At 40.5% G+C, this 51,795-nt stretch carries 33 protein-coding genes and 4 tRNA genes (1 of these 37 cut by a window edge); 33 read left to right on the plus strand and 4 right to left on the minus strand.

All coding sequences use genetic code 11. The features are described 5' to 3' along the window. The 12 genes from M472_RS41510 to M472_RS41555 all read left to right on the plus strand — a co-directional run. Positions 1-326, plus strand: partial view of an RNA polymerase sigma factor gene (locus M472_RS41510; RefSeq protein WP_144062660.1) — the 3' portion only. Its footprint begins 253 nt before the window's first position; only the last 326 of its 579 coding nucleotides appear in the window; its start codon lies off the left edge, out of view; its stop codon occupies positions 324-326. Between the two features lie 469 nt (positions 327-795). After that, positions 796-1,824 carry a FecR family protein gene (locus tag M472_RS41515; protein WP_021069457.1) on the plus strand — a complete coding sequence of 343 codons (1,029 nt, stop codon included), beginning with the start codon at positions 796-798 and terminating at the stop codon, positions 1,822-1,824. A 39-nt stretch (positions 1,825-1,863) separates the two neighbouring features. Beyond that, positions 1,864-5,397: a SusC/RagA family TonB-linked outer membrane protein gene (locus M472_RS41520; RefSeq protein WP_081643111.1), complete on the plus strand. Its 3,534-nt coding sequence runs from the start codon at positions 1,864-1,866 to the stop codon at positions 5,395-5,397. Between the two features lie 5 nt (positions 5,398-5,402). Then, positions 5,403-6,887: a RagB/SusD family nutrient uptake outer membrane protein gene (locus M472_RS41525; protein ID WP_021069459.1), complete on the plus strand. Its 1,485-nt coding sequence runs from the start codon at positions 5,403-5,405 to the stop codon at positions 6,885-6,887. An 18-nt stretch (positions 6,888-6,905) separates the two neighbouring features. Further along, positions 6,906-8,150 carry a zinc metalloprotease gene (locus M472_RS41530; RefSeq protein ID WP_021069460.1) on the plus strand — a complete coding sequence of 415 codons (1,245 nt, stop codon included), beginning with the start codon at positions 6,906-6,908 and terminating at the stop codon, positions 8,148-8,150. Between the two features lie 14 nt (positions 8,151-8,164). Continuing rightward, a complete protein-coding gene (locus M472_RS44755; RefSeq protein ID WP_081643112.1) occupies positions 8,165-9,286 on the plus strand; it encodes a TlpA family protein disulfide reductase in 1,122 nt (373 codons plus the stop codon). A gap of 19 nt (positions 9,287-9,305) precedes the next feature. Further along, entirely contained in the window at positions 9,306-10,472 is a 1,167-nt protein-coding gene (locus M472_RS44760; RefSeq protein WP_022829290.1) for a TlpA family protein disulfide reductase, read from the plus strand. Positions 10,473-10,476: 4 nt separating this feature from the next. Beyond that, positions 10,477-11,022 (plus strand): SRPBCC family protein, encoded by a 546-nt coding sequence (locus M472_RS41540; RefSeq protein ID WP_144062661.1) that lies wholly within the window; start codon positions 10,477-10,479, stop codon positions 11,020-11,022. A 524-nt stretch (positions 11,023-11,546) separates the two neighbouring features. Continuing rightward, the gene (locus M472_RS41545) at positions 11,547-14,708 is read left to right on the plus strand and encodes a SusC/RagA family TonB-linked outer membrane protein (protein WP_031301480.1); all 3,162 of its coding nucleotides are present in this window, start codon (positions 11,547-11,549) and stop codon (positions 14,706-14,708) included. A 16-nt stretch (positions 14,709-14,724) separates the two neighbouring features. Continuing rightward, positions 14,725-15,627, plus strand: a complete 903-nt coding sequence (locus M472_RS45650; protein WP_021069465.1) for a SusD/RagB family nutrient-binding outer membrane lipoprotein — start codon at positions 14,725-14,727, stop codon at positions 15,625-15,627. Then, positions 15,611-16,468, plus strand: a complete 858-nt coding sequence (locus M472_RS45655; RefSeq protein ID WP_021069466.1) for a SusD/RagB family nutrient-binding outer membrane lipoprotein — start codon at positions 15,611-15,613, stop codon at positions 16,466-16,468. Before M472_RS45650 ends, M472_RS45655 begins: the two co-directional genes overlap by 17 nt. A 45-nt stretch (positions 16,469-16,513) precedes the next feature. After that, a complete protein-coding gene (locus tag M472_RS41555; protein ID WP_021069467.1) occupies positions 16,514-17,380 on the plus strand; it encodes a hypothetical protein in 867 nt (288 codons plus the stop codon). A 151-nt stretch (positions 17,381-17,531) separates the two neighbouring features. Here M472_RS41555 and M472_RS41560 read toward each other — a convergent pair whose 3' ends face one another. The 4 genes from M472_RS41560 to M472_RS41570 form a co-directional block, all read right to left on the minus strand. Beyond that, the gene (locus M472_RS41560) at positions 17,532-18,050 is read right to left on the minus strand and encodes a hypothetical protein (RefSeq protein ID WP_021069468.1); all 519 of its coding nucleotides are present in this window, start codon (positions 18,048-18,050) and stop codon (positions 17,532-17,534) included. Between the two features lie 995 nt (positions 18,051-19,045). After that, positions 19,046-19,381, minus strand: coding sequence for a hypothetical protein (locus M472_RS41565; protein ID WP_021069469.1), 336 nt, complete (start codon positions 19,379-19,381; stop codon positions 19,046-19,048). Positions 19,382-19,831: 450 nt separating this feature from the next. Then, a complete protein-coding gene (locus M472_RS0123175) occupies positions 19,832-20,461 on the minus strand; it encodes a hypothetical protein (protein ID WP_021069471.1) in 630 nt (209 codons plus the stop codon). Positions 20,462-20,480: 19 nt separating this feature from the next. Then, positions 20,481-21,464, minus strand: coding sequence for a hypothetical protein (locus M472_RS41570; RefSeq protein ID WP_021069472.1), 984 nt, complete (start codon positions 21,462-21,464; stop codon positions 20,481-20,483). Between the two features lie 446 nt (positions 21,465-21,910). Between M472_RS41570 and M472_RS41575 the strand changes: the two genes are divergently transcribed. The 21 genes from M472_RS41575 to M472_RS41670 form a co-directional block, all read left to right on the plus strand. Continuing rightward, on the plus strand, positions 21,911-24,991 hold the full coding sequence (locus tag M472_RS41575) for a SusC/RagA family TonB-linked outer membrane protein (RefSeq protein ID WP_031301483.1): 3,081 nt from the start codon (positions 21,911-21,913) through the stop codon (positions 24,989-24,991). Positions 24,992-24,995: 4 nt separating this feature from the next. Further along, positions 24,996-26,636, plus strand: a complete 1,641-nt coding sequence (locus M472_RS41580; protein WP_021069474.1) for a SusD/RagB family nutrient-binding outer membrane lipoprotein — start codon at positions 24,996-24,998, stop codon at positions 26,634-26,636. A gap of 372 nt (positions 26,637-27,008) precedes the next feature. Beyond that, positions 27,009-28,241, plus strand: coding sequence for an exo-beta-N-acetylmuramidase NamZ family protein (locus M472_RS41585; RefSeq protein ID WP_037458134.1), 1,233 nt, complete (start codon positions 27,009-27,011; stop codon positions 28,239-28,241). Between the two features lie 82 nt (positions 28,242-28,323). After that, positions 28,324-31,614: a SusC/RagA family TonB-linked outer membrane protein gene (locus M472_RS41590; RefSeq protein ID WP_200859603.1), complete on the plus strand. Its 3,291-nt coding sequence runs from the start codon at positions 28,324-28,326 to the stop codon at positions 31,612-31,614. Positions 31,615-31,616: 2 nt separating this feature from the next. After that, positions 31,617-33,371: a RagB/SusD family nutrient uptake outer membrane protein gene (locus M472_RS41595; RefSeq protein ID WP_021069478.1), complete on the plus strand. Its 1,755-nt coding sequence runs from the start codon at positions 31,617-31,619 to the stop codon at positions 33,369-33,371. Positions 33,372-33,717: 346 nt separating this feature from the next. Next, positions 33,718-34,968 (plus strand): exo-beta-N-acetylmuramidase NamZ family protein, encoded by a 1,251-nt coding sequence (locus tag M472_RS41600; RefSeq protein ID WP_031301486.1) that lies wholly within the window; start codon positions 33,718-33,720, stop codon positions 34,966-34,968. An 84-nt stretch (positions 34,969-35,052) separates the two neighbouring features. Further along, entirely contained in the window at positions 35,053-38,526 is a 3,474-nt protein-coding gene (locus tag M472_RS41605; protein WP_031301487.1) for a SusC/RagA family TonB-linked outer membrane protein, read from the plus strand. 18 nt (positions 38,527-38,544) lie between these two features. Further along, positions 38,545-40,332 carry a RagB/SusD family nutrient uptake outer membrane protein gene (locus tag M472_RS41610; protein WP_021069481.1) on the plus strand — a complete coding sequence of 596 codons (1,788 nt, stop codon included), beginning with the start codon at positions 38,545-38,547 and terminating at the stop codon, positions 40,330-40,332. 23 nt (positions 40,333-40,355) lie between these two features. Next, positions 40,356-41,786, plus strand: a complete 1,431-nt coding sequence (locus M472_RS41615) for a DUF4623 domain-containing protein (RefSeq protein WP_021069482.1) — start codon at positions 40,356-40,358, stop codon at positions 41,784-41,786. 85 nt (positions 41,787-41,871) lie between these two features. After that, entirely contained in the window at positions 41,872-43,311 is a 1,440-nt protein-coding gene (locus tag M472_RS41620; protein WP_021069483.1) for a glycoside hydrolase family 10 protein, read from the plus strand. A gap of 67 nt (positions 43,312-43,378) precedes the next feature. Then, positions 43,379-45,214: an outer membrane protein assembly factor BamB family protein gene (locus M472_RS41625; RefSeq protein ID WP_021069484.1), complete on the plus strand. Its 1,836-nt coding sequence runs from the start codon at positions 43,379-43,381 to the stop codon at positions 45,212-45,214. A gap of 118 nt (positions 45,215-45,332) precedes the next feature. Further along, positions 45,333-46,151 carry an N-acetylmuramic acid 6-phosphate etherase gene (gene murQ / locus M472_RS41630; RefSeq protein ID WP_031301488.1) on the plus strand — a complete coding sequence of 273 codons (819 nt, stop codon included), beginning with the start codon at positions 45,333-45,335 and terminating at the stop codon, positions 46,149-46,151. Positions 46,152-46,162: 11 nt separating this feature from the next. Continuing rightward, a complete protein-coding gene (locus tag M472_RS41635; RefSeq protein WP_021069486.1) occupies positions 46,163-47,653 on the plus strand; it encodes a sodium:solute symporter in 1,491 nt (496 codons plus the stop codon). 187 nt (positions 47,654-47,840) lie between these two features. Next, on the plus strand, positions 47,841-48,656 hold the full coding sequence (locus tag M472_RS41640) for a purine-nucleoside phosphorylase (protein WP_021069487.1): 816 nt from the start codon (positions 47,841-47,843) through the stop codon (positions 48,654-48,656). A 46-nt stretch (positions 48,657-48,702) separates the two neighbouring features. Next, positions 48,703-50,685 (plus strand): putative porin, encoded by a 1,983-nt coding sequence (locus M472_RS41645; protein WP_021069488.1) that lies wholly within the window; start codon positions 48,703-48,705, stop codon positions 50,683-50,685. A 232-nt stretch (positions 50,686-50,917) separates the two neighbouring features. Beyond that, positions 50,918-50,995 (plus strand) — tRNA-Val (locus M472_RS41650). Positions 50,996-51,002: 7 nt separating this feature from the next. After that, positions 51,003-51,077 (plus strand) — tRNA-Val (locus M472_RS41655). 36 nt (positions 51,078-51,113) lie between these two features. Further along, positions 51,114-51,188: transfer RNA gene (locus M472_RS41660), tRNA-Val, on the plus strand. 59 nt (positions 51,189-51,247) lie between these two features. Continuing rightward, positions 51,248-51,511, plus strand: a complete 264-nt coding sequence (locus M472_RS41665) for a GIY-YIG nuclease family protein (RefSeq protein ID WP_021068657.1) — start codon at positions 51,248-51,250, stop codon at positions 51,509-51,511. After that, positions 51,472-51,548 (plus strand) — tRNA-OTHER (locus M472_RS45510). Before M472_RS41665 ends, M472_RS45510 begins: the two co-directional genes overlap by 40 nt. A 59-nt stretch (positions 51,549-51,607) precedes the next feature. Then, a partial coding sequence (locus M472_RS41670; RefSeq protein WP_021069489.1) for a GIY-YIG nuclease family protein occupies positions 51,608-51,795 on the plus strand: 188 nt, incomplete at its 3' end.

The following is a 51,795-nucleotide window of genomic DNA, read 5'->3' on the forward strand; positions in this document are numbered from 1 at the left end:
ATGCACAGAGAGACAAGTTTCCGATTTTCGTTCCTCTTGATGAACAGGAAGAATATTGGGATTATAGCTTCCGCGAAGGTGAGGAGGATGATTTTTCGGAAGAAAACCAATTGGTAAAGAAGGAAATAGATGCTATGCCTGATAAGATGCGGGAAGTGTTTCTATTGAGCCGTTTTGAAAATCTTTCTGCCCAACAGATCGCCGACAAACTGGGTATATCGGTACAAACAGTGAGAAACCAAATCTCATCTGCTTTGAAACGTTTAAAGCTGCGGTTTGGAGATAAAGTTACTTGGTTGCTGTTTTTGTTTTTCATTAAGTTTTAAAAGGTGCGCCTCTCTGCCGGCGCGGGGCATGTTCGTTTCCTCTGGAGGTTGCTACGCAATTTTTCTTGATAAAAAGGAACAAGCGATCAATAATCAACACGTGAAAAGGCGACCTTGTAACATATGGAGACTAAGGCCATAAAGCTATCACAGATTATCGTACATATTGCAGTAACCAAGGATTTCCAGTCTATGGGTGGGCAGTGTTGCGGCGACCTAGGAAACCGCACGTATAGCTTTATGTGCCGTGATGAACATAGGTTACACAGTCTTGACTCTTTGCTTCTTTCTCGTTCAAGGAGAAAGAAGAGCCCTGTCGCGGCTCGAGCGACAAGATGATGTTGATTTTAATCCTTCCTTAAGCACCATATACCTCACTTTTCTACAAAGAATAAAAAAATAAAAATATTTCATTCCTACATAGTATGTTTTCAAAAAAAGACAGACTATACCTATAGAACTCAAAAATATGATGCTATCCAATAGGCCAAATAAGTATAAAAAGGAAGAACTGTGGAGAGGAATTGTTGCCAAAGCTCAGCAGGATGGAGATTACAGTCTCGATAGTATTGTCGATGCGAAGGTCGTTCCTTTTTATAGGAACCAATGGGCTGTAGCTGCTGCAGTAATGGTATTGTTTCTGTCCGTATCGGTATGGATGTATCGTAGTGCTACGAATCATCAGTATCTCGGCGAAAATCAGTTGAGAGAGGTTTTTGCGGATGCAGGCACGCTATCAAAGCTCGTGCTATCCAATGGAGACACCATTTTATTGGATGACCAAAATGGGTTAGATACTAATATTGCCTATTTGGCCATTGCCGATCAAGTCTTGGATTTTCGGAAGCTACATCAAGAGGATTTACTTGATCAGGAACAAATTGTAGAGACTGCGCGAGGAAAGCAACTGCGGATTATACTTTCTGATGGTACTGCAGTATGGCTTAACGCTTCTTCAAAGATTGTTTTTCCTGCTCGTTTTCAAGGTGACAGGCGGGAGGTAACGATTGATGGAGAAGCGTATTTTGAAGTTGCACATAATCGGAAGTCACCATTTATCGTAAAAACAGATGGGCAGCAAGTACGGGTGCTGGGTACTCATTTTAATATCAGGCAATATAAAGAAGAAGGAACAAAGGCGGTCACTTTACTAGAGGGGGCAGTACAAGTGACCAGTGCTGATAAAAGTAGTAGACCTGTTGTATTAAAGCCTGCTGAGCAGTTTATTCAGTTGGATGGAAAGACAGGACCTATTGTACAGACGTTGAGTAATCCGGGAGCGGTGATAGCCTGGAAAGACGGAGATTTCTATTTTGATGATGCTGATGCAGAGACTATTGTTAAGGAGTTGGAGCGATGGTATCCTGTGTCGATCGGTATAAAGCAGCAAGATACAACCAAGAAAATATCTGGACGTATCAAACGAACGGATTCGATGAAAGAAGTCGTTGATATGCTTCGATTCTTTGATATCGAAATACAAGTCGAAAAAAACTAACAATCAATTAATTATAATTTATTTAACCTCAAAACCATTATGAAGCATTTTTTCATGAAGTATAGGCACTGGAGAGCTTATCCAATACATTGGGTACTACTGTGTCTAGCTGTTTTTCACGTGGGGGTAGTGCTGGCTCAGATTAATATCTCCGTAAGGCAGAAGTCACTACCTGGTATTTTTAGCCAGATTGAAAAGCAAAGCAATTATGTCTTTCTGTATGATAAGGCTGTTGCTGCTGTACCAGCGATTTCAATCGATTGTACCAATTGTTCTATTGAACGTTTAATCCAACTCTTAGAGAAGGAAACCAAGTTGGAATTTAAGTTGTCCGGACAGCAAGTATTGGTGAAAAAGAAGACTGAAAAGTCCGCCGAAACTTCTACTCCTGCGGTAGCCATGCAAACTGATCAAAGAGATACCATCAAAGGAAAGGTTGTTGATGAAAACGGCAAGCCAGTTGTAGGAGCGACTTTATTGATTAAAGGAACTAAGATTGGAACGTCTACTGACAAGAATGGTAATTTCAAAATGCAGCGAATCTCGCCTGCACAGACTATCATTACGAACAGTATAGGCTACCACCCAATGGAGGTGCTGGTAGGAGCACAAAAAACATTGACGGTAGCTCTAAAAATCAAAGCACAGGAGATTGAAGATGTTGTTGTTTCCACAGGTTTGCAAAAACGTGAGAGAAGCAAGCTGGTAGGGAATGTTTCCTCGATCAAGGGAGAAGATTTGGAGGGGGCTGGAATTACGACTATCGATAAGGCACTACGTGGGAAAATGACAGGGGTGTATGTTCGGTCAAATTCTGGCCGTCCTGGAGAGACTGGTTCTATAGTGATTCGAGGTAGCAATACTATGACCGGTAATGCTGAACCATTAATTATTTTGGATGGAATGCCTTTACAGAATGGTGATGTGGCTGGCATGGATAAAACGAGTTCGAATATCAATAGCCTATTGACCAATGGTATTGGTAATATTCCGCCCGAAGATATCGCCACGATAGATATTCTCCGAGATGCTACTGCAGCCTCTATATATGGAGCACGTGCAGCCAATGGCGTTATTGTTATTACCACGAAACGTGGGGAGGTAGGTAAAGACTACATCAATTATTCCACGAAACAAGGATTGACGATGCGTCCTGAGAATTCATTTAGTTTTATGAATTCGGCAGAGAAGATTGCGTTTGAAAGACAAATATATGACGATTTTCATCCCGGATATGGTGGTCGCGTTAATCAGCTTTTGATGCAAGCAGATAATGGGACTATTACCCAAGACGAACTTGAAAGAAGGATAGGAGAATTAGGTGACATCAATACCGATTGGATGGGTGTCTTGTACAGTCCTGCTTATCAGCAAACGCATAATGTCTCCATGTCGGGGGGCAGTACTAAATTACAGTATAATGTATCCCTGAATTATCAAGACGCAAATGGCACTTTGATGGAGAATAAGTTTAAACAAGGTGGTATGAGTGCGAAACTGACCAGGAATATTAATGATAAGTTGTTGGTCGATTTTAACCTTTATACCACAATCAAAAAGAACAAAGAAGGCCAGTCTAAGTTAGATCCGTTCCGGTATGCTATGTTTGCTAACCCATACGAAAAGCCATATAATTCTGACGGCACCTATGCTTGGGATAAAAGCTATAGAAGTGTAGATAATGACCTTAACTATTACTCTGATCTCAATTACAAGACCTTTAATATTCTTAGAGAACTTCGCGAAAATACGTTGAGTACAGATTATGGTAATGCTAGAGGTCAATTAGGAGTAGAATGGAAGTTTTTAGATGGTTTTCAATACCGGGGGTCAGCTGTGTTGAATTATACGAATGTACAGTCTATGGATGAGTCTCGTGAGGGAACTTACCGTTCATGGGCAGATAACAGGCTTAATGGTGCAAAAACTACAGGAGCGGGTATATTGGAGAAATTCAACTATGGATTTTTGGAGGAAAATTCGGGGAAAACCATCGACTATACTGTGCGCAATACGATAGAGTATAATAAGACATTTGTGGAGAAGCACTATGTTCAAGGATTTTTTGCCAATGAGGTTTCCGAGCGTACAAATAATCGGTTTTCACACTTTAATCCGGTCTATCTGCAAGATTATCGGATGGCGGGATATCCATCTTGGGATGATATTCCTGCTTCTAACTATAAAAAAATGGATTTGAGTAGGTTGGGCGGTACATATTACGAAAAAGATCGTTCGGTTTCGTTCATTAGTTCGATCGCTTATGCTTATGCTAACCGATATGTGCTGAATGCCAATTTTCGGTCAGATGGTGTGGACATTATCGGATCAAAAAATCAATTTACACCCTTGTGGTCTGCCGGTGTTAAATGGAATGCGCATGAAGAAGCTTTTGTTCGGGAAAACCTTCCTTGGTTAAATCGTTTTGTGTTGGCGTATGGTTATGGGTATACTGGCAGTATCAACCGTTCGGTTTATCCGTTTCATACTTATGAATTGGGGGCCGTAATCTATGATGATATTGCTAAGGCAACTGCCTTTAATTATGGTAATCCTGTGTTGAAATGGGAAAGAAAGCGTGACATCAACTATGGGATTCATATGTCCGTATTGAATAGTCGTGTTAATATTGAAGCCAATTATTACGATAATAAAGTGACGGACCTATTGGATGATGTAGCTTTGCCAGCTTCAGTGGGGCGTACTTCTTCTATGATGAATGCCGGCATTTTGTCTAACAAAGGCTGGGAGTTATCTGCTCGTGTCGACGTTGTAAAAAATAGAGACTGGTTGTGGGAGGTGGGTGCCAACCTGACAACTGTGAAGAACAATTTGGATAAAGTATATAATAAACGAACACCGAATGTGTCCTCACTCGATCCTAGAAATGTTGAAAACTATGCAATGCGGTCGTGGTTTGGATATAAGTTTAGCCATATTGATCCGACTAATGGACATATGATGGTTAATGCACAGCGTATCGATGGGCAAGGGGCTGTCGTTGGTGATGAAGTCATTGATCTGTCCACGATTTCTACAGCTGATCTGCAAGCCAAGTATACAACCTATTATTTAGGCCAGCAGGATCCGAAGATGTATGGTGGATTTAATACACGCATTCGTTACAAAAATATAACCTTGACGAGCAACTTCGTATTTGCAGATGGTAATATGATCAAAGGTTTTCAGGATCGCCGTGAAGGACCAAGTGGAGAGACCGATGATGTGACGGCGAGTCGTACCAACCGTTTGAAAAATCAACAGTATCGCTGGAGGCAACACGGTGATGTGACGGATATTCCGTTTTATTCGCAAGGGACATCTAATTACACACGATACTTGGTGGATAAGGATATTGAGTCAGGCGCGTATATCAAATGTACTGAACTCGGTCTGAACTGGCGTGCAAATCCAGCAATGTTCAAGAAGTTTGTGAAACAGCTTCAAATAGGTTTGCTTGCCAACAACTTATTTACGATAACGCCTTATTCGGGTACTGATCCGGAAACTCAGATGGCATTTGGCTATCCGACAACGCGTAGTTATACATTTTCCTTAAACATTGGATTTTAATTGACATGAAGAAGCTATTTTTATTTTATATATTGATTGGAGGGGTATTGCTCCAGGGGTGTAAAGAATTTTTGGACCTACCTCCAAAAAATCAGCGGGCAGTCACGACCTTAAGTGATCTGAAGTCGGTACTTGCTGGGTACCTTGATGCCTTTGCTAAGTCGAACACACAACCAATTGTAGGTCCATATCCTATTGTCACGGAAGATCAGAACATGATGTTTGAAGCTTATTCGGATAATTTCGACTTCAAAGCTAATATGGGACAATATGTGAATCCGCAGAATAACAATAAAAACGAAAAGTTTTACGCGAATAATCTACTGTTTAACAATATAGAGACTGTAGATGCTATTTGGAATAAGTATTATGAAACAATTGGTTTTCTCAATGCATTGATCGATCAGAGCGATGAATTGGTAATAGCGGATCCGAATGAGTTACTACGTGTGAAAGGAGAGATGTTGGTACACCGAGCATATTATGTTTTCAAGTTACAACAATATTTTGCTCCAATGGATGATGAAAGCATGGGTATCCCTCTGTATCTGCATAGTGGCAAAGAGGTGATCGGTGTAGAGATGAAACGTAAGAAATCCTCTGAAGTATATACTGTGATTATTGAAGATTTGAAAAAATCGCTGGAATACTTTCATTCAGTTGGAGCCAAAGAAGGATACTCTCGGTTTTTCAATGAACGTTTTATCCAGAATCTATTGGCTCAGGTGTATTGGTTTAAGGCTGAAACCGCTTCTAAAGCACCAGATGATTATCAAAGTGCTATTCAATATGCGAAAGGAGCTATTGCCGGGGTGGATGAACGGATTCCTAGCACCCTAGCAGCCTTTCAAAGTGTACAACAGAATTTGGATACACAATATCCAGCAATCTATATGCAAGGCCGTAATTATGGTGGTATTGCGGGCTTTTTTGGATCACCCTGGGATTACATGGGGTTTGCGCCCGCTAACCTTATTGTAGCTTCAGATTTGTTGGCTTTATTTGATAATAATGATTTTCGTAAAGAGGCATATTTTGTTAATAATACGTTGTCTTCAGCCTGGCCAGATGGAGCAGCATATGGAGCTAAGTACGTACGCGTACACTTATTTACACCGGAGGAAGCTTATTTGATTCTTGCGGAAGCCTACTTCAGGAATAATGAAGAAGGAGAGGCTTTAAATACACTGAATAAATTTAAAGGTTTTCGAGGAGCGACGGTTAAAAACAATTTGACCGGAGAGAATTTATTAAATGAAATTATTAACGAACGTCGTAAAGAATTTTTTACGGATACGGACAAACGATGGATAGATTTGAAACGTTACAAAATTGGAAATATCTCTAGAAATTTGAGGTTTTTTGATAAGAATTTTGACGTTAAGGTGTCAGCCAATGATTACCATTATGCCTTGCCAATTCCTTTAGCAGAGCTTCAGGAAAATCCAGATATCGTGCCTAATGAGGGCTGGAATCCAATCATTTTTTAATCTAATCGAAATACGATAATGAAAAAGTTTTTTTTGTTTTTTATTGGATTGATCCTTTTACAAGGATGTAATAAAGAGTCCTTTAATTATGAACTGTATTCTCCTACGGGATCGGATATTGATTCACTATATTTTTCAACAGGGAGTCCCACTTTAATAGCCAACGGTCAAGCTAAATTACAGTTCGTGGTCGAGCTGTTTAGGAAGGTTAGGATTAAATCAGAGACTGGTGGAGAGAAAGATACTATGATGTTTGTGGATTATCGGAAGCTTCCGTCTGCTGCGTTGAAGATTTTTGTGAATGGTCAACTGGTAGACGGGATGGAATATGGGACTAAAGATATGAGTAATCCGAAGCTTGATATTTATGCTGAGTTAGGAGGATATAAATCTGAAGTGAAATCGGTGCAGCTTAAAGAGCCAACTCCTCTTCCGGTAAAGCGTTATGTTGATGTGGTTTTTCATGTCTTTGATCTCGCAACGACAGATGCCACGTACGATCCACTTACCTATCAGCTGATTCAACAGAAACATCTAGAGGGGGGAATAACTTATGCTAATGCGGTGTTTTCGAATGCAATGGGCAAGGATCCTAATGGCGGTAATGCACAAATTGAGTTTAGATTGGCTAAGTACTCCCCAAGTGGCGCGATACTGCCACGTCCTGGCTATAATAATATTGTGTATAATTCAACTTGGAGGGCTAGTTCTTTTTTTAGTCTGTCCGATTTCACCAATAGGATTAACACGACTTCTAGCTATCAATGGGACAAATCAAAGTATTTAAATATTTATGTTTTACCTATGACTGCTAATAGTTCTTTAGGGAATAACAGGGCAAATTATCAGATAGTCGGCGCTGGTGAGACTCCTTTGGGAGGTGTCGATAAAATAGTCGTTTCAGAATCCGAAGTGCCTCAGAACGATTTTTATACCACATATGGTTTAGGTGTCCACCGCAATGTTTTTATTCCAGGCATGGAAAAAGAGGTGGAATTAGCATCCTATCTAGGTACATATTATGGTGTCTTTAGAACTACTGTAGTCAATGATTTCGTATATGACACCCGGAAGTATAATACCAGTGACAACTCATTTAAGACATTGTTGAAAGTTGGACTTGATGGAGATAAGTTTTTGGCAAACAATGCGATGGATGATATTCGGTATCCTTCGTTGCGGAACTGCTTTACGCAAGGACAGGTGGATCGGATGCGTCTGGTGATGGATCGTTCTCCTGTACGTAAGGCTTGGAAAGAATAATAACAAATAATTATATGATGAGAATAATTTATACAGCGGTAGGTCTATTGGCAGCACAATTGGCTTTTGGACAGGTCAAGATCAAAGTGATAGGCCATGTAACAGGAGATACTGAAGGGCACAATAAAGTGTACATAGCCAATCGGATGGCAACAGATTCGGCAGTGATTAAAGATGGCCGCTTTGAAGTGGAGTTTGAAGATCAAGGTGTTGGTTCTCGGTCAATTTCTATAGAATACGACCGGGCCAAAAGAAGAATGTACTCTCCTTTGGTTGTTTTTTATGATCAGTCTGGTACTGTCGAAGTTGAATTTGATGTGGTGAAAGGCTTATCATCGGGAAAAGTAAAAGGATTGGAATCGGCAGCAGCATATTATAACTACAACCAGGAAAAATCAAAGATTTTTATGGCTGCTTTTAGTGCTGCTAAGGCAAAATATGGAGAAGATGCTCTAAAAAAAGAAAGCGCTCATTTTGACGAAGCTACGAGCTTTAAAGATGAGTTGATGGTGCGTCTTAATGATTCTCTATTAAATATTTTCGTCAAAGCAGACGCTATGGTATCACCTGTTTTTATCCTGTCTCAAGCTTCTAGTTTACCTGTCGATCGCTTAGAAGCATATTATAATCGATTGTCAGAACGTGTCAAAGCTGGTGATGATGCACAATCTTTGTATGCAAGGATACAAGGTCTTAGGAATGCCTACATAGGCGCTGTAGTTAAAGATTTTCAATTACCTGATCAGCATGGTAAGGCACAATCTTTTGAACAGTTCAAAGGTAAATACGTGCTGCTAGATTTCTGGGCGTCGTGGTGTTCGCCGTGTAGAGCTTCCTTTCCTCGTGTTCGAGAAGTGTATAGCAAGTTGCAAGGGAAGAGCTTTGAGATTGTGAATGTTTCTATTGACCAAAATAAGCAGGCTTGGCTGAAGGCGGTAGGCGAAGAGTCGAATCCTTGGCCTCAGCTATACGACGACAGTAAGATTTCGAGTGCACTATTTAACGTCAGTGCAGTTCCTACTTGCTATCTCATTGACCCGTCTGGCAAGATCATTATGAAAGAGATCGGTTTTGATCCCAAAGGGGGAGGAGAAATGGAGAAGAAACTCGAAGAAATATTCAAGGTGAAATTTTAAATATTTATAATTATATAAGATGAGAAGAATAATTTTAAGTGTAACAGCGGGTCTGTTGATGGCAACAAGTTTATTTGCACAGACACGTGATTATATTACAGTAAAAGGTAAGGTCAATTTCCCTCCAGCTAAAGAACATCAGGAGAAGTATCCGTTTACCTTGAAGGATAAACCGATGAAGGATGCAGAAGTATTCCAAACGATTCAATTGAAGGCAGATAGCACGTACGAGATTAAGGTCCCTGCTAAGACACCACGCTTGTACTCCTTGGATGTATTTGGTTGGGATCGTATTACATTTTGGGCGGGTAATGATGACCTAAAGATTGATTTTCGAGGAATGGATACAGCAAAAATTGTAATTAAAAATCCTCCCTATATTTTTATTGAATCCGAAGGTAAAGACAATCAACTGATCAACATGTTGAATTGGGAGACACACCAGAATTATCAAACTTCTATTGCTGCAGGTAAATCACAATATATGGCGATGCAGATTAAAGATACTGCGCTGACGAAAAATTTGCAGGATTTGGTCATGGATCAGTTTTCTAGAAACAGTGCTACAGCTAAAGTATTTGTCAAGGCTTTCAAAAATGACCCCCAGGTGGTATATGCATTAGGCTACGTGAGTCCACGTAGAGATCAGGATTTCATTCTAGAGTATGTCAATCCATTGATAGAAAAATACCCTTGGTTAACAGAAGCTAAAGAAGTGAAAGAGAATATCGACAAAGCTATTGCTGCTGCAAAGAAAACAGAAGACGGGGCTAAGTTTATTAATATCACACAGCCGGATCCTAATGGTAAAAACATTAACCTTTATGATTACCTAAAAGGCAAAAAATATGTATTGGTAGATTTTTGGGCATCGTGGTGTGGTCCATGTCGGGCAGAGAATCCTCATGTATTAAAAGTGTATGACAAATACAAAAACAAAGGATTTGATGTATTTGCAATCTCTTTGGATGATAAGAAGGATAGGTGGATTCAGGCAGTTAAAGATGATAAAATGCCATGGGCTCAGGTTTCTGACTTGAAAGGATGGAAGAATGAAGCTGCGCAATATTATAATATTACTGCCATTCCGATGAATTATCTGTTGGATGCTAATGGAAAGATCGTTGCTAAGAATCTTCGTGGCGAGGCTTTGGAGAAAGAGGTTGCGAAGCTTTTAGACAAATAACATCATGAAGAAGGTCTTATTATTATGCTGTGTCTTAGTAGGGATCGCTACTAAGTCTAGTTATGCCCAGATGGCGGCAGCACAGCAGGTACAGTGGGCGATTGATGAAAAAATGGAGGTCCCAGTAGAACGTGACGTCCTGTGGGCTGCAATGAAAGATTACAGCTTGGTAGAAAAGCTTTCCAATGGATTGGTACTATCCATCATCAACAAAGACGATATCATGCCTATTCTACGTGAGGTGACTTTCAAAGATGGTAGCAAGCGAGAAGAATTACTGAGTCAGGTCGAGGACCAACATCGCTTTCTGGTATTCAAGCTGAAAGACAGCTCTTTGCCCAAGGGAATTAAGTCTGCTCAGTTTGCTTTATTTACCAAGGAAAAGGGAGATGCAAGCTCGGAGCTCAATTGGCGTGTTCATATCGAAGGCTCCAAGGATGCTAAGGAATTGTTGATACAACAGTTCAAAACCGAGATCGAAGCATATAAGATTGGATATGCCAAATACTTGAGCAAGCCTAAGTCAGTTCCTGCTATGCGAATGAATTAGTACTGTTGCTAAAATGAGTTAATATGAAAGGTGTTCCTTGTGAGGAACACCTTTTTTTATACTAAAAAGGCTAATTGACAACATATCAGGATATATTTTGTTACAAAGTACATTGATTTGATGTGGTGTGCGGTATTGTGTCGGAATGCTTGTTTTTGCTGCTTTTTACAAGTTTAAAAACGTAATTCAACCGATTGATTGGTGTTGTTTGTGCGTTATATTGCAACTTTTATTTTATTTTGTTAAATAAAATGCAAGATTATAGAATATTAATCGCTATAATTGTTGTAACCAAATTATGATGATATGTGTGTCGGTAGTGCAAACATATTTGGCTGATTAATTTATACACCTAAAATCAATAAGTTTATGAAGGGATGATTAATTCCTGTTTAGATTATTTTCTAACCTAAATAAATATGTTTAGTAATAGCGAAGCATAAAGGAGTTCGTCTTTATTTCATAACGAGATTTGTAATAAAGCAAGTTATGATGTTTAACCATTTATTAAAAAGAAACCAATCATGAGGAAATCGATGTTATTTTCTGTGGTAGGAGTGGCATTAGCTATTTCACCTCAATTTTCTTATGGAACGCCAAGCCGAATGATCGGAAAACCGTTACTTCTTCTAGAGGGATCCAGTTTTACCAACACCGTTCTCCAACAAACGGTTAAGGGGCGCGTTTCAGGGCCAGCAGGTCCTATTGCAGGGGCCACAATTGCCATTGTTGGCGGAACGGTAGCAACAAAATCTGGGCCAGATGGGAGTTATTCTATTCAGGCACCTATAGGTTCTACGTTACGTTTTAGTTCTGTCGGATATCAATCTAAGCAGGTGGTTGTGTCTTCCAGTTCTTTGTCCGTCAGGCTTGAGGAAGGATCCGGTGATATTGAAGAGGTAATGGTGACGGCAGAGTTTGGAATGAAACGCGTTGGTCGTGCTATAGGTTCCTCTGTGCAACAGATTGACGGTGCGACAATAAGTGAGTCGGGAAGAGAAAATTTTATTTCTGCATTGGCCGGACGTGTACCAGGGCTTAATGTAACCTCAACAGGAGGTTCGCCTGGTTCTTCTTCAACTGTTATATTGAGGAATATTACCTCGATATCGGGCAATAACCAACCGCTGTATGTTGTGGATGGCGTACCAATGAATAATTCTACGTTTGATCCTTTGAGTGGAATGGCGGGTGGTGGAGTAGACACCTACTCCGTCAATAACCTGGACTTTGCGTCTCGAGGCAGTGACTTTAATCCAGAAGATATAGAGTCTATTACTGTTTTAAAAGGAGCGGCGGCAGCCGCTTTGTATGGATCTGATGCGTCTAACGGAGCAATTATTATCACTACAAAGAAAGGTAAAGCAGGGAAAGGAACGGTTACTTATGGAAACTATTTTAAATGGGATAAAGCGTATGGCTATCCAGATATGCAGACCAAATATGCCAATGGTAATTATGGCACGACCAATTACTATAATACGGCACGGTTTGGTGGACTGTATCCAGACGGTATGAAACTGTATGACAATATCGGTTCGATACTGCAGACGGGTACACAGCAAAGGCACAATATTTCTGTTGATGCTGGTACAGAAAAGGCGACTATACGTGCTAGTTTTTCTCAGCTGAATCAGGATGGAGTGTTGAAAACTACTGGATATGATAGAACCAGTTTGAGTTTGGCTGGGCAGGCTGCTGTGACTCCTTGGCTTAAGTTTGAGGGATCTATGCAATATACCAAGATGGGGAACGATAAGGTTTTGAGGGGTACCGACGGTCCTCTGTATAGAGCGATGTTATGGCCTGTCGTTGATGATATGAGCAACTATCTAGCGGCCGACGGAAGCCATATGAGAAAGCCGGATTATTATGTCGACGAAGATCTTTTGAACCCACTTTTTGCGATGTACAGGAACAAGTTCTATGATAAGTCGGATCGGTTTTTGAGTAATATTGCTATGAATTTAACACCTATCCAGAATATGTTCCTTCGTGCACAGGTAGGTTGGGATGTGGGTATGCAGACCTTTGAGACCTCTACACACCCCTATTACTATAATAAAAATCTAGGAACTGGCCAATATAATTTAGTACAATCCAATTTTTCAGACCCTACAATCAACATTCTTGCAGGATATAACAACAAGTTTTTGAACGAAAAACTTTCGTTCTCTGGGCAGGTAGGTTATCATCAGATGGAGAACGGGGTGACACGTTCGGCAATGAATGGTACAGATTTTACCGTGCCTGACTTTCAATCTATAAATAATACAAATCCGCTTACACAGACAGGGACACAGCGGAATACCAAACGGCGTATACAGGCGCTTTCTGCCCAGATGGAATTTGGATATGATAATATTGCCTTCATTACTCTCAGAGGTCGTAATGACTGGTCTTCTACCTTGCCAGTTCATAATAATAGGTATTTTTATCCAGCAATTGAAGGCTCCTTTATTTTGTCAGATTTAGAATTTATGAAGGCTATCCCTGCGATTAACTACTTGAAGTTAAGAGGTTCTGTGGCGCGTGTAGGTAAAGATGCTGGTCCGTTAGAGATTGAGCCACAGCTTGAGAATAGCGAATTGTCTGGAGGAGGTTTTCTTTATGGATATACAGGGCCAAACCCTAATCTGAAACCCGAGATGACGACTGCCCACGAGGGAGGTATAGATTTAAGGATGTTCAATAATAGAGTGAATGCTAGTTTTACTTATTTCGGTACAAGAAATGCGGATCAGATCGTTAAGGGGTTTCGTCTGAGTTATGCAACAGGATTCGTATTGAATACAATGAATGTAGGGTCGTTTAAAACCTGGGGATGGGAAGGGCATATCGATGGAGATATTATTAAGAAACCAAATGGTTTGACGTGGAATTTAGGGGTCAATGCTTCACAAGGAAAGTCTAAGGTTCTTTATCTTCCAGATAATGTCACAGAGTATTATAACCCTTATACATGGATTTCCGGGAATGTGCGAAATGGTATTATGGTTGGAGAGCCTATTACAACATTAACTGGCCGTGCTTATGAGAGAAATGATAAAGGAGATGTGCTGATCAGTCCGGGTACAGGTCTTCCAATTACAAAAGATACTTGGTCGGTTATTGGCGATCGAGAGCCGAAGGTACGGTTTGGCATTACGACATCGTTGACCTATAAAGATATTCGCCTCTCTGGTTTGTTTGCTGGTCGTTTTGGTGCTACAGTAATCAATGGTACGAAACGGACGATGATGACCAATGGTACAAGTTGGGAGTCTGTAAATCTCAGAGAAAGTGGTTCTTACGTTTTTAATGGTGTTTTGAGGGATGGAAATGAGAATACAGAGAATCCTACGCGTAATAATATTGCTGCTGATTTCAATACCTATGGTGCTACTATTTTCTTGGGGGGTGATGAAGACTGGTTAGAGAAAAATGTGAATTATGTCCGTATGCAAGAGTTACGCCTTTCTTATCGAATACCTAAGAAGGTTTTGAGCAAAAGCAGAATTATCTCAGCGATGGATGTTTATTTTGTTGGTAATGATTTGTTTACCTGGACAAATTATTCGGGTATTGATGCTGTTGGTAATACGGTATCAGCAGCAGCAGGGGGAACTGGTGGAGAAGGCTATGATCTTTGGTCTATACCTAATCCTCGGGGATTTTCAGTGGGATTGAGTTTAACCTTAAACTAAAGTAAATTAGGCAAACATGAAAAAGGGATTTATTTATATGCTCATGCCGTTTTTTTTGATGACGGGGAGCTGCAAAAAATATTTAGACGTTAATAAGAATATCGATGCGCCAGATTATGCAGATGGATATTTATATTTAGCTAATATTACACAACAGTATCAGGGAATATACTGGGATTATCGGGCAGTTGCACCTATGACACAGATGATGGGTACAACAGTAACTTTATATACAAATTTTGCGAATCACTCTTATGCATTGGGAAATGATGCCGGAGGAGAGGTTTGGAGATCGGTATACTGGACCCAAGGAATGAATTTGGAGAATCTGATTAATCAATCTGTGGAAGCCGAGGACTGGACATTAGCTGGTATCGGCTACGCAATAAAGGCCTTTAGCTGGGATGCTTTGACCAAATTGCATGGAGAGTTGCCATTGAAAGACGCCTTTGTTCCGAATATGTTGACGCATAGCTATGATTACCAAGATGAGGTATATGATCAAGTAAGGGCTTGGGCTCGCACAGCAATTGAACTGTTGGAACGGGAGGATAATCATAATTATGGAAATAAGATTAGTAAAAATGATTATATCTACGCTGGGGATAAGTCTAAATGGATTAAATTTGCTAATGCGGTAATCGTCCGGAATCTGGCTTCACTGAGTAATAAGAAAGATTTTAAAGATAAGTATGCACAGGAGTTGATTGATGCTGCAGCTAAGTCCTTTCAAAGTCCTGATGATGATGCTACGGTGAAGATTGACGCTGGCTCTCAGAGCGCGCCTTATTCTGGCTATAATAATTTCTGGGGTACGTCCCGTGGAAATCTAACCTATAATTATTTTCAGCATGAATACGCTGTTCAGGTACTAACAGGTACAGTTCCGGAGTACGGTCAAGTTGGGAACAACGAGTAACCCTACGTATAATAATCTCAATAATGAGGATAGTATTAAAGCATATAAATACTATGGAGGTACTGGTACAGGAAAAGTAGGTCCTATAGGACAAGCTCCGTCTTACTATGGACGTAACATTGCATCGGCTTATAGCGGCACAGAGCATGATGGTATTGGTCGTTGGATATATCGGGATGATGTACCGTACATTCTGACAACTTATGCGGAGGTTCAATTTTGTCTTGCTGAGGCATATTGGAAAGTAGGACGCAAGACAGATGCTTTCGAAGCTTTTAAAAAAGGTGTGGATGCGGATTTGAAAACAACAGCTCGTTATATCTATCCCGGTAAAGAAGGAAGTCCTACAGGGGGGGATAAAATCACCAAAGAGCTGTTCAATACACTGGGAGTTCAATATGTAAACGGACCCTTTGTCGGTGGCCTGTCGGAGCTTACGTTGTCTCATATTATGATGCAAAAGTGGGTTGCATTATATCCTTGGGGTGCAGCCGAGGCGTGGGTAGATATGCGTAAATACCATTACGATATTGACTATACAGGTGAGTATCCAAGTAATGGGAATGGCTGGATCCAAGCTTTATTGGAGCAAAAATGGGATACTGATCCTAATAAAGTGTATAAAGGTCTTTATTTGTCTCCTGCTCAGGTAGAAAATAGGAAGGGACGCTATGATATCCGAAATGACGGTTCGCCAAGTTATAGACTGAGGCCGCGATATAATTCGGAGTATATGTGGAATCTTCCTGCATTAGAAAGTCTCAAGCCTATCGCGGGCACAGCAGACAATTATCATACGTCCATTCCATGGTTTGCTTACCCTGGTGATATGCCTAAGTAAGAACTCTTGTATGACAAAAGATGTTTTATTTAAAACTATTGAGCAATGAAAAATCTAAATATACTATTAATAACTTTGGTCTTTTCCCTCTTTGTGACGAGTTGTGAAAAACATGTTGTCGAATATGATACTGTGAAAGTTGATGAGGAGACCACAGCACAATTTCAACTTTTTTATATGGTTCCGGTGACTACTGGTACTGCAAATAACATCAATAAAGTTGAATTGAATAATGAGCTTTTGACAAATGAAACTACGCCATTGTCAGCTTATAATTTCATACCCAGTGGGGCCGTTGGTAAGTTTTTTGTAGCCAAACCGGGTAAAGTAAATTTAAAGCTACATAGAGGGGCTATCACCAATTTAACATTGGCCTATGACCAAGATTTTGAACTGCCGGCAGGTAAATATGTTGTCGTGATCCATGATTTTACAAAGCCTCCGGTGTTTATCAAGAATGAAACTCCTTATCCTTCGGTGACGACCGAGTTTACAGGAAGTACAGCCTGGGTAAAGTTTTCTAATTTTCTTTATGAGAAGGCCGGAGAGCCTACTACCTTGAAGTTGCAATATCAGTTTCAATACACTGTAGACAATGCCACAGGACAGAAGAGTGATTGGGCGAATGTAGGTAAACCGGTAGCTTTTGGTGAAGCCACTGGATGGGAGCCCCTCCCTGTAAACAAAACGGTTGAGATTTCTGCTGGAACAGCACGGATCGATTATCGTATCCGGTTGATCGGGGCTGATGGTTCGGATCAGGGAAGCCTGAAGGTAAGAAATGCTGCCGGCAATACGGTAGATTATTCGGACTGGTGGAATGCCACTATTGGCCGTATTAATCATCATATGTTGGCGGGTTATCGTGCTGCGACTCCAGTAGCATCGATGAAGCAGTTAGGGGTTTTATAAATTTATTCAATAAGAAAGGAGGTGCTAGCACCTCCTTTCTTAAACAAGTGATCACTGGTTGCTAAAAAGAGAATGGTTATTCTGGGGTAGCGATGGATTGTGATCATCATTTTGCTCTGTGTGAAGAGCAAAATTTTAATAAATTGCTTTACTAATCTTTGTTCGTCTGGTAAAAATAAGTGCTGATCTGGCTAGAAAAGTAAATCATGGCATAGGCCAAGATAATCTTTAAGGCACTGGTCTCCACATTTGTAAGGTCGAAGCTTTTGCTTGGATCGTTGGCCTGCACTAATCTTATGTACTTGACGGTATTGATAATGAAATCTGGAAGATGGAGAACAATTACGGTGATGCCTATGATTACTAAAGCGGATCTTAACATATCTTTCTGCGTGTAGGGCGGGGAGAATTCTTGTGTATGATCATCTCTGTTTTTGATTAGTAGATTGGTTATTGAATCAGATTTGAACATTAATAGGGCAGCTAAGATCCACTGGATGATTATCGTGAATAATAGGACTCCTATAAAGGAAACGCACTCATCCACTGCGATACTATTGATTGGAAGAGCAAAATAGAATAATAGTTCCTTGATGGAATTGATACTGTACAAGAAAAGTATAATGCCGATTATTCGGATTGCAAGGTTTAATAAATCAGTTTTCTTCATGTTGGATCTTAAGATTTATGGCTGGTTCTGATAAAGATATTGATTTTCGGTGTTACTTTTCGATGCTTGTGGTTTTTGAATGTCCTTTTGGTCTGTATACTTGTAGAGGATGAACTCTTGCTAAAATGAGTTGATCTGAAAGGTGTTCCTTCTGAGGAATACTTTTTTGTGAACCTAAATTATACCTGGAAGGGAACGGTTTGTCTCTATAAGGAGCACCTTCTAGCGGTTTGGTGACTCCAAGTTAGCCATCTGTGACACCTTTTTGCAAAGTAGTCATCCCTTTTTGAAAACAAGATGTTGGTAGTTCACAAAAAGGGATTGCCTTTTAAGAATGAGTAGTCACTTTGCACAAATAAGGAATCGTTTTTTTCGAAAAATGGTTCCATTATTTTTAAAAAGGTCTACCTAGTTTGGTAGAAGGGGGACCTTTTTAATGAAAAGCATTTCCTTTTTTCAAACAATTGATTACTACTTGCCAAAAAGTAGTTCCTTGTTTAGAACAACCGATAACTTTGTAGAAAAAAGGGGACGGTTGTTTCAATATAGATGTTCCATTTTAGTAAAAAGGAGTCCCTTTTTACAGATAAGTGATTACAAGTTCACAACAAGTGACACCTTTTTCTGAAAAAGGTGTCACTTGTTTTCCAAAAGGGGATGGTTGTCTTGATGTTTTTACAGCAGTATCCCACGAAGTGTGTAAGCAAACTCGCTTTGCTTGGTAGAGACCTTCTGGTTTTCTATAGATGATGTTAAATGCGGGGGCCAGTACCATAGTTATACTATAGATAGTATTAAGAACCTATTAAGAAGGCAACTGCGTGCGAACTGTGCCTTAGGTGCTACAGCCCTGTGTCTAAGGTAGACTCGCTCTCAACACGGAGAGGACTCGGACTCAGCACGGATGCAAGGTGCTTTATGTAAGAGTCTAGTGTGTGTTAACTGTAGGGTCCTATCGAAGATGGGGAGTGTAGTTGAGATTATAAATAAGAACTTTATTTGTTTGCTTGGAGTGATTCAATCAGCGCTGCTTGGCTTTGGATCAATCGCTCTTTATCAAAAATGGAGTTTTCAAGAGTCTTGATTTTTTGAAGGAGGTCTTGGACCTGAGCGCTAACCACGGGAGCTACTGTTTCCATATTTTTGTAGTAATTGTAGTAGATATCTTCGTTTAGCAATACCGATAATAAAGCGACTCTGGACGTTGGGATTTCTTTGGCTGAATAGATATTGGGAACTGATCTTGCCGAAATATGTAAAGCCTCTGCAACAGCTTTATCTGTAATCCCCTTTAAGCGCACTCTCTCTTGTATAAATTTACCTAACGTCATTCTTCGGCTTTAATGTAAAACAAAATTCACAAACTTTTCTTATAATAAGCGTGAAGTATATGCGTTATGTTGACGTGTTTTATACGTTTAATTTGCGTATTACAATTGTATTTTTTATATTAGTGTGTCCGTAGGGATAGGGGCGCGGTGCTCTCTGTAGAAAACGATGACCAATTAGAATTAACATGTAATCACTTAAAATATTATCACTAACTGTAAAAATAACCTGTGTTGTTTAGTATGGCCTGAGGCGGTCTCTCTTATTGTGGAGACCGCTGGCGGCCTAACTGCGCATAAGGAACATTAGAGGCCTTGTTGGGGGCGCCTTATAAATACACAAAATATGGATCTGCTGGACTATCAATTCGTACTGATCGCTGTATTGGTTGTCATCTTGACGGCCTGTGGGATTTTCCTGCTCAAGAAGTCCGGAAAAGGATGACCTTGTTGTTAATCCTTTTCAAAGGATTGTAGATTGCCTTGTTCATCAAAGGATAGGGAATAGCTGCCCCTGGGTGTTCGCAGTGATCGTGGTGACCAATTGATCTTGTCGTTGTAGAAGGAAAAATAGACGGTAGGGTCACGTTCTTCGCTTTTGATTTCTTTTATTTTCTGTTTCAATGTCGTGTAGACTTTGTTGGCCGTAGCAAAGGAAACTCGGTCTAAGGGGAACAGCTGCTGATCCAATCGGTCGGCTTTGGTGATACGCACAGGCGTCGGGGTTTGCCACTTGCCTCGTTGGTATACATACCGGTCGATATTTTGAGGGGTGTCGGGGTTTTGTATGTTGAGTACAATACGGCCATCTCCGAAGAAATGTGCGGACTGTTGTACCATGATGGGTTTTCCGCTGAATTGTGGCAGCTGGCGTAGGGTCTCTTCCGCGGCTTGTAGGGCAGCGGTACTGGATACTGTTTTAATGACCCGCAGTGGAAAGCTGTTGCTCTCGTTCTGTTCCTTATGGGCAAGGTCTTGCTGTACTTCTTCTTCAGACTTCAAAGTGTCTCTGATGGATTGTGTAAATGGCTTACAGGACGACAGCAATATAACGGCTATGGGTATGTATAATCTGTTTTTCATCGTGATTAAATCTGTTTGTTTATAAATCTTCTTCCAGGACTATGGCTTGAGGATTGTCAGCTAGGTAGAGAATTTGCTTGCTTTTGGTGAGCTGTACTGCAGGGAGGTCCAGAAGAGATACGATTTTTTTGATAGCGACCTGATGACTGATGTTGTCGCTGTCGATAAAATTCATGTTAAATCTGATCTGGGGCTGTTCATTGATATATGTTCCAGTCTGTTGTACACTTATGATTTCTGCTGTCGCTCTTTTCCCCCATAATAAAAGCTGGGCCATGTCTTTATCTCCGCTGCCTTTACTGAGATTAGGTGATATCAGTTTGGCAAAGAATACATAAAAGATAGCTAAAAGGCTGTATAGAATAACGGGGGACAGGATGAGGGGATGGGTCAAAGAGAGGAATCGCCAGCCATAGCCTTGGCTTTGACTCGTGTAGGCGTAATAGAAATACGCGGCTATTGCGAGTATCGAGACTATCCAGATGCTGGTATAAAGAATCATTGTTTTTGAGTTTATATGGGTTTCTATGCCGTCGGGGACGACATAGGGGCGGTATTTCAGGTGGGGATCTGCTCGGAGGGCTATTTGCTGTCCGGTGTTATAGCGCTGTTGATGCGGTTTGCTGTCTGTCCATGTTAGCGGATAGTGAATTCGCGTATTGCTGAAATTATCAAATGATACTAGAATTTCCTTTTTCACAAAACCATTGGGAAGTTTTTTTTCTGATTTTACCTGGTCAATGGTAGCCTGTATCAGCCTGCCTTCTTGGCTTAAACGTTTGATGTCTCTTTGAAGCCCGTAGGTGTTTTTGTAGATCAGTCGTGCGAAAAGAATGAATGTGACAGACCAGAGAAATAGCGCTAATACAAGATAGATAAGGGCTGTGTAAGAATTTTGTGTAGAGGGATCAGGTGCTAAGTCACTGCTGTAATAGATGAGGGCTGGGTGTATGAAGACAAAATATAAGATGAATAGTCCCCAGAATAAATTAAAAAACTTCATTTTAACTCCTTCTTTTAGTTAGGGTTAAAACAAAAAGCTTACCATTTATGTTGTTTTAACAAAAGGTTAATATTGGAAGCTGCTATCTGATCAGTGAAACGTTACACAAGGGAATGTAGATTGTTAAAGTAAGGGATGCTTGAGTTGTTGGGTCAAAGTTTGCGTTTTTTGCGGTTTTACAAAGGTTGTATAGACAAGTGTTGATGATCAGGTGTTTATGGTTTTTTGATGTTTAATCTGTCTTTTGTTTTGGTTTAGAGGTCTTTGTTCGAATTTTATTCAAGATTTTGGGTGAGTGCTGGAATTTTTATTTGTGAATTTTAAAAAAATAGTTTCGCAAAAAAACGCATAAGCACTTTTTTTTTCGTAGACTTGCCTAACTAAATTACTGGTGTACAAATCTATATTTTAGAAAATAAACACAATTTTAACAAACTATCAAACACATGAAAAAGAGATTTTTACTTGCTTTTTTCGGGGTGTGCCTTTATGCATCCTGTTTGATGGCACAGCAAAAAGCAGTTTCGGGTAAGGTAACGTCTTCAGATGGAGATGGCCTGAGCAACGTAACTGTCATTGTAAAAGGTACTACACGCTCGGTGCAGACGAATGCAGATGGGTCCTTTTCTATTCAAGCTGCGCCAGGCGAAACATTGATCTTTAGAGCTATCGGTTCTGGAGAGACTTCACAGTTGGTGGGTTCAGGCAATGTCTACAACATCAAATTGAGCGGCTCGGAAGAGGCAATCGATGAGGTGGTCGTAACGGCATTGGGGATTAAGAAGGAAAAGAAAGCTTTGGGATATGCTGTACAGGATATCAAAGCTGATGAATTGATGAAGAATAAAAACCCCAACGTAATCAATTCTTTGAATGGTAAGATTGCGGGGGTTAATGTTACGAACTCAGGTGGTGCGCCAGGAGCTTCGGCAAGTATCATAATCCGTGGAGGTACATCGTTAGAACGGGACAATCAACCTCTTTTTGTAATCGATGGTATTCCAATGGATAACTCTACTGGACAAGGAGATAATTCTGCATTCGATGGTAACGTGAATACGTCTACTACGAACGGTAACCGTGCCTTAGATATTAACCCGGAAGATATCGAGTCGATGTCTGTATTGAAAGGCCCAGCAGCAGCAGCGTTGTATGGACTGCGCGCAGCAGCGGGAGCTATTGTAATCACGACAAAGAAAGGTGCGGAAGGACGTACCCAAGTAGGTATCACTTCGAGAGTCGGGGTTAACTGGGTGAACAAATTGCCTGAGCAGCAGACAAAATACAAACAAGGATCTTACTATAACAATAAGTATGTAGCGCAAACTTTTGAATCTTGGGGTGACCCATTCAAAGATGGAGATCTGCGTTATGATAATATGAAGGATTTTTACGAGACAGCAAGTATGTACGATAACTCCTTTAATATCTCCGGAGGTTCGGCTACTGGAAATTTCTTTCTTTCAGGATCGAACATCTACCAAACAGGTGTAGTGCCTACGACAGACTTTAATCGCTCGACGGTACGTTTTAACGGTGAGCAGAAGTATGGTAAGTTTACATTTGGTGCCAATGCGTCCTATTCGACCAGCGATACACGTAAGACGTTGACAGGTTCTGGACTTTGGGGTTCCTCCGGTAATGGGTATATGGAATCCGTATTGATATGGCCAGGAAACCATAATATGAAAGATTACCTTACGCCAGATGGCAGAAACAATCTGTTGTTGCCGCAGGTCGCTTTGGAAAACAATACCGACAATCCGTATTGGTTAATCCATAAGAATCCACAATCTGACAAAACTGATCGCATATTGGGAACGGTCTATACAAATGTGAATGTGACTGATTGGTTTGATATTACCTACCGTCTAGGTGTGGATAATTATACTTCGCAGTTCAATACATTAGTGGCTCCTGGATCTAGTGTGAAAGAAGCATGGCAGAATGGTATGATGTCCAATACCGATAAAAAATATCAGTATTTGAACAGCAACTTGATGTTAAATTTCAAGAAGCAGATAGAGGATTGGGATTTTAACTTGTTAGTCGGACATAATGCGGAAGATACGCGTGTTAAATCGTCTTCTTTGCGTGGTGAAAGCTTTGAGTTGAAAGGGGTCGAGAATATGGAGAACTTTAAGCAGGATAATAAGTATTATTCACAGATCTTTAATAATCGTAGGATTGTAGGTGTATACGGTGATTTACGTGTGGGATACAAAGGTATTGCTTACCTGAATGCTACAGGACGTAATGACTGGTCTTCTACATTGCCGGTGCAGAATCGTTCATTCTTTTATCCTTCAATTTCCGGATCTTTGATTTTTACAGAGTTGTTTGAAAAGAACGATATCTTGACGTATGGTAAGTTGCGGTCTTCGTGGGCATCAGTGGGTAAAGATGCACCAGCCTATGTGACGACTACAGGGTTATTTGGTCCAGAATTGACTATTGGAGGTGGATTTAGAAATCATTGGACAAGAGGTAACGATCAGTTGAAACCGGAAAGAACGAATTCGTTTGAGATTGGTACAGATTTACGTTTCTTGAAAAATGCTTTAGGACTAGAATTCACGTACTATAAGACGAGCTCTGTTGACCAAATCCTGCAACCTCGGGTTTCTAATGCCACAGGTTATATTATGACTTACTACAATATAGGTGAGTTGAATAATGAGGGGTTTGAAGTGTCGTTGAATGCTACTCCGGTAAAAAGAGGTGATTTTGCGTGGAATACAAGTCTGAATTTCTCTCATAATAAAGGTAAGGTTGCTAAGTTGGTTGGGGGCTTGGATATCCTTTATGTTACGGATGTACAGGTGGGTACCGGTAAGGCTGCTTCCTATAACAATGGTGACTTTATGGGGATAAGTGGCTCCGTATGGCAAAAAGATGCTCAAGGTAACTTGTTGTTGGACTGGAAAACTGGAAGGCCACTGACTTCGTCATCAACTACGACTTATGTTGGTAATCGTGAGCCCGATTTTATAGGAGGATGGAATAACTCATTCACTTATAAAAATTGGGATTTGTCCTTTCTGTTCGATTTTAGAAAAGGAGGAGATGTGTATAACGCTTCTGAGTATTTGATGACTACGTATGGTATGAGTAAAAATACAGAAAACAGAGGTGAGATGCTCCAATTTACAGGGATGTCGCTTAATCCGACTACTAAAGAGTACGAAATGGTGACAAGAGAGGTTGAAGCTAATGAAGCTTATTATAAAGATGTGTATTCTAAACATACACCTAACTTTATTGAGAAAGTGAATTGGTTCAGACTTCGCGCTGTCAATTTGAGCTATTCTTTGCCTAAAGATCTTTTGGCAAAATCGAAATTTATTAAAGGAGCTACCTTTAATGCCATGGGGACCAATCTTTGGTTGTTGACAAATTATTCTGGTGTGGATCCAGAAACATCGGCTGCAGGAGCAGGCGTCGTGGGCTCTGGGGCCGTTGGGATAGACTATGCAGGTGTACCAGCAACAGCAGGCTTCACGTTTGGTGTTAATTTAAAATTCTAATCGAATGAAAAAGATAATATATTTATTGGCGGCGACAGCTACTTTATCCTTGTCCTCCTGTGATAAGTGGCTTGATGTGAATGATAATCCCAATAGTGGTACTGCTGTTCAGCCCAATGCGGAACAGCGATTACCTTCTATATTAGCGCAGTTTGCAGATGCTTATGAAAGTGGCGGTACCAGATCGGCCCATATAACGCATCAGTTAGCGAATGTGTATGCTGCTAGCGCGAGAAATTATATGTTGACCCGTTGGTATTCTGATGCAGCTGCTGCGAATTGGCCATGGCAGGCATGGTATGTAAATACCGCTGTGAATATCCAGCCAATGATAGACGCAGCGAAAAAGGTCGATGCTCACCACTATGTAGGTGTAGGTCTGGTCATGAAAGCATGGGGTTTTGGGTACATGGCCGATTATTATGGCGTGGCTCCTTATACAGAGTTTGATAACAAGGATATTTTGACACCTAAGTTTGAGGATGCATCAGAGATCTATGTGGAGGTCTTTAAACTTTTGGATGAAGCCATCATTGAATTAGGAAAGACACAAGGACAGTATGCTGCTAACCTTTCAGTGGGTGATATTTACAATAAAGGAAACGTAGATAGTTGGATTAAGTTGGCCTATGGGTTAAAAGCAAGATTTTTATCGCATTTGAATAAGAAGTCGACTTATGATACAGATGCAATCTTAGCAGCATTGGATAAGGCGCCAAAAACGGTTGCGGAGTCTACTATAATGCACTATGTGGATCAGAGTGACAAAACAACGTCTACAGCGCAATCGGCATTACAGTATACGAATACCTCAGCATCGACTCGCGTGTCTAAGCTCTACATGGATTATATCTTGAATAATTACACTGGAGCACCTACAGGAAACAACGATATGCAGGACCCTCGATACGAGCTTTTGGTGCCTAGATCTCAAGAGGGAGATGGCTCTATGCGTACAACGCTAGGAGTGGATTTTGCATCAGATGAGGTGTTGACTGGACCTGAAGCGTATCTGTATGATTCGAAAAAAAATCAATTCGACAAAGCTGACTCGGTATTTGTTCAGTTGCGTGAGGCGAAGGGAGCAGGCGGTCGTATTCTTTCTACAGGTACTTGGTATAATAAGAAAGACTCAAAAGGATTATTCTTGACAGCATCAGAGATGAAATTTATAGAGGCAGAGGTTCGCTTGAGAAGAAATGAGCCTGGTCTAGCTCTGACAGCATACAAAGATGGGATAAGGAACCATATGGAGATTATGGGTATAAATGCCAGTGATATCAATGATTTCTTGGCCAGTACCTCTGTGGTGCAAAATGCTGGAGACTTGACAATGAGCCATATCATGATTCAGAAGTATATCGCTTTGTCTTATTCTCCAGAACAGTGGGTGGACATGCGTAGGATGGACTATTGTACGGACGGTAGCGGAAACTATAATGAAGCAACTGGTGTGTATAAAGGATACAAGCGTCCAAATCACGTGTATGCACAGTCTTATCCTGGGGCGACAGATTGGCCAAGAAGATTTGCGATGGCATCTTATGAGTTGAATTTTAATAGTGCTCAACTTAGATTGGTAGCTCCAAATTACGACAAGCCTACTTACATTAATGAACCGATATGGTGGGATAAAAAAGATTAATCTTATTTTTCTAAGTTTAGTATCTAGCCCCTTGCAGTTTTCTGCAAGGGGCTTTTTGGTGTTGATCTGAAAAGTTACAAATGTAACACTATTGTTGCTTTATAGTGTATATTTAACACTATGCACTTGTTCTGATGAACTTCGTAAAGTGGGTTTAACATTTATTTAACGTATAAATCTATACTTTTTTGTATGATTTTCTCTTTTTTTTGAATTCGTTTTTGTGCGGTTTTTGTAACTAAAATTGTCTTACATCTGCTTTTGTTTTGCTGTTTATGCGGTATTATGCGTTTTATTGTGTTATTTTTAGCCATCTAAGCTGTAATGTTGATAAATAACGCATAATAGACACTAACAAAACAAGCTGTATATATGAAGTTTTTACCTTTAGTAGCATCTAGTCTGATAGGCTCGATGTTTTTCTTCTGTGGATTGAAAACCCAAGCAAGGGATATCGCTAATCCACCCCTAAAATCAGATTTTATAGTAAACGATGAAATTAAGACTGGAGCCGACCAGTTGGAAGCTTATTTGCCGCTTTTGAAAGGAAAGAAGGTAGGTCTTATGGGCAATCAGACATCGATTGTTGGAGCGAGAAAGGAACATCTTGTCGATGTACTGCTCCGTGAAAAGGTCGATTTGAGATTTGGTTTTGCTCCAGAGCATGGTTTTCGTGGGGATATCGAACGTGGCGAAAAAGTCAGTAATGACAAGGATGCAAGAACAGGTCTTCCGCTGTACACGTTGTATGGTAAAAACGATAAGCAAGATTCAATCATACAATCGATAGATGTAATGATCTTTGATCTGCAGGATGTAGGTGCGCGTTTTTATACCTATATAGCTTCGATGCATCGGGTAATGGAATTGTGTGCAAAGCACAATAAAGAACTCATTGTATTGGATCGTCCTAATCCTTGCGGAGATCAGATCGATGGTCCCGTACGTAAAGACGATAAATTTAAATCTAACGTATCTCTTCATAAAATCGCGATGATACACGGATTGACCGTTGGTGAATTGGCACATATGATCAATGGGGAGGAATGGTTGGAGAATGGACGCCAGTGTCAAGTAACGGTGATACCCGTGAGAAACTGGGACCATTCGAAAATGTACGAGCTCCCTGTGATTCCATCACCATCGTTGCCAAATCATTTGTCGGTTCGTCTATATGGTGCATTGTGCCTGTTTGAAGGAACAGATATATCGGTAGGACGGGGAACGGACTGGCCTTTCCAGGTGGTGGGGTATGATAATCCTGTTTATGGTGATTTCAAATACACACCCGGTGAAAAAGCAGGAATGGTAAAGCATGTAGAAGGAAAGGGACAGACAATGTATGGGCAAGATCTACGTGGGCTAGATGCCGATCAACAAAAATTCACATTGAAGTATGTGCTGGATTTTTACAACAAAATGCCAGATAAATCAAAATTCTTCGCAAGGCCAGAGTTCTTCGATAAGCTGGCGGGTACAGATGAATTGAGAAAGCAGATTATTGCAGGCAAAACAGAAGATGAGATCAAAGCATCTTGGCAAAAAGAGCTGTCGGAGTATAAGCAGATGCGTAAGAAATATCTGTTGTATAATGACTTTGAATAAGATTATGGGTTAGGTCTGCTTTTTAAGTAGACCTTTCTAGGTTATGATTACAAGTAAAACAAGTTTATTAAATATGCTAAATATGAGAAATACTTTACTATTCTCTCTCGCATTGGGGTTGGCAATGACGACAGCAGAAGCGAAGGTTTCGAAAGTCTCGAATCCATCCAATCTTGCTGCGGCAACAGCCTATTCATCAAATAGGTTAGTTCAGAATACAGTAGCGGGTACTGTATCGGACGAAAATGGTCCTTTAGCAGGTGTTACGGTATCGGTGGTTGGGGTTCCTGGGGCTACAACAACAGATGCCAACGGCAGCTTTAAAATTTCAGCCACAGTAGGTTCAACACTGCGTTTTTCCAGTATCGGTTATATTTCGCAAGATGTAAAGGTTGGTGACAATACAATCAATGTCGTATTGGTTTCTGAAGACAATGCTTTGGAAGAAGTCGTTGTAGTCGGTTACGGTACACAAAAGAGAACAAATGTGACTGGAGCAGTATCAACTGTCGATACGAAAAAAACTTTTGAAACACGTCCTGTGACGGATGTCGGACGAGCATTGCAAGGTGCTGTATCAGGACTTTCAGTCTCGACAGCTAGTGGAGATTTAGGTGGGGATCCCAAGATTCGTCTACGTGGTGTGAGCGGATCGCTGAAAACAGAAGGTGGTGCTTCTCCGTTGATTTTGGTAGATGGCGTGGAGGTACCTAGTCTTTCGATGATAAATCCTACGGACATTGAGAGTATGTCTGTTATTAAAGATGCTTCGGCAGCAATCTATGGTGCAAGAGCAGCTTGGGGGGTAGTTTTGATCAAAACAAAGTCAGGAAAGAGGAATACAAAAACAGCGATAAATTATTCTAATAATTTTGCGTTGCAAACCTTGACTACAACTCCAGTGATCGCAGGTGGAGCAGCAGGTGCTAGAGCTGGTTTATTGGCAGCCATGCGCGAAGATCCAGGAAAACCGTATTATGATAATCTAGGGATACAATATGATGAGTATGCTATCCAAAAGATGGAAGAGTGGGAGCAATTGTATGGAGGACAGGATCTGGGTTTGGAAATGGTTAAAGGCCGTGATTACGAAGTAAAGGATGGTAAACTGTATTTCCACAGGCAGTGGGATGCGGAAAGTATGTTCATGAAGAAGCATACTCCACAGCAGAATCATAATTTGAGTATTTCTGGAGGATCGGATAAGATTAATTATAATGCCGGATTTGGCTTGATATCACAAACCGGTGTTTTGAAGGATAATACTGATAAATTTAACCGTTATAATTTTAACTTAGGTATCAATGCGGATATTACAGATTGGTTGACTGGGTATGCTAAGGTGTTGTATACGGCATCTGATGTAAGTAAGCCTTTTTCATTTGGTGGTGATATTTATGAACCGCTATTTTATCTGTATCGTTGGCCTAGAAACTTTCCGTATGGTACGATTGATGGGTTGCCTATGCGAAATGCAATTACTGATGTGCAGCAAGCGAATATGAATTCCAGAAATTCAAATATGGCGCGTTTTACATTCGGCGGGCAGGCTAAGATTATGCCCGGGCTAACGCTAGATGCGGATTATACCTATTCACAATATCTCCAAAAATATAATGAAAATGGAGGAACAGCTGAAGGATGGGATTTCTGGGGGAAAACGGATTTTACGTATATGACCTATACAGGGGCTGCTGCAAATCGTGCTCGTAAAGAACGTGCGGTTACAGATAGACATGTGGCCAATATGTATGCGACCTATGATAAGAGTTTCGAAGATCATAATTTTAAATTTATGGCTGGTGCAAATGCGGAGCTATTTAAGACAGATAAATTATGGGGACAGCGATTAGGACTTCTAGATCAAGGTTATCCAGAGTTGGGGTTGGCTACTGGCGATATGACAACGAGTTCGGAAGCTTCACACTGGTCTACGCTTGGTTTTTTCGGCCGGGTCAACTATGATTACAAAAGTAAGTATATCGTAGAGGTATTGGCGAGATATGATGGTTCCTCCCGTTTCAACAGGGATAATGTATGGGGGTTCTTCCCAGCAATGTCTGCGGGGTATGTAATCTCTCAAGAGGAGTTTATGGATTGGTCCAAGCCTTATATGGATTTCCTGAAAATACGTGGATCTTGGGGAAGTGTGGGTAATCAAACAGTGCCTAGTGGTCTTTATTTGTCAACCTTGAGCCAAGCGCCATCAGATTGGTTGGTAGGTGGTATTAATCAGAATACGATGACTACCCCTTCTATTGTGTCGCAAAATTTGACTTGGGAGACTGTTACTACAAAAGAAATAGGTGTAGATGCAGCATTTTTTAACAATAAGTTGAATGTAACATTCAATCGTTATAGAAGAACGGTTTCCGATCTGATTACGGGCGGAGAAGTGCTCACTTCTAATTACGGAGCACCTTCACCATTGCGTAATCATGGGAAGATGCAGACTAATGGCTGGGAGTTGGAGTTGGCCTATAACCATAGTTTTAATAATGGGCTTAATATGCGTTTGTCTGGTCAATTGTCTGATTACAAAGAGACAATCAGTAAATTTGACGGAATCGGTCAGATCAATGCTAATGGAACAAGTACAGACTATAAAGGTAAGATGATCGGGGAGATCTGGGGGTATGAGACGGACCGTCTCTTCCAGGTCGATGATTTTAACCAAAATGCAGATGGTTCGTATACATTGAAGCAAGGGATTCCTTCACAATCGTACTATGAGACTGGTAAGTTTAAATATGGTCCAGGGGATGTTAAGTACAAAGACCTGAATGGTGATGGAGTGATTGGTGTTGGAGATGGAACTGTTGTGGATCCGGGAGACCGTAGAATTATTGGTAATTCCAATCCAAGGTATCAATATGGGTTCCGTGCGGACTTTGAATACAAAGGTTTCGATTTAGGATTCTTCTTGCAAGGTGTTGGAAGCCGTAGTGCTTGGGTAGGTGGAGATTTTGCAGTACCTGGATGGAGACCTGCGGAAGCATGGTACGATCATCAGATGGATTACTGGACGCCTGAAAACACAGGGGCTTTCTATTATAGACCGACCAATCAAAATCAAAGCAACACCTCTATGAACCATATGCCGCAGACGAGATATCTATTGGATATGTCTTATTTAAGATTGAAAAATCTTACGGTTGGTTATGCATTGCCAAGTTCGGTGTTGGAAAAAGCAAAAATCGATAAGTTCAGAGTTTTCTTCTCCGGAGAGAATCTGTTTGAGTTCGATAGTTTGAATATTCCAATTGACCCAGAGACAGATTATACAGAAAACGGTATTAAAGACCCGAATTCATTTGGGAGGTCGTATCCTTATCGTAGAACATTCTCATTAGGACTTCAATTAACTTTTTAGACATGAAACTATTTAAATATATAGCTTTAGCAGGTGTGCTGTCTTTATCATCCTGCACAAAGGACTTTTTAGGAGATGGGTTTTTGGAAAAGGATCCTTTGGATCAGCTGACCGACCCTGCATTTTGGTCTTCCGAAAACAATATCAGGACATATACCTATGGCTTTTATAATTCTTATTTCAAAGGATATGGTAAGGGATTTGCTTGGGGTACATATTTTGCTGGTCAGTTCATCAACGATGATCATGTGCCTTCGACACCACTTGAAAATATTGTCACGGATTTTGTCCAGAATATTCCCACTTCTGGAGGCGGCTGGTCTCCAGCATTGCCTGCAAGTCAGACTCCTATAGGAGTGACCTCCTATTATTCTCGTATCCGCAAAGCCAATCATTTTATCGAAAGTGTGCCAAAGGCGCAATTGGCTGAAGAGGTACAAAATCATTGGTTGGGCATAGGCCGCTTTTTTCGCGGCTTAGAGTATGCTAACTTTGTGAATACTTTTGGTGATGTTCCATATATTGATAAAGTGCTCGGTGAAGCTGATCCGGATTTGTTTCGTAAACGTGACTCCCGGATTTTTGTGATGGACAAGGTGTTGGAAGATTTCAAATTTGCAGCACAATATGTACGATCTACTGATGGGCCGAGTCAGCAAGCGGTTAATAAATATGTGGTCTTGGCGTATATGTCTCGCGTATTTCTTTTTGAAGGTACATGGCTCAAGTATCATAAAATAGATGAGGTCAAGGCAAAAGAATATCTAGAAGCCGCTAAGTGGGCAGCCGAAGAGATTATTAATAGTGGAGCTTTTTCTGTCGCCAAAGACTATAGAGCATTGTTTAGTTCGCAGTCCCTTAAGGGAAATCCAGAAGTTATCTTGTTTAGAGAGTATGCTGAGGGAGTATTGGAGCATAGTCTGATGTCTTTTAATAATCTAGAACGTCAAGCTGGAATGACGAAAAACGCAATGGACAGCTACCTGTTGTCGGATGGTCTTCCTATTGGACTCTCTCCGTTATATAAAGGAGACAAGTCAATGGCGGATGTGTTGGCGGATCGTGATGGACGTTTGGCACAAACTACGGTGGGCGAATTGAGATTACAGAACAGTGTGTCCAATTTTAGTCTTTCTGGTTATTCGACTCACAAATTTTTGAATGAGTCGCTGAAAGACCAAGCTGTGGGATTGGGAAGTAAAAATATCACTGATGCACCAATAATTCGCTACGGTGAAGTTTTGTTGAATTATGCAGAAGCTGCTGCGGAACTCGGAGAGTTAGATCAGGCAGGTTTGAATAAATCGATAAATGTACTTCGAGGTAGAGATGGTGTGGGAGTAGCACCTTTACAGACGTTGGGCGGTCAGCCTGCCGTAAATGGCGTGGCCTATAACGATCCAGATCGCGATGCTACGGTACCTGCTCTTATCTGGGAAATCAGAAGAGAGCGCCGTACAGAAATGATGTTTGAGGGCTTGCGATTGAATGACTTGCGCCGTTGGGCGAAATTGGAATACGCAGATACAGAGAAGAATCCAACTATTAATAGAGGGGCTTATATCATAAAAGCTGACTATGCCCCAGGAAAGCTGGACGGAATCACTCTTGATGGAACGGATGAGGGTTATATTATTCCTGCTGTCAAAATCAAGCGGACTGTAATGAATAAATATTATTTAGACCCTATTCCTTTGGATCAGATTACACTATACAAAAATAACGGTTCGGAATTGACCCAAAACGAAGGTTGGTAATCCAATAAGATAGATTTTAAATCAGGGGGCTTGCATGAAAATGCAAGTCCCTTCTTTTTTTTGCTCGGATGAAACTAATGACGGCCTTTATTGTATCTTTAATGTTACAAAAAGGTGTCTAATTGACACTTTCTTTTTCTTAAATAGCGATTTAACATTATTTAACGCTTGAAAATGCAATAATCTTTCTGCAGTAATATTCTGTATTTTTACTGATTTGTGCAGTTTTTATGTAGTAAAAACGCTATAAGTTGTTTTATTTATAGCTCTTGTTGCTTTATTGTGCGTTTTTTGTATTATTTTTATCAGAGTTAATCTAAATTATTGATAATAGCGCAAATTGTAGATGAGCAATTCTTTATATATAAAGTTTTTAAGGCTTGGGTCTTTGCTGTGCCTAGGGGTAGCGTTGATGGCTTGTACTGGGGCAATGCGGCATAATGAAAAGCAGGTTGTTAACTCTGTTGTAGATTCTAGTGCGAGCCCTGTAATTGTACCTGCTGCTGATCAGTTGACAGCTTATTTGCCGCTATTGGAAGGAAAGAAAGTAGGGCTTATGGGGAATCAGACCTCCGTCGTCGGTGTGGATAATGAACATCTTGTCGATGTGCTGCTCCGTGAGAAGGTGGATTTGAAATTTGGATTTGCTCCGGAGCATGGGTTCCGGGGGGATATCGAGCGTGGTGAGAAAGTCAGTAATGACAAGGATGCAAAAACAGGTCTACCACTTTATACTTTATATGGAGGAAACGAGAAGCAAGATTCGATCGTGCAATCGATTGATGTGATGATCTTTGACCTGCAAGATGTTGGCGCTCGTTTTTATACCTATATAACTTCATTGCACCGAGTGATGGAACTGTGCGCTAAACATAATAAGGAACTTATCGTCTTGGATCGTCCAAATCCCTGTGGCGACCAGGTCGATGGTCCTGTACGTAAGGATGATAAGTTTAAATCGACTGTGTCCTATCATAAAATTGCTATGGTTCATGGATTGACGATAGGCGAACTGGCGAATATGATCAATGGCGAAAAATGGTTGGAAGAAGGCCGTCAATGTAAGGTGACGGTTGTTCCTGTCCAGAACTGGGATCACACTAAAATGTACGACTTGCCTGTAATTCCATCTCCGTCACTGCCAAACCATCTATCGGTAAGATTATATGCGTCGTTGTGCCTGTTTGAAGGTACGGAGATTTCGGTGGGACGTGGTACGGAATGGCCATTCCAGGTCGTGGGATATGATAATCCAGTATATGGTGATTTTGAATATACGCCGGGTGAAAAGGCGGGAATGAAGAAGCATGTAGAGGGTAAGGGACAGACCATGTATGGCATCGATTTACGAAGCTTGAATGCGGATGAGCAAACATTTACCCTTAAGTATGTGTTAGACTTTTATAAGAAGATGCCGGATAAGTCAAAATTCTTTACGAGAGCAGAGTTTTTTGATAAGCTGGCAGGTACCGACGAATTGAGAAAGCAGATTATTGCTGGTAAAACCGAAGATGAAATTAAAGCTTCCTGGCAACAGGAATTGACCGAATATAAGGAGATGCGCAAAAAGTATCTGCTTTACAAAGACTTTGAATAAGGTTATGGGATAGGTCTGCTTTTAATAAAGTAGACCTTCCTGGATTATGATTTACGTAAACAAGTTTATTTTAATATGCTAAATATGAGAAATACTTTACTATTCTCTCTTGCATTAGGGCTGGCGGTGACGACTGTGGAAGCGAAGGTTTCTAAAGTCGCAAATCCTTCCAACCTTGCTGCAGCAACAGCCTATTCGTCCGATAGGTTGGTTCAGAATACAGTAACGGGTACTGTATCTGATGCAAATGGACCTATGCCAGGTGTCACGGTATCTGTTGTTGGTGTACCAGGTTCGGCTCGCACAGACGCTGACGGTAAGTTTAAGATTACGGCGGCATTAGGGGCGACTTTACGATTCACAAGTATTGGTTATGTTTCACAGGATTTAAAAGTGACAGGTAATACGCTGAATGTGGTCTTGAAAGAAGAAGATAACGCTTTGGAAGAGGTTGTTGTTGTTGGTTATGGACAGCAAAAAAAGGAGCATCTGACAGGCGCGGTTTCTTCTATCAATGTACAAGAGGTAATGGGGAGTAGGCCTATTCCTGATGCTGGACGTGGTATGCAGGGGACAATACCAGGGTTGTCTGTTGTGATTCCGAGTGGTGAAGTTGGGTCTGATCCCGTGATGAAAATACGTGGACAGGTAGCTTCTATCTCAGGTTCAAGTAAGCCCTTGATTTTAGTGGATAACGTAGAGATTCCAAGTATCAATATGATTAATCCTAGTGATATTGAATCTATTTCTGTGTTAAAGGATGCTGCTTCAAGTTCCATTTATGGAGCTAAGGCTGCTTTTGGAGTAATCTTGATTACGACTCGTAAAGGTTCCAAAACCGATTCGCATAATATTAGCTATTCGAATAATTTTTCTATGCAAGCGCCGTTTAAACCAATTGATCTTGCTGGCTTAGATGGTTTGGAGTATACATTAGAAGCTGCTGAAACTCAATTAGAAAATCCAGCAGGAGGATTTTGGCGCTTAAACCGAGAATCATTTGAAAAATCAAAGGAATGGCAGAAAAAATACGGCGGCATTGTAAAATATAATGATCCAGTACTGTATGGTAGGGATTGGTACATCGATGATTCAGGCAATAAGCTAGGAGTTCGTCTATATGACCCTGTAAAAGCTATGCTTAAAGATAATCCTATTTCTCATTTGCATAATCTTGGGCTTAACGGAAAGAGTGGCGCAACAAATTATAATCTTAGTGTCGGATTTTTGAATCAACAAGGGATGATGAAACCGGCTGAACATGATGATTTTAGACGCTATAATGCTACTCTTAATGTGTCTACGAAAGTAAATGAGATGCTGACTTTAAGAGGTGGAGCTATGTATTCTGATGGAACCAAACGCTATCCATACTCTTTGACAGGGTTCGGAGCAAACGGCGACCCTTGGGTTTATTTATATAGATGGTCACGATTACATCCTATCGGCGTCACCGAGCATGGAGAGACATTGAAAGATGCGGCTTCAATGGCAAGCTTAGCCCATACAGCAAGAAATGTCGATCGATATTTAAATTTAAATTTTGGTACTACGCTAGATATTATGAAAGGATGGGATGTGAAGGCCGATTATGCATATAGCACTCAAAACAATCATGTCAATACTTCGTTGCCTGTAGTCGATAAAATAGTAGATCCTTGGTATACGCCTGTACAGTGGTTTGATGAAGAGGGAACTCGAGTTTATGTAGATGAGAATGGTGTTCCTACTGACCTTGGTGGTATGCCTGCCTTTAGATTTCCTACCGGAAATATTACAAATTTATATGAGCCAATGGGTAATATTTACCGAAAATCTATTTTCTCAAAAAGACATACATTTAACATGTTTACAACTTACTCTACGAAGTTTGATGAGGTACATGATGTTAAGTTTATGGCGGGTACAAATATTGTTGCTTATCAATATGAAGACTTTTGGGGACGTAAGATGGGGCTGTTGAATAATGATAATCCACAGTTTAATTTTGCGACTAAAGAAGCAGAAAGTGGCGGCGATAAAAAGTGGGACTCTCAGGCGGGTTTTTTTGGTCGGGTCAACTATGCTTATAAAGATCGTTATTTAGTAGAAGCTAATTTACGTTACGATGGAACATCAAAGTTTCCAAAACATTTAGCTTGGAAATGGTATCCTTCGGTGTCTGCAGGCTGGGTATTGACTAATGAATCATTTATGAAAGACATTTCAAATGTATTAAGTTTTGCCAAAGTTCGTGGGTCTTGGGGTAGTATTGGGGATCAGTCTGTTTCCAACTCATTATATGTGCCAACAATGGCTATTATCCAGAATAACTGGCTGGATGGCTCCGGTGCCAAATTTTACCAATTAGGAACCCCGGCAGCAGTATCTAGAGAAATCGGTTGGCAGAATATTGAACATGCGAATTTGGGTGCTGATTTGAGGTTCTTTAACAAGTTAGGTGTTACGTTCGAACTGTTTCAACGGACGACAAAAGATATGATTGTTGCTGGTGATGCACTTCCTGATACTTATGGAGTTACGGTTCCTCCTAGAGGAAACTATGGTACGTTACGCACGAGAGGATGGGAATTGAATTTAGACTATACGCATAAGTTTGATAACGGTCTACGGCTGACAGCGAATGCAAACTTAGCTGATGCTGTATCTGTTACTACTAAGGGAGCAGATTGGAGAACTCCATGGGAAAGCCGTCTATTAAAAGAAGATTATTCTACAGGACGGAGATATGGTGATATATATGGCTATGTATCCGATCGTTTGTATCAAGCAAGTGACTTTGTGTACGATGATCAAGGTAATCATGTAACGACATCCATCATCCATAAAGGATCTGCAAAGACTACCAATCTTTTAAGTGGCGAAAATCCTGTTTATCAAACTCAGTTTCAAACTGGCCAAGCTGTTTGGGGATATATTTCTCCAGGAGATATGAAATTTGTTGATGTGGATGGGGATGGTTACATCACACCTGGAGAGGGAACAAATGGAGATCCTGGAGACCGAGTGGTAATAGGTAACTCTACACCTCGTTATGAGTACGGATTCCGTTTAGGTGCCGATTATAAGGGGTTTGATTTATCTGTATTTATGCAAGGAGTTGGTAAGAGGGAGATATGGGGGGTAGGTCAATTGGCGACAGCAGGATATCATGTTAAAGATGGGGCAATGCCACAGGCAATCGCCCAGGATTTTTGGAAAAAAGATCGACTAGACGCGTTCTATCCTCGAGCATTGAATGCTAATGGGGCAAATGACTATCAAACAATGGTACCTCAGTCTAGATATATTCTGGATATGTCATACTTCAAAATAAAGAATATCACTGTTGGATATGCATTGTCTGAAAATGTATTGAAAAAAGCTGGATTGAAGAATGCACGTATCTATGTATCACTGGAGAACTATTTTACTTTTGACAATTTAAGAGGTTTGCCTATTGATCCTGAGACTATCTCTGGAGAAAGTATGTTAGCAGAGAAGTATAATCAAGGTAGAACAGGTATTGGAAATCCATCGTTTAAATCAGCTTCCTTGGGACTTCAAATTGGTTTATAATCATTAAAGTGAATCGTTATGAAATTTAAGTATTTTAGTGTTTTTATAGTTGTCTCATTGGTTTTTACTAGTTGTGAGAAATTTTTAGAGAGAGGACAGTTGACTGCTGAAAATGATGATACGGCATGGACAACCGAAGCAAAAGTTCGCCTTTATGCAAATAAATATTATACAGACTATTTTGTTGGGTATGGGGCTGGTTTTACCACCACTGATGCGCTTCTAGAATCGTATACAAAGAGTGATGATATTCTGAGCGAAGGTACACAAGCTGACTTTCTAAATAGTGTACCTGTTGATAAGAAATGGAAGTATGAGAATGTCAGGTCGATCAACATAATGATTGATCGAGTCGAAAATAGAATGAGTAACATTCTAGCTGCAGATGCTTATAGTCATTGGTTAGGGATAGGTAAGTTCTTTAGAGCGATGGCTTATGTTAAATTGGTTAATGAGTTTGGCGATGTGCCTTATTACGATAAACCAATTGATGAGACTGATGTAGAGCAATTGTATAAGCAACGTACACCACGTAATGAGGTGATGGATGCTGTTTATGATGATATGAAATTCGCTTTTGAAAACGTGAGAGTTGACGACGGAAAACAGAATGTGAATCGTTACATTGTTGCGGGGTTTATTTCTCGGATGTCGTTAGCAGAAGGAGCATGGCAAAAATACTATTACAAGAATAATGAAAGGGCTAAAAAGTTTTTCGAATTAGCGAAATCTGCAGGTGATTATGTGATTAATAGTGGAAAATATGCTATTAGTACTCCCTATAGAGAGCAGTTTACTTCAGATAATATCGAGAATAATAAGGACATATTGTTGTCTAGGACTTACAATGCGGCCATAGCTGTACAGCATTCAATAGCTTCTAAAAGTAATTTGACTGAAATCCGTACGAATGGGCCAACTACTGATTTAATCAAGTCTTATTTGTGTACAGATGGTCAAGTTTGGCAAAATTCAACAGCACCTGAAGCGGATAATTTTGAGGTAGAGAAAATGATGGGAACGCGTGATCCTAGGTTTGAAGCGACTTTTCACTACAATACTTCTGATAAAAACAGAGCGTCCTATCTGTATGTGACTAAGTTTCTGCCGCGGACTGAGCAGAATAGTGTCGCTTCGGGTAAGCCCTCAAGTCCGAATTTTCAAGGAGCAAATAATACCACTGCTGCACCTATACTACGTTATGCCGAAGTGTTGTTAAATTGGATTGAAGCCAAAGCAGAGTTGGAACTGCTTGGGGAAGGTGCCGTTGCACAGGTGGATATCGATCAGTCTATCAATAAGATAAGGCAGAGGCCCCTAGGAGGAGCGCCTGCGTATGTGAAGCAGGTTGCTGATATGAAATTGAACGCTTTGCCCCATGATCCAGATAGGGACATCTCGGTAACTCCATTATTGTGGGAAATTCGTCGTGAAAGAAGGGTCGAGATGACTTTTGAATATTCTCGTTTAGAAGACTTAAAGCGTTGGTCTAAGTTGGAATACATGGAGATGAGTCGAAATCCTGATATCCTTTCAGGGGCATGGGTGAATTTCCCAGCTAAATTTCCAAACAATATTACAAATGATGTTGCCGTAATAAAGATGGACGGAACAGTAGTGAAATATGATGGAGATAAAACTAAGATGATAGGATTCTATAGAAATCTTAAAGCTAAGCCTAGAATAGAGTTTATTGGTTTGAGTAATACAAATCCTTATTTGGCTCCTGTTGGTTTGAATCAAATTGACTTTTATAAAACGAGGGGATATGTGCTGAAACAAACTGAGGGATGGCCTCAGAATTAAACTAATCATTAATGAAGATTATTATGAAAAATATATTATATAACTCTATCCGGGGAGTATCGATACTAGCAGTGGTTAGTGCGTTTTTTTCTTCCTGTTCAGAAGATTTTCCTAGTAGCGTAGAGTCAAAGCAATTTGCTGACATTGAGTCAATCCGAATAGTAAATGCTGGTGCTGGTGGAAATCAAATACTAGAAGGGAATGTTGATGAGCTAACTAAAATAATCACATTTCCTCGTCTAGATACCTTAACCGACTTCTCTAAGTTAAAGTTTGAAGCGACTACTTCTAATGGATCGAAGTTGGAGCAGGATGAGTTTTCTGTTCCTTACCAAAGTGGGGATACGGAGAAAAGTGTGTATCTGAAAGTTGTGAATTCTCCTAGATTTAAAGAATATCGAGCCCAAATTAGGTTTAAGGTGGCTGTTCTAGGAGCTGATTTTACGCTACCCAAAATCTATGATTATTCTAGTAATCCTTTAGGAAACCCTCCTTATGCATCGTTTACTGGTCAAAGTACACGTGGAACAGGTTTTGATGGCGAGCATATCTTAATCGTTAATAGAGGAGCAGGTGGTACGCATTTGTTAAAAGTTGAAGACTTGAAACACGATGTGATTACCCGTATTCCTTTAAATATGACGTCGGTAGGTGAGGGTACATTGACCTATAACATGGGGGCACAGATTAATGGACACACTTATGTAGCAAATTTATCTGGCGGAAAGACTTCTCCTCTTAAATTATATCATTGGTCAACACCTAGCCAGGTTCCTGATTTAGTAGCAAAAATTGATGTAAATAGTTTAGCTGGGGCGGGAGATAGGCATGGAGATAATTTGTCTGTAAATGTTGATAAGGATGGTAATGGGTATGCATTTTTTTTATGTGCCACAGCTCCAATTATACGTTTAAAGATCACGAACTTTTCCGTTGGATCAGAACCTACGGTGATTACACCACAGATAAATTATGAGCAATGGGGCCATTTTAATAGAGTGGGTGAAACAGATTCTTATATATTGTCTGGACATAGTAAACCTATGGCTTTGGTAACCAATACGGCGTCGACTCTATTTACAGCTAAGGCTACGACTTTCCCTATTGGTAGTTCAGACTTTAGAGTTATTCAATTTAATGGTGAGCGGTATTTATTAGCGATTACTGTTAATAGAGGGGCTCCGAATGGAACAAGTGTTGTGATGAATATTTACAATATAACTAAGGGCGGTAATATGGTAGACGCTCTGACTGCTTTCGAGCAGGGAGAAATGAAAGCGGTTTTTACCTACATGATTTCAGGTGTGACGAATACTGCGCCGGGTACGCAAGCTAATTTTTACGTTCAAAAAGGAGCTGATGGAAAAGACGAGAAACTCTTAGTATACGGAGCTGGTACTGATGCTGGGTTTGCAATAGTAGAGTTTCCGATTAATACAGATAAAGAAGAATAAAGGTATTAGGGATGATGAAATTAAGTTGTGTAGATAAATTGTCATTACTTAATTTTATTTTAAGATATTTTAATATTGGTAAATTATGAAGATTTTTTTTAAACTCTCATCGGTTGCTATTTTGCTAGTTATGACTTTTCTTAGCAGCTGTAGCAAAAAATCTGATGATACGATAGAGCCTTCTGTTCCAGAAGGATTGAAATTCCCTAAAAAGGAAATGCGTGCAGCTTGGTTTGCAACGGTATGGTCTTTAGATTGGCCTGCTAAAGAGGTAGGCGAAGTTGCTCAAAAACAGAAATATGTAAGAATGTTAGATAGTCTGCAGAATTTGAAATTTAATACAGTTATTTTTCAAGTGAAGGGCATGGCCGATGCGTTCTATAATTCACCATACGAACCTTGGTCTGTAGCGATCTCTGGTACGCGAGGTGTCGATCCTGGTTATGACGTGTTGAAATTCTTAATTGATGAAACACATGCTAGAGGAATGGAGTTTCATGCATGGATGAACCCTTATCGGATTGCTACAAGAGCGAAGGAAACCGATGCTTTTGCATCATTGCCCTCGACTATTCCTGCTAGTTGGACAATAGACCTCCCTACCATCCGTATTTATAATCCAGCTATGCCAGAGGTGCGTGAAAGATTAAATGATATCGTTAAAGATTTAATCCTGAAATATCCAGTAGATGGAATTCATTTTGATGACTATTTTTATCCCTCAGGATTTTCTTATAATGATGATGTAGATTTTGTTAAATATGGAGCAGCTTACTCTAAGAAAGACGATTTTAGAAGGGGAAATGTCGATCAAGCTATTGAAGGGGTGTATAATACTATTGTAGCAACAAAGCCTGAAGTAGTATTTTCAGTATCTCCAGCTGCTAGTCGTTCATATAATTTTAAAACCATGTATGCGGATGTGCCTAAATGGACCTTTTCTGGTTGGGTAGATATTTTGATGCCGCAATTGTACCAAGAAATAGGGAATCCGTCGAACCCTTTTGAAGCTAATCTAACGGATTGGTCGCAGTTTAGAGGAAAATCTAAATTAGTGATAGGGCATGCTCTCTATAAATTTGGAGCTACAGATGGAGGGGCAGCATTTCAAAGTGTGGAACAGTTGACAAAACAGTTTGCATTAACAAAAAAGAATAAATATGCCGAGGGTTCAGCGATGTACTCTGCTCGTGATATCGGAATAAATAGGATTGGTATTACGGATAAGTTAAAGGAGCTCTATGCTCATAATGCGGTGATGCCTTTTGCCGGACGTGAAGTCGCGCCCAAACCTACTATGCCAACAAACTTGACCCTAAATGGAGGGCAGCTGAGTTGGACGGTAACAGGCGCTAATCAAAAATCTGTGGTCTATCATTTTACAGATTTAAAGGCAGTTGGTACAGTGGTTGCCGTGACAGGTGATTCGAAGATTGATGTAACAGAGAATGGTTTTTATTGTGTCACTACTATCAATATTGATAATCTTGAAAGTAAAGCGACAGAGACAATAGAGAAGAAGTAATTTTTCGAAACTGAGAGAGCCTGATGAAGTTAACTGAATCAGGCTCTTTTTTATTGAAGCTTATTTTATGAAATATACATTTATTTTAGTTTTCCTTTCCTTTTCAGTTCTATGGGATCTGTATGCCCAAACTTCCTTCAAATTTGCCCAGGTGACCGATACGCATGTGGGCGGTGCTACAGGTGCTGATGACCTGAGGCGTACTGTTGCGGATTTGAATAAGCAGAAAGGGATTGACTTTGTTATTTTATCGGGTGATGTCACTGAGTTTGGATCCGATGACGAACTGGCGCTGGCTAAGCAAATATTGGACAGTCTTAAATTGCCGTTATACGTAATCCCTGGGAATCATGATAGCAACTGGTCTGAAAGTGGTGCCAATTCCTTTCGTAGGGTATTTGGAGGAGAGACGTTCTTTTTCGAGCATAAGGGCTACCAGTTTATAGGGACAACGTCGGGGCCTAATATGCGAATGAGTCCGGGGCAGATTCCACGTGAAAATCTAGTTTGGATGGATTCTGTATTTAAAGCAAACCCTGATTCGAATAAACCTTTGATATCTATTAATCATTATCCACTGGATTCTTCCCTGAACAATTGGTTTGAACTGGTGGATCGTTTGCAGCAACGCAATGTACAATTGGCCTTATGTGGTCATGGACATATCAACAAGCATTATAGCTGGGACGATATCCCTGGAGTGATGGCTAGGTCTAATCTGCGGGCGAAAGAAGATGTGGGAGGATACAATATTATAACAATGACAGGTGATTCTGTGTTTTTCCAGGTACGTAAGCCTAACCTTGTTACAGAAGACTATTGGCTCAAGCTGCCATTGCAAAAAATAAGCTTTAACACGACGTATTATCGTCCATCTTACGCAGTAAATAAGACCACCAAAGCAAAGCTCGTCTGGGAGTATGAGGATCATGGAGATATTGGAGCGGGAATCAGTTCTGATGGAAAACAGTTGTTTACCGCGAATACGGTGGGCGAGGTGTATGCATTGGATCTAAAGACTGGTAGTCGGAATTGGTCTTTTAAGACCGGAGGGAAGGTGTACTCGACACCAGAAGTGCATAAGGGAATCGTTGTAGTGGGATCATCAGATCATAGTATTTACGGGATTGATGCAAAAACTGGTCGCCAGAGATGGAGAATTGAAACGGGTAAAGCGGTATTGGGTACAGCTTCCTTATATGGTGGTAATGCCTATATCGGAGGTTCGGACGGTGCCTTTCGTTGTGTTCGAGTATCGGATGGCAAGCTACTGTGGATTTTTGATCAAGTAAAAGGATATGTTTCGACCAAACCGACAATAGCGGATGGCAAAGTGATATTTGGAAGCTGGCAGAACGGGTTTTATGCATTGGACCTGAAAACGGGTAAAAAGGTTTGGGAATGGGAGAGCGGAGCGAGCAATCGGATGTTTTCTGCTGCTGCGTGTTATCCTGTGGTAGCTAATAATCGCGTTTTTATCGTGGCACCGGATCGGTTTATGACTGCATTGGATTTAAAAACTGGTAAACAGTTGTGGCGTGAGAAAAAAGGGAATTTGAAAGTGCGAGAGTCCATGGGGCTGTCATCGGATGAAAAGTTGGTGTATGTGAAGACTATGGATGGTGAATTATTAGGTGTTTCAGTCTCCAAAGATAGCATGTCTGTGGATTGGAAGTCTAAATTGCACTTGCCGTATGAACTTGTTCCTACTGCGATATATAGTAACAAGACAGCGGTGTTTGTGCCTAGTCATTCGGGATTATTGTCCGCAATAGAGCCGAATGCAGGCGATGTGCTGTGGCAATATAAAATTTCCAATGGGATGATCAATCCGCTATTGGTGCTTGAAGATAAAATCGTCGTGAGTACCATGGATGGAAAAATTGTTATGTTGAGTTTTTAAACAAAAAAACTATAAATTCGTGACATTGAAAAAATTATATATGCGTTTTTTTGCATGTTTTTCAAAAAAGTAGCATATTTACGAAATGTTACCAAGTGATACTATATTTTCGGAACCGATGATAAATACAACAGAGAAAGATTCTAACTACCAAGACCTGGACAAAATGTCGGTTCTTGAGTTACTTAATAACATTAATAAAGAGGATAAAACCGTTCCCCTAGCCGTTGAGAAATCTATACCACAGATTGAAGCATTAGTAAAGGTAGCTGTCGATCGTATGAAAAAGGGTGGACGGTTGTTTTATATCGGAGCAGGGACAAGTGGTCGCCTTGGAATATTGGACGCTTCGGAGTGTCCGCCGACTTATGGCGTTCCTTTTGATTGGGTGATCGGTCTGATTGCTGGAGGGGATATCGCTATACGTAAAGCGGTGGAGTTTGCTGAGGATGATATGGAACAGGCATGGATTGATCTGGAAGAGTATGCGATTAACTCAAACGACGTGGTTATCGGAATCGCCGCCTCTGGAGGTACTCCTTATGTGATCGGAGGTCTAGAGAAAGCCAATGAAAAAGGTATAGCTACAGGGTGTATTGTATGTAACGGCAATTCTCCGATTGCCGAAATAGCACAGTATCCTGTGGAAGTAATTGTAGGACCTGAATTTGTAACAGGGTCTACTAGGATGAAGGCTGGAACAGCACAAAAACTCGTGTTGAATATGATCAGTACTTCAGTGATGATACAATTGGGAAGAGTAAAAGGAAACAAGATGGTGGATATGCAGCTTTCAAACCATAAGTTGGTCGCAAGAGGGGTGCGTATGGTAATGGCGGAGACAGGAGCAGGTGAAGAGATCGCTACGATGTTACTGGAAGAGTTTGGAAATGTGCGTAAAGCTATTGAAGCTTTTAAAATGAAACAACAGCTCTAAAACCTTAACGTATGTCACCTATTATATTATTATCTTTTTTACTGGTCTATTTCGGCGTATTGCTGGCGGTAGCTCATTTTACCTCTAAAGGATCGTCTGACAATTCTACTTTCTTTGTTGCAAATCGTAACTCGAAGTGGTACATGGTTGCCTTTGGAATGATCGGTACGGCATTGTCTGGGGTGACCTTTATTTCGGTGCCTGGTGCGGTAGGGGCTTCAAATTTTAGCTACTTTCAGTTTGTTCTGGGAAATGCTGTGGGCTTCGTAATCATTGCTTATGTATTGTTGCCTCTTTATTATAGAATGAATCTTACTTCTATCTATACGTACCTGGAGGAGCGATTTGGGCATATGACTTACAAAACGGGGGCCGCAATTTTCTTGGTATCAAGAACAATAGGTTCGGCTTTTCGTCTATATTTGGTTGCTATTGTACTGCAACATTTTATTTTTGACGCTTGGAATGTCCCTTTTGCCATAACTGTAGTTATCTGTCTGGTGCTTATTTGGTTATATACTAATAAGGGTGGGTTGAAAACTATTATCGTGACAGATACTTTGCAGACAACATTTTTGATAACCGCAGTTATTCTATCTATCTATTTTATGGCCAAAGGTCTTGATTTTGGTGTAGTGGATACATTTGAAGCGGTTAAAGAAAGTTCCTATTCTAAAATTTTCTTCTGGGAGGATTTTGTGGGCAGTAAGGCTAACTTTTGGAAACAGTTCCTAGGTGGTATCTTCGTGACTATTGCGATGACAGGACTGGATCAGGATCTGATGCAAAAGAACCTGTCCATGGGCACGATAAAAGAGGCGCAAAAGAATATGATTACATTTACCAGTGTATTCGTAGTCATTAATATCTTTTTCCTTGCGGTAGGGGCATTGTTGTATATCTATGCGGAAAAGAATGGTATAGATATTTCGACGTTAGCAACCCGAGATTATCTCTATCCAGAAATCGCATTGAACCATCTTGCTATATTGCCTGCAATCATCTTCATGATGGGATTGACTGCTGCGACTTTTGCAACAACGGACTCTGCCCTGACAGCCCTGACAACTTCATACTGTATTGATTTTTTAAACTTTAATAAGAAGGAAAACCCGAATGATCCGGCATTGGTGAAGAAAAGGAATTACGTCCATTTCGGTTTTTCGATAGTCATGCTGTTGGTTATCCTTGTCTTTAAGCTTATCAATAATGATTCCGTGGTGAATGCCATATTTACGGCAGCAAGTTATACCTATGGCCCTCTATTGGGATTGTTTACATTTGGTATGCTGACCAAAAGGGCGGTGAATGATAGATTGGTGCCGTATATCTGTATACTGTCGCCTTTGTTATTATTTGTACTGAATACTTATGTGATTTCGGTATATACACCGTATGTCATTGGCCTAGACCTGATCATCCACAATGGATTGATTACGTTCTTATTGTTGCTCGTGACATCACCAGGACAAGCGACCGAGAAGGCATTGTCGCATAAATAGATTATCTGTTGCTACAGGTAGAAAGACCTTCAAAAGGTGACTCGTGGTGGTCTTCTTTTGAAGGTCTTTTTGTTAGTAGGTCTGCAGGTGGAACAGTCGCTGTTTTAACCTAAAATAACGTGGAGATCAAAGAAAACTTCGATATAATAAGTATCTTTATTCGGTATTAACTGTTATATTATACGATATGTATCACTTGATTGACGACACGGTTGCTGCGATCCGCCGGAAAATTGGAGATTTTGATCCTGAGTTTGGAATTATATTGGGAACTGGGCTTGGCGGCTTGGTGGAAGAGATAGAAATTGTACATCAGATTATGTATGCTAATATCCCCAATTTTCCAATATCAACCGTCGAGTTTCATACCGGAAAACTCATATTTGGCAGTTTGAATGGGAGAAATGTGGTCGCTATGCAGGGAAGGTTGCATTATTATGAGGGCTACAGTATGCAAGAGGTTACCTTTCCCGTGCGGGTAATGAAAGCTCTAGGTATTCAGAAACTGTTTGTATCGAATGCTTCGGGCTCTTTGAATCCGGACATCAAGAGGGGGGATATAGGGGTAATCGAGGATCATATCAACTTATTGCCGGATAATCCGTTAAGAGGAGGAAATGATGCTAGCTTTGGTCCTCGTTTTCCGGATATGAGTGCACCTTACGATAGAAAAATGATGGAACAGGGGTTGGGAATCGCCGCTAAAATTGGAGCGAGAGCACATAAGGTGGTATATGTTTCGACTATGGGGCCTAATTTAGAAACTAAGGCAGAGTATCGTTATATGCGTATTATTGGAGGTGATATTGTAGGCATGAGTACAGTACCTGAGGTTATCGTGGCTAACCATATGGGCTTGCCAGTGTTTGCGATATCCGTCATAACAGATGAAGGGTTCCATTCTGATCTCAAGCCGGTGTCTCTTCATGATATCGTTCGTGTCGCTGCTGAGGCTGAACCGAAAATGACTTCTATTTTAAAAGAATTAATTGCCATGCAGTAAAATCTAATTTATCCTTTATTTTTGCAGGAACATTTAAAAAAGATTCATGAATAGTAGCCTACGTAGTTTTTTTATTTTCTTGATATTCTTGGCTATCGGTTTCAAGGGATTTGCACAAGAAGAAGAGGGCTTTAGTAGCGCTTTGGATTCCGCTCGTGCATTAGAGGATAATAAGAAGGATTCTGTCGTGTTTTCCGCTAAATATGTACGCTATGCGACTCTTGAAATGTTGAAGTATGCGACTCATACCAAGCAGATAGATACTACGCATCATAATTTCCAATATTTTAATAAGCAAAATCTACCCTGGAATCCAAGTATGAATCTAGGCTCGTATGGGTTGGCAACGCGTGATTTGTTGTTCACTCCCGACAAGAGGATTGGATTTCAGCCGGGCTTTCACGCCTTGGAACGGTATCTGATTACTTCGGATTCTGTGAATTATTATCGTGCACGAGCACGCTATTCGGAACTCTATGCAGTTGGTTTTTTTTTCGATGATCAAGTGTTTAGGGCAAAATTAGCGCAGAATATTACCCCGCATTGGAATATAGGCGCAGAATACCATGCTGCGAATACAGAAGGCTATTACCTGAATCAAAATTATGCCGATCGAAAAGGTGCTGTGTTTTCCTGGTATGAATCGCCGAGCAAGCGTTATAATATGCTTGCCAATTTTACTTTTAATAAATTGGATGCAACGGAAAATGGATCTGTGACGAATGATAGTTTGTTTAGGGATGAAAAGGTCGGTGCGCTGTATAGTGTTCCCGTACGGCTTACAGGGCAACAGAAGAATAGACCTTACAATAAATGGAATGATTACGGACTCTTTCTGAGGCAGTCGTATTTTCTGGGTAGATTAGATACGCTTCACAAAGGATTGCCTGAAATGGAAATACACCCTACGAATTCTGTTGCTCATAACTCTTCTTTTAGACAACGTAAATATACTTTTTTTAAGAATGAAGCGGATCGGTCAGAAGCTTTTCCTTTTGGAAATGCAGAGCTCGTAAAAGACACTACGACGGTGACAACTATCAGTAATGAGTTTACGTATTCGTTTTACTTGCGAAACAAGTCGTTGCTTAAAAATGAGGCCAAGTTAAACCTAGGATTTCAGAATGATTTGATTTGGTATAAGGATAGTCTTACCAATGATTTTTTTCAGAACAGTACAGTAAAAGGAGAATTGACTTATAAATTTAGTGATCGCATCGATGTAAAGGTATCCGGAGATCAAATTGTCGTTGGACGAAATTTTGGGGATTTCTTGTATGAGGCGAACGCAGATATCTCGATAGGGGATAAAATAGGGACGGTTTCCCTAGGTGCTTACAGCCAGAATAAATCTCCAGAGATGGTGTTCGATAGGATGAACTATACTTATCACCAATGGTCGAATAGCTTTGATAAGACAAAAACTCAGAATCTCTCTTTTTCCTATACCAATAAGGTGCTGGGGTTTAGTGGTAAGGCAGAGTATTTTCTTATTAATAAGTATTTGTATTTTAGAGAAGTGGATAATCCAAACAATGATGTACGTCTAGATCGTATTATTGAACCTACTCAGACTGGAGCACTGAATTTATTGAAGATCACAGCATCTCAGAAGTTTAAATTCGGCGATTTTACATTCGACAATAAAGTGGTGTATCAAAAATCTGATGCGATGGCGGTATTGATGACTCCAGAACTATATACTTGGCATAGCTTATATTACAGTGGATTCTGGTATAATGTTCTCGATTTTAGAATTGGTACTGACGTAAGATTCAATACTCCATTTAGAGCTCCGTCCTATGCAATAAATGCAGGACAATTCTACCACGATAACGCAGGTATTGAGTTTTCGACCTACCCTATTGTGGATTTCTGGATTACCGCGAATATTCAACGTGTCAATTTGTTTGTGAGCAGTAATTTTACAAATCAGTATCTTGCACCTAAAGGGTATTATACTGTACGAAGATACCCAATGAACCCTGCTAATTTTAGATTTGGTGTTTCTTGGAAGTTCTATGATTAAAATTATCTGATTGTTTTATAGTATATTGTGTAGATTGAGTGAAAAATGTTTCTTAAATGTTTTGAAAATCAAAATTTAGACCTATATTTGCACACGCAATCAGAGAAACGGATTGCTTAGTTCTTAGAATGAATGAATAGTAAAAAGGAGAATTAGCTCAGCTGGTTCAGAGCATTCCGACTTTCGGAAGTGGTCACTGACAAGAGCTATTCGTTCTTAAACATAAAACAATGGAGAATTAGCTCAGCTGGTTCAGAGCACCTGCCTTACAAGCAGGGGGTCACTGGTTCGAACCCAGTATTCTCCACCAAAGTCTCGGAGGATTAGCTCAGCTGGTTCAGAGCACCTGCCTTACAAGCAGGGGGTCACTGGTTCGAACCCAGTATCCTCCACACAGAGCATCAAGTAATTGATGCTTTTTTTTTACCGGGAGTTTAGCTCAGTTGGTTTAGAGCACTACCTCGACAAGGTAGGGGTCACTGGTTCGAGCCCAGTAATTCCCACGATATTTTAAAGCATCAGTTTACTGGTGCTTTTTTGCTGTATACCAATTTTGAGCTTTATGTTCACTGTTTACATTCTTTATTCTGTAAGTCTTGATCGCTATTATGTCGGTTTCACGGGTAATCTGGTTGAGCGCCTGCGTCGGCATAATTCGTATTCCAAGGGGTATACTGGTCGGGCCAAAGATTGGGTGGTGGTCTATCGGGAAGCCTTTGCGGATAAATCTGCTGCAATGGAACGGGAGGGTGCAATTAAAAGCTGGAAGAGCCGTGTTCTTATCGAGGAGTTGATCCGCTCCGTTGGTTTGGAGCATCCCGACTAGTCGGGAGTGGTCACTGGTTCGAGCCCAGTAATTCCCACGATATTTTAAAGCATCAGTTTACTGGTGCTTTTTTGCTGTATACCAATTTTGAGCTTTATGTTCACTGTTTACATTCTTTATTCTGTAAGTCTTGATCGCTATTATGTCGGTTTCACGGGTAATCTGGTTGAGCGCCTGCGTCGGCATAATTCGTATTCCAAGGGGTATACTGGTCGGGCCAAAGATTGGGTGGTGGTCTATGAGGAAGCCTTTGCGGATAAATCTGCTGCAATGGAACGGGAGGG

Origin of the sequence: Sphingobacterium paucimobilis HER1398 (assembly GCF_000416985.1) — a bacterium.
Lineage (GTDB): Bacteria > Bacteroidota > Bacteroidia > Sphingobacteriales > Sphingobacteriaceae > Sphingobacterium > Sphingobacterium paucimobilis.

Bases quoted from the DNA above. Each gene is read 5' to 3' on its own strand.
- M472_RS41515 (WP_021069457.1), top strand. From the start codon at position 796: ATGATGCTATCCAATAGGCCAAATAAGTATAAAAAGGAAGAACTGTGG.
- M472_RS41520 (WP_081643111.1), top strand. From the start codon at position 1,864: ATGAAGCATTTTTTCATGAAGTATAGGCACTGGAGAGCTTATCCAATA.
- M472_RS41525 (WP_021069459.1), top strand. From the start codon at position 5,403: ATGAAGAAGCTATTTTTATTTTATATATTGATTGGAGGGGTATTGCTC.
- M472_RS41530 (WP_021069460.1), top strand. From the start codon at position 6,906: ATGAAAAAGTTTTTTTTGTTTTTTATTGGATTGATCCTTTTACAAGGA.
- M472_RS44755 (WP_081643112.1), top strand. From the start codon at position 8,165: ATGATGAGAATAATTTATACAGCGGTAGGTCTATTGGCAGCACAATTG.
- M472_RS44760 (WP_022829290.1), top strand. From the start codon at position 9,306: ATGAGAAGAATAATTTTAAGTGTAACAGCGGGTCTGTTGATGGCAACA.
- M472_RS41540 (WP_144062661.1), top strand. From the start codon at position 10,477: ATGAAGAAGGTCTTATTATTATGCTGTGTCTTAGTAGGGATCGCTACT.
- M472_RS41545 (WP_031301480.1), top strand. From the start codon at position 11,547: ATGAGGAAATCGATGTTATTTTCTGTGGTAGGAGTGGCATTAGCTATT.
- M472_RS45650 (WP_021069465.1), top strand. From the start codon at position 14,725: ATGAAAAAGGGATTTATTTATATGCTCATGCCGTTTTTTTTGATGACG.
- M472_RS41555 (WP_021069467.1), top strand. From the start codon at position 16,514: ATGAAAAATCTAAATATACTATTAATAACTTTGGTCTTTTCCCTCTTT.
- M472_RS41560 (WP_021069468.1), bottom strand. From the start codon at position 18,050: ATGAAGAAAACTGATTTATTAAACCTTGCAATCCGAATAATCGGCATT.
- M472_RS41565 (WP_021069469.1), bottom strand. From the start codon at position 19,381: ATGACGTTAGGTAAATTTATACAAGAGAGAGTGCGCTTAAAGGGGATT.
- M472_RS0123175 (WP_021069471.1), bottom strand. From the start codon at position 20,461: ATGAAAAACAGATTATACATACCCATAGCCGTTATATTGCTGTCGTCC.
- M472_RS41570 (WP_021069472.1), bottom strand. From the start codon at position 21,464: ATGAAGTTTTTTAATTTATTCTGGGGACTATTCATCTTATATTTTGTC.
- M472_RS41575 (WP_031301483.1), top strand. From the start codon at position 21,911: ATGAAAAAGAGATTTTTACTTGCTTTTTTCGGGGTGTGCCTTTATGCA.
- M472_RS41580 (WP_021069474.1), top strand. From the start codon at position 24,996: ATGAAAAAGATAATATATTTATTGGCGGCGACAGCTACTTTATCCTTG.
- M472_RS41585 (WP_037458134.1), top strand. From the start codon at position 27,009: ATGAAGTTTTTACCTTTAGTAGCATCTAGTCTGATAGGCTCGATGTTT.
- M472_RS41590 (WP_200859603.1), top strand. From the start codon at position 28,324: ATGAGAAATACTTTACTATTCTCTCTCGCATTGGGGTTGGCAATGACG.
- M472_RS41595 (WP_021069478.1), top strand. From the start codon at position 31,617: ATGAAACTATTTAAATATATAGCTTTAGCAGGTGTGCTGTCTTTATCA.
- M472_RS41600 (WP_031301486.1), top strand. From the start codon at position 33,718: ATGAGCAATTCTTTATATATAAAGTTTTTAAGGCTTGGGTCTTTGCTG.
- M472_RS41605 (WP_031301487.1), top strand. From the start codon at position 35,053: ATGAGAAATACTTTACTATTCTCTCTTGCATTAGGGCTGGCGGTGACG.
- M472_RS41610 (WP_021069481.1), top strand. From the start codon at position 38,545: ATGAAATTTAAGTATTTTAGTGTTTTTATAGTTGTCTCATTGGTTTTT.
- M472_RS41615 (WP_021069482.1), top strand. From the start codon at position 40,356: ATGAAAAATATATTATATAACTCTATCCGGGGAGTATCGATACTAGCA.
- M472_RS41620 (WP_021069483.1), top strand. From the start codon at position 41,872: ATGAAGATTTTTTTTAAACTCTCATCGGTTGCTATTTTGCTAGTTATG.
- M472_RS41625 (WP_021069484.1), top strand. From the start codon at position 43,379: ATGAAATATACATTTATTTTAGTTTTCCTTTCCTTTTCAGTTCTATGG.
- murQ (WP_031301488.1), top strand. From the start codon at position 45,333: ATGATAAATACAACAGAGAAAGATTCTAACTACCAAGACCTGGACAAA.
- M472_RS41635 (WP_021069486.1), top strand. From the start codon at position 46,163: ATGTCACCTATTATATTATTATCTTTTTTACTGGTCTATTTCGGCGTA.
- M472_RS41640 (WP_021069487.1), top strand. From the start codon at position 47,841: ATGTATCACTTGATTGACGACACGGTTGCTGCGATCCGCCGGAAAATT.
- M472_RS41645 (WP_021069488.1), top strand. From the start codon at position 48,703: ATGAATAGTAGCCTACGTAGTTTTTTTATTTTCTTGATATTCTTGGCT.
- M472_RS41665 (WP_021068657.1), top strand. From the start codon at position 51,248: ATGTTCACTGTTTACATTCTTTATTCTGTAAGTCTTGATCGCTATTAT.